34 protein-coding genes, 1 other RNA gene and 3 pseudogenes are annotated in these 42923 nt (G+C 70.3%); 19 read left to right on the top strand and 19 right to left on the bottom strand.

Annotated features, from left to right (window positions below):
- From MCHUDSM44219_RS31080 to MCHUDSM44219_RS31070, 3 pseudogenes are all read left to right on the top strand, one after another.
- Positions 1-220 (top strand): annotated as a pseudogene (locus tag MCHUDSM44219_RS31080) (HNH endonuclease); the annotation flags it as partial.
- A 1-nt stretch (position 221) separates the two neighbouring features.
- A pseudogene (locus MCHUDSM44219_RS31075) lies at positions 222-908 on the top strand (HNH endonuclease); the annotation flags it as partial.
- Between the two features lies 1 nt (position 909).
- Positions 910-1194 (top strand): annotated as a pseudogene (locus MCHUDSM44219_RS31070) (HNH endonuclease); the annotation flags it as partial.
- Between the two features lie 164 nt (positions 1195-1358).
- On the opposite strand, the gene MCHUDSM44219_RS15545 reads toward MCHUDSM44219_RS31070, so the two are convergent.
- Both MCHUDSM44219_RS15545 and MCHUDSM44219_RS15540 read right to left on the bottom strand, forming a co-directional pair.
- Positions 1359-1778 carry a VOC family protein gene (locus MCHUDSM44219_RS15545; RefSeq protein ID WP_048419159.1) on the bottom strand — a complete coding sequence of 140 codons (420 nt, stop codon included), beginning with the start codon at positions 1776-1778 and terminating at the stop codon, positions 1359-1361.
- A complete protein-coding gene (locus MCHUDSM44219_RS15540; protein WP_413783613.1) occupies positions 1775-2245 on the bottom strand; it encodes a helix-turn-helix transcriptional regulator in 471 nt (156 codons plus the stop codon). The genes MCHUDSM44219_RS15545 and MCHUDSM44219_RS15540 overlap by 4 nt, the downstream gene beginning before the upstream one ends.
- A 58-nt stretch (positions 2246-2303) precedes the next feature.
- Between MCHUDSM44219_RS15540 and rnpB the strand changes: the two genes are divergently transcribed.
- An RNA gene (gene rnpB, locus MCHUDSM44219_RS28475) (RNase P RNA component class A) lies at positions 2304-2735 on the top strand.
- Between the two features lie 10 nt (positions 2736-2745).
- Here rnpB and MCHUDSM44219_RS15535 read toward each other — a convergent pair.
- Complete coding sequence (locus MCHUDSM44219_RS15535; RefSeq protein ID WP_048419158.1) at positions 2746-4242, bottom strand: CYTH and CHAD domain-containing protein; 1497 nt, start codon at positions 4240-4242, stop codon at positions 2746-2748.
- Positions 4243-4394: 152 nt separating this feature from the next.
- On the opposite strand from MCHUDSM44219_RS15535, the gene MCHUDSM44219_RS15530 reads away from it, so the two are divergent.
- Positions 4395-6176: a fatty acyl-AMP ligase gene (locus tag MCHUDSM44219_RS15530; RefSeq protein ID WP_048419157.1), complete on the top strand. Its 1782-nt coding sequence runs from the start codon at positions 4395-4397 to the stop codon at positions 6174-6176.
- A gap of 25 nt (positions 6177-6201) precedes the next feature.
- The gene (locus MCHUDSM44219_RS15525; RefSeq protein ID WP_048419156.1) at positions 6202-6981 is read left to right on the top strand and encodes an enoyl-CoA hydratase/isomerase family protein; all 780 of its coding nucleotides are present in this window, start codon (positions 6202-6204) and stop codon (positions 6979-6981) included.
- Here the strand turns inward: MCHUDSM44219_RS15525 and panB are convergent.
- Positions 6978-7820, bottom strand: a complete 843-nt coding sequence (gene panB, locus MCHUDSM44219_RS15520) for a 3-methyl-2-oxobutanoate hydroxymethyltransferase (RefSeq protein WP_048419155.1) — start codon at positions 7818-7820, stop codon at positions 6978-6980. The genes MCHUDSM44219_RS15525 and panB overlap by 4 nt on opposite strands.
- A gap of 157 nt (positions 7821-7977) precedes the next feature.
- Between panB and MCHUDSM44219_RS15515 the strand changes: the two genes are divergently transcribed.
- The 7 genes from MCHUDSM44219_RS15515 to MCHUDSM44219_RS15485 all read left to right on the top strand — a co-directional run bounded on the left by MCHUDSM44219_RS15515 (position 7978) and on the right by MCHUDSM44219_RS15485 (position 18429).
- Entirely contained in the window at positions 7978-9378 is a 1401-nt protein-coding gene (locus tag MCHUDSM44219_RS15515) for a WS/DGAT/MGAT family O-acyltransferase (protein WP_048419154.1), read from the top strand.
- A gap of 63 nt (positions 9379-9441) precedes the next feature.
- Positions 9442-10977, top strand: coding sequence for an alpha/beta hydrolase (locus MCHUDSM44219_RS15510; protein WP_201778150.1), 1536 nt, complete (start codon positions 9442-9444; stop codon positions 10975-10977).
- Positions 10978-11040: 63 nt separating this feature from the next.
- Positions 11041-12531 carry an alpha/beta hydrolase gene (locus tag MCHUDSM44219_RS15505; RefSeq protein WP_048419152.1) on the top strand — a complete coding sequence of 497 codons (1491 nt, stop codon included), beginning with the start codon at positions 11041-11043 and terminating at the stop codon, positions 12529-12531.
- Between the two features lie 45 nt (positions 12532-12576).
- Positions 12577-13917, top strand: coding sequence for a glutamine synthetase family protein (locus MCHUDSM44219_RS15500; RefSeq protein WP_048419151.1), 1341 nt, complete (start codon positions 12577-12579; stop codon positions 13915-13917).
- 29 nt (positions 13918-13946) lie between these two features.
- Positions 13947-16931, top strand: a complete 2985-nt coding sequence (locus MCHUDSM44219_RS15495; protein ID WP_048419150.1) for a bifunctional [glutamine synthetase] adenylyltransferase/[glutamine synthetase]-adenylyl-L-tyrosine phosphorylase — start codon at positions 13947-13949, stop codon at positions 16929-16931.
- Positions 16932-17561 carry a PaaI family thioesterase gene (locus MCHUDSM44219_RS15490; RefSeq protein ID WP_048419149.1) on the top strand — a complete coding sequence of 210 codons (630 nt, stop codon included), beginning with the start codon at positions 16932-16934 and terminating at the stop codon, positions 17559-17561. It begins immediately after the preceding gene.
- Positions 17562-17568: 7 nt separating this feature from the next.
- Positions 17569-18429 carry a TIGR03619 family F420-dependent LLM class oxidoreductase gene (locus MCHUDSM44219_RS15485; RefSeq protein ID WP_048419148.1) on the top strand — a complete coding sequence of 287 codons (861 nt, stop codon included), beginning with the start codon at positions 17569-17571 and terminating at the stop codon, positions 18427-18429.
- Here the strand turns inward: MCHUDSM44219_RS15485 and MCHUDSM44219_RS15480 are convergent.
- The 5 genes from MCHUDSM44219_RS15480 to glnA form a co-directional block, all read right to left on the bottom strand.
- Complete coding sequence (locus MCHUDSM44219_RS15480; protein WP_082162232.1) at positions 18418-21015, bottom strand: cadherin-like domain-containing protein; 2598 nt, start codon at positions 21013-21015, stop codon at positions 18418-18420. The two genes, MCHUDSM44219_RS15485 and MCHUDSM44219_RS15480, sit on opposite strands and share 12 nt — an antisense overlap.
- Before the next feature lie 160 nt (positions 21016-21175).
- The gene (locus tag MCHUDSM44219_RS15475) at positions 21176-21625 is read right to left on the bottom strand and encodes a DoxX family protein (RefSeq protein ID WP_048419146.1); all 450 of its coding nucleotides are present in this window, start codon (positions 21623-21625) and stop codon (positions 21176-21178) included.
- 9 nt (positions 21626-21634) lie between these two features.
- Positions 21635-23827, bottom strand: a complete 2193-nt coding sequence (locus MCHUDSM44219_RS15470) for an MDR family MFS transporter (protein ID WP_236695482.1) — start codon at positions 23825-23827, stop codon at positions 21635-21637.
- A gap of 56 nt (positions 23828-23883) precedes the next feature.
- Positions 23884-24867, bottom strand: coding sequence for an NAD-dependent epimerase/dehydratase family protein (locus MCHUDSM44219_RS15465; RefSeq protein ID WP_048419144.1), 984 nt, complete (start codon positions 24865-24867; stop codon positions 23884-23886).
- A gap of 122 nt (positions 24868-24989) precedes the next feature.
- Complete coding sequence (gene glnA, locus MCHUDSM44219_RS15460; RefSeq protein WP_048419143.1) at positions 24990-26426, bottom strand: type I glutamate--ammonia ligase; 1437 nt, start codon at positions 26424-26426, stop codon at positions 24990-24992.
- 146 nt (positions 26427-26572) lie between these two features.
- Between glnA and MCHUDSM44219_RS15455 the strand changes: the two genes are divergently transcribed.
- Positions 26573-27040: an RDD family protein gene (locus MCHUDSM44219_RS15455; protein ID WP_048419142.1), complete on the top strand. Its 468-nt coding sequence runs from the start codon at positions 26573-26575 to the stop codon at positions 27038-27040.
- Positions 27041-27045: 5 nt separating this feature from the next.
- On the opposite strand, the gene MCHUDSM44219_RS15450 is transcribed toward MCHUDSM44219_RS15455, so the two are convergent.
- From MCHUDSM44219_RS15450 to sucB, 6 genes are all read right to left on the bottom strand, one after another.
- On the bottom strand, positions 27046-28854 hold the full coding sequence (locus MCHUDSM44219_RS15450; protein WP_165762014.1) for an amidohydrolase: 1809 nt from the start codon (positions 28852-28854) through the stop codon (positions 27046-27048).
- An 81-nt stretch (positions 28855-28935) separates the two neighbouring features.
- Positions 28936-29688 carry a DUF4191 domain-containing protein gene (locus MCHUDSM44219_RS15445; protein ID WP_048419140.1) on the bottom strand — a complete coding sequence of 251 codons (753 nt, stop codon included), beginning with the start codon at positions 29686-29688 and terminating at the stop codon, positions 28936-28938.
- Between the two features lie 4 nt (positions 29689-29692).
- The gene (gene lipA / locus MCHUDSM44219_RS15440; protein ID WP_048419139.1) at positions 29693-30655 is read right to left on the bottom strand and encodes a lipoyl synthase; all 963 of its coding nucleotides are present in this window, start codon (positions 30653-30655) and stop codon (positions 29693-29695) included.
- Entirely contained in the window at positions 30652-31341 is a 690-nt protein-coding gene (gene lipB, locus MCHUDSM44219_RS15435; protein WP_048419138.1) for a lipoyl(octanoyl) transferase LipB, read from the bottom strand. Before lipB ends, lipA begins: the two co-directional genes overlap by 4 nt.
- A 10-nt stretch (positions 31342-31351) precedes the next feature.
- Positions 31352-32263, bottom strand: a complete 912-nt coding sequence (locus MCHUDSM44219_RS15430) for a TIGR01777 family oxidoreductase (protein ID WP_048419295.1) — start codon at positions 32261-32263, stop codon at positions 31352-31354.
- Between the two features lie 12 nt (positions 32264-32275).
- Positions 32276-34084, bottom strand: coding sequence for a 2-oxoglutarate dehydrogenase, E2 component, dihydrolipoamide succinyltransferase (gene sucB / locus MCHUDSM44219_RS15425; RefSeq protein WP_048419137.1), 1809 nt, complete (start codon positions 34082-34084; stop codon positions 32276-32278).
- A 154-nt stretch (positions 34085-34238) separates the two neighbouring features.
- On the opposite strand from sucB, the gene MCHUDSM44219_RS15420 reads away from it, so the two are divergent.
- A complete protein-coding gene (locus tag MCHUDSM44219_RS15420; protein ID WP_048419136.1) occupies positions 34239-34589 on the top strand; it encodes a hypothetical protein in 351 nt (116 codons plus the stop codon).
- Positions 34590-34627: 38 nt separating this feature from the next.
- A complete protein-coding gene (locus MCHUDSM44219_RS15415) occupies positions 34628-35959 on the top strand; it encodes an SDR family oxidoreductase (protein ID WP_082162241.1) in 1332 nt (443 codons plus the stop codon).
- A 190-nt stretch (positions 35960-36149) separates the two neighbouring features.
- On the opposite strand, the gene MCHUDSM44219_RS15410 is transcribed toward MCHUDSM44219_RS15415, so the two are convergent.
- Positions 36150-37673: a leucyl aminopeptidase gene (locus tag MCHUDSM44219_RS15410; protein WP_048419134.1), complete on the bottom strand. Its 1524-nt coding sequence runs from the start codon at positions 37671-37673 to the stop codon at positions 36150-36152.
- A 28-nt stretch (positions 37674-37701) separates the two neighbouring features.
- Between MCHUDSM44219_RS15410 and gcvT the strand changes: the two genes are divergently transcribed.
- Together gcvT and MCHUDSM44219_RS15400 are read left to right on the top strand one after the other, a co-directional pair.
- Positions 37702-38811, top strand: coding sequence for a glycine cleavage system aminomethyltransferase GcvT (gene gcvT / locus MCHUDSM44219_RS15405; RefSeq protein WP_048419133.1), 1110 nt, complete (start codon positions 37702-37704; stop codon positions 38809-38811).
- A 32-nt stretch (positions 38812-38843) separates the two neighbouring features.
- Positions 38844-39947, top strand: coding sequence for a branched-chain amino acid aminotransferase (locus MCHUDSM44219_RS15400; RefSeq protein WP_048419132.1), 1104 nt, complete (start codon positions 38844-38846; stop codon positions 39945-39947).
- On the opposite strand, the gene MCHUDSM44219_RS15395 is transcribed toward MCHUDSM44219_RS15400, so the two are convergent.
- Genes MCHUDSM44219_RS15395 through MCHUDSM44219_RS15385 form a run of 3 tightly spaced genes read right to left on the bottom strand, consistent with a single transcriptional unit; the run spans position 39944 to position 42434 of the window.
- A complete protein-coding gene (locus MCHUDSM44219_RS15395) occupies positions 39944-40675 on the bottom strand; it encodes an adenosylcobinamide-GDP ribazoletransferase (protein ID WP_048419131.1) in 732 nt (243 codons plus the stop codon). The two genes, MCHUDSM44219_RS15400 and MCHUDSM44219_RS15395, sit on opposite strands and share 4 nt — an antisense overlap.
- Positions 40676-40677: 2 nt before the next feature.
- On the bottom strand, positions 40678-41721 hold the full coding sequence (gene cobT, locus MCHUDSM44219_RS15390) for a nicotinate-nucleotide--dimethylbenzimidazole phosphoribosyltransferase (RefSeq protein ID WP_048419130.1): 1044 nt from the start codon (positions 41719-41721) through the stop codon (positions 40678-40680).
- Positions 41722-41747: 26 nt separating this feature from the next.
- Complete coding sequence (locus tag MCHUDSM44219_RS15385; RefSeq protein WP_048419129.1) at positions 41748-42434, bottom strand: DUF3043 domain-containing protein; 687 nt, start codon at positions 42432-42434, stop codon at positions 41748-41750.
- Between the two features lie 94 nt (positions 42435-42528).
- On the opposite strand from MCHUDSM44219_RS15385, the gene MCHUDSM44219_RS15380 reads away from it, so the two are divergent.
- The coding region (locus MCHUDSM44219_RS15380; protein ID WP_048419294.1) for a glycerate kinase at positions 42529-42923 on the top strand (395 nt) is incomplete at its 3' end.

The following is a 42923-nucleotide window of genomic DNA, read 5'->3' as shown; positions in this document are numbered from 1 at the left end:
CGGAGATCGCGCTGGCCCGCCTGGACGCCCCGGTGTGCGGTAACCAGCATCTGGGTTTCGCGAATGCGCTGGTGCACGAGATGCCGCACACCCTGGCCGCGCTGGAGGCGGGGGTGCTGACCGAATATCGGGCCACCCTGATCGTCAAAGCCTCGGCCTGCCTCACCGTGGAAGACCGCCGGGTGTTGGATGCCGAACTGTGCGCCGATCAGCAGGCGCTNCGGGCCACCCTGATCGTCAAAGCCTCGGCCTGCCTCACCGTGGAAGACCGCCGGGTGTTGGATGCCGAACTGTGCGCCGATCAGCAGGCGCTGGCCGGGCTGGGCAACAAGCGCATCGAAGCCGCGTCCGCGGCGATCGCCGCCCGCCTGGATGCCGCCGCGGTGGTCGAGCGGAAGAACCGCGCTGCGCAGAGTGCGGGGGTGTGGACCCGGTGCGCCCCGAACGGGATGGTGTATCTGACTGCGCTGATGCCGCTGTCCCAGGGCATCGGGGTGTACGCCGCCCTCAAACGGGAGGCCGACACCACCGGTGGTGATGGGCGGTCGCGGGGGCAGGTCATGACCGACACCCTCTATGAGCGGGTGACCGCCCGCCCGGCCGACACACCATCGCCGGTCGCGCTGAACCTCGTGCTGGCCGACACCACCCTGTTCGGGGAGGACGACAGCCCGGGCTGGGTCCAGGGCTACGGCCCGGTCCCGGCGGCGGTAGCGCGCGACCTGGTCTCCGACGCCATCACCGACGAGGCCGCCAAAGCCACACTGCGGCGGCTCTACCGGCACCCCGCCAGCGGGCAACTCGTGGCGATGGAGAGCAAGGCACGGCTATTTCCGAAGGGGTTGGCGGCGTTCATCGGGCTGCGCGACCAGACCTGCCGCACCCCGTACTGCAACGCCCCGATCCGCNATTTCCGAAGGGGTTGGCGGCGTTCATCGGGCTGCGCGACCAGACCTGCCGCACCCCGTACTGCAACGCCCCGATCCGCCACCACGACCACGCCACCCCCCACCACAAGGGCGGAAAAACCAGCGCACTCAACGGGGCAGGGTCCTGCGAAACCTGCAACTACGCCAAAGAAGCCCCCGGCTGGCAGGTCACCACCACCGACCACGACGGTCGGCACACCGCCGAATACCGAACGCCCACCGGCGCGACCTACCACTCCACCGCCCCACCACTACCCGGACCCACNAGGTCACCACCACCGACCACGACGGTCGGCACACCGCCGAATACCGAACGCCCACCGGCGCGACCTACCACTCCACCGCCCCACCACTACCCGGACCCACCCGACGACACAGCACGATCGAAGGCAGGCTCGGCATCGACATTGTCGAGCTGAAATGGACTGCCTAAGAGGCGAGCTGGGTGAGCCGGACGCTGTTGCCGGACGGGTCGCGGAACCCGCAGTCGATGCCGTAGGGCATCTCGTGGGGCTCCTCGGTGAACTCGACGCCGCGCGAGCGCAGTTCCTGGTAGCTGGCGTGGCAGTCGTCGGTGGTGAGGAACACGGTGCCGGCGAAACCCTTGGCGGTGAGATCGAGCACCTGGGTGCGGGTCGGCGCATCCATCACCGGTTCGCCGGGCACCGCCATCAACACGATCGAGACGTCGTCCTGACCGGGCGGCCCGACCGTCAACCAGCGGAAGAGTCCGTCGATATCGGGCAGCGAAACGTCCTGGCGCACCTCCATTCCCGCCTTCTCGGTCCAGAACTTCAGCGCAACTTCTTGATCGTGCACCCACAGGTGAACGCTGGCGATCCTGATCATGGCCCCGACGCTACGGGCGGTCCGCTCGTGCCGTCTTCTCCCGGTGTGCTGTCTGCACCGACGCGGCTGACCGCACGCGGGCGGGTGTCGCGGCCGAGGATGCAACTCGGGATGCGGGCATGCACCGCGGCAGGCGGCATGGCCGCCCGGTAAGCGGCGGGCGGAAGCCCGTAGGCGCGGGCGAAACTCGTCGTGAAGGATCCGACGCTCGTCAGCCCGACCATCATGCAGATCTCGGCGACCGGGCGGTCGGTGTGGCGCAGCAGCGAGGCCGCCCGCTCCAGCCGGCGGGTCTGTAGGTAGGCCCGCGGCGACTCCCCGAACGTCGTCGTGAACGTCCGGCTGAAATGCGCCCGCGACAACCCGGCGGCCGCGGCCAGATCATCGATCGTGATCGGCTCGGCGTACCGGGCGTCGACCAGATCCTTCGCACGCATCAGGTGGCGGGCCGGCCGAACCTGCGTCATGGCGTCTGAGCATTCATTACCGGAATCTCCGCCGCAAGCATTACGTTGTGGGGGCGGATGAGCTGGCTGGGCGGCCGCGGATCATCGACCGGCCGGATAGGGGTACGGCCTAGGTGGTTCGAGGAAAGTCCGGACTTCACAGAGCAGGGTGATTGCTAACGGCAATCCGAGGTGACTCGCGGGAAAGTGCCACAGAAAGCAGACCGCCACCACCGAGTCTCCGGACCACGGGGTGGTAAGGGTGAAACGGTGCGGTAAGAGCGCACCAGCGCTCCGGGTGACCGGAGTGGCTCGGCAAACCCCACCCGAAGCAAGGCCAAGAATGTCGCGCGGGGGGCGCGGCAGCGCAGACGCCCGAGGGCTGCTCGCCCGAGTCTGCGGGTAGGCCGCTCGAGGCACCCGGTGACGGTGTGTCCAGATGGATGGTCGCCACTTCGCCGCCAGACATGGCGGCGAGAGACAGAATCCGGCTTACAGGCCGGCTCATCCGCCCTACGGGGTCACGCCTTGCGCACGGCCTTGTGCAGTGCCGCGAGTGCTTCTTCGACCTGTTCCTCGCAGCGCAACGCGAGGTCGTGCTCCTGCTGATAGAGCAGCCCGTAGGTGAACGTGTCCTCGCCGGCGGCGTGCGCCAGCTCGGCCTGCCGGCTCAGATGGCTCCTGCTGACCACGCTGTCCTGGTGATCACCCAGCAGCGTCTGGATCGACTTTGCCCGATCGGCGACCTTGCTCTGCCCGGTCGCCGCCGCGGTGTAGCGCAGCTGCTTGGCGCGCTTGCGGATGCGGTGCAGCGCCTCGTCGACGTGCTCGTCCTGCTCCTCGGCGGCAACGCGAGCCTTCTTGGCGGCCTTGCGAACCCGTTTGTAGGCGGAGTCGAACGTGACCTCGGCCCGCTCCTCGCCCGAGGCCGGGGGCGGCGGCTCGGCCGTCACCAACTCCTCCAGCGCGTCCAGCAGGCGGAAGTACCGCGGCGAGCGCATCGCCGCCAGCGACCGCTTCCAGCCAGTCTGATATCTCTTCTGCGCACCGTCGACGAGACGCTCCCGCACCGGACCACGCACCGCCGATTCCGGCAGCCCGTCGAGCGCGCGCTGGTAGCGCTCCGCCAGCACCTCCGCGTCGCGCGCAATGCCCAGCACACCGGCCAGCTCCCGCAGCTCGGCGAGGATCCAGTGATCGTCGGAGATGCCGAACGCGCCCTCGGAGGACTGCAGCAGGCTGCGTATCTTGCGCGTCGTCACCCGCATCTGGTGCACAGAGTCGTAGACGTCCGACCGGACCGCGCGGTCCCACTCGATCAGCTGCGCGACCTGCTCGGCGACCGCCCGGTGCACCGGATCGCTCAACGCCGCGGGGGACTGATCCGAGTCATCCTCGGATCCCAACACCCGCGCCAACTTCGAGCCGTGCCCGGCCGGGCGGGCGCCGGCGTCGAGGAGGCGGCGGGTCAGGGGCTTGAACAGCTCACGGTCGGCGCCGTCGGCGAGCTCCAGCTCCCATTCGCGCCACTGCTGTTCCTCGCCGTCGACGGCTTTGGCCGTCACCTGGTCGTCGCAGAACTCGGCCACCGCCGAGCCGTCGGGCGCGTACAGCATCACGACGCTGCGCGCCGTGTTGATCCGTGCCACCGGCGCCAGCCCACGTTCCCGCACGATTGCGAGGACGACATCGCGGAGGCCGTCGGGCACCTGCGGGTGTGCCGGGGTGCCCTCCTCCAGCGGAGCCCGCACCTCGGTGCGGCTGTCCGGGCCGGCCGGCAACTTCAGGTGCCAGCCGGCGTCCGTACCGCCGGTCCGGCGCCGCAGCGTGATCCGGTGCCGGGCCAGGTCGTGATTCGCTGTGTCGTAATAGACAGCCTCGAGCGACTGTGATGCCGGCCGCTCGACGCGGGACACCGCGGTCAGCCCGTCGAAGGACGGGCTGACGGCCGAGTCGACCACGTCGAACTTGCGCTCGGTCTCGGTGTACCTGGACGTTTCGGACGATCGGGCTGGCATGGGCACCTTCGTTTCGGGCATCGCGGGGGGACCCAAGATTGCCACACGCAAGTGAACCGCGAACACCGCGCCGTGATCGAAGAGATACCGACACGAGACCCGACACGGGCGGCAGCGCACGCTTTCGCCGGCGTCACTCTTATAATTCTCTTATGAGTCCAGACATGCGGCTCCACGACTATCTCGACGCCGAAGGCAACATCGAGATCCCGGCCGGAGTCACGCTGACGTCGTTCCTCGACCGCCATGCCGAACAGTGGGCCGAGGCGCCCGCCTACCGGTACCTCGACTTCGACCATGACCGCACGGTCGAGCTGACCTGGTCGGCGTTCCGCACCCGGCTGCGGGCAGTGGGCACGCGCCTTCAACAGGTCACCCAGCCCGGCGACCGGATCGCGATCCTCGCCCCGCAGGGCGTGGACTACGTGGTCGGCTTCTTCGCCGCGATCCAGGCCGGCGCCATCGCGGTGCCGTTGTTTGCGCCCGAACTCCCCGGCCACACCGACCGACTGCATGCCGTGCTCGCCGACGCCCGGCCCACCGTGGTGCTGACGACCACCGTCGCGGCAGAGCCGGTTCGGGAGTTCCTGCGTACGGTCCCGCGGCCGCAGCGGCCCCGGATCATCGCCGTCGACGCCGTTCCCGACGCGATCGGCCGCGACTTCGTGCCCGCGCCGGTGGCGACCGACGACATCGCCTATCTGCAGTACACCTCGGGCTCGACGCGGACCCCGGCCGGCGTCGAGATCACCCACCGCGGCGCGTGCACGAACGTCGTGCAGATGATCGAATCGGTGGGCCTGGACTGGGATACCCGCAGCGTCAGCTGGCTGCCGCTGTTCCACGACATGGGCCTGCTGATGATCATGTTCCCGGCCCTGCTGGGCGCACACATCACACTGATGTCGCCGGTGTCGTTCGTGCGCCGCCCTTACCGGTGGATCAAGGAGCTGGGTGCGTCGGACAAGCCGACGTTCGCGGCCGCCCCGAACTTCGCGTTCGACCTCGCCGCCCAGCGCGGCCTGCCGCCCGCCGGCGAGGCGCTGGACCTGAGCAACGTGGCCGGGCTGATCAACGGTTCCGAACCGGTCAGCATGGCCTCGATCGAGACGTTCACCTCTGCCTTCGCGCCCTACGGTCTGAACCCCGCCGCGATCAAGCCGTCCTACGGGATGGCCGAGGCGACGCTGTTCGTCTCCACCACCGAGCCCGGCTCGTCGCCCGCCGCGGTGCACATGGACCGGGAGGCTCTCAGCCGCGGACAGGTCGTGCGCGTCGGCGCCGACGACCCGAACGCCGTCGTCGGCGTCTCCTGCGGGCACATCGCCCGCAGCCAGTGGGCGGTGATCGTCGACACGCAGACCGAATGCGAGCTGCCCGACGGCCGCGTCGGCGAGATCTGGCTGCACGGCGACAACATCGGCCGCGGCTACTGGGGCCGCACCGATGAGACCGAACTGACCTTCCACAACAAGCTGCAGTCGCGGCTGACGCAGGGCAGTCACGCCGAGGGCGCGGCCGAAAGCGCCCTGTGGCTGCGCACCGGCGACCTCGGGGTCTACCTCGACGGTCAGCTGTTCATCACCGGCCGCGTGAAGGACCTGGTGATCGTCGACGGCCGCAACCACTACCCACAGGACATCGAGGCCACCGTGTCGGAGGCCTCGGCCGCGGTGCGATCCGGCTTCGTCGCCGCGTTCTCCGTGCCCGGCGTCGGCCGCGAGGAGGTGGTGATCGTCGCCGAGCGCGCACCCGGTGCCGGGCGCGCCGAGGCGGCGCCCATCGCCGAGGCCATCCGTGCGGCGGTGTCGCGGCGCCACGCCATTCCGCTGGCCGATGTGAAACTCGTTGCTGCAGGCGCGATTCCGCGAACCACCAGCGGCAAGTTGGCCCGCAGCGCCTGCCGGGCGCGCTATCTCGAGGGCGTCATCTGATTCGGCGGGCGTTACAGTCCGGTGTGTGACTGACTATCAGACGATTGCCTTCGAGCGCTCCGGCGCGATCGCCCGGATCACGCTGAACCGGCCCGACGCCGCGAACGGCATGAACGCCGTCATGACGCGGGAACTCGCCGACGTCGCCGCGCACTGCGACGACCCCGCGATCAAGGTCGTGGTGATCACCGGTGCCGGGCGGTTCTTCTGCGCAGGAGGCGACCTGAAGGATTTCGCGTCGGCACCGCACCGCGGCCGTCACCTCAAGGGCGTCGCCGACGACCTGCACCGCGCCGTCTCGACCTTCGCCCGCATGGACGCCGTCGTCATCACCGCCGTCAACGGCACCGCGGCGGGTGCGGGATTCTCGTTGGCGGTCACCGGCGATCTGATCCTCGCGGCCGAATCGGCGTCGTTCACGATGGCCTACACCCGCGTGGGCCTCAGCCCCGACGGGAGCTCGACCTACTTCCTCCCGCGCCTGATCGGCGTGGCCCGCACCAAGGAGCTGATGCTCACCAACCGGATGCTGTCCAGCCGCGAGGCGCTCCACTGGGGTCTGGTCACCGAGGTACTGCCCGACGGCGATGTCGCCGCGCGGGCAGACGAACTCGCCGCCGCCATGTCCACCACGTCGGGCGGCTCCAACGGCGGCGTCAAAGCGCTGCTGCTCGCCAGCTTCGCCAACGGACTCGAGGAACAGATGGAACTCGAGGGCCGGCTGATCGCCCAGCGCGCGGAGGCCGCCGACGGACGCGAAGGGGTGGATGCGTTTCTCGCCAAACGCAAGCCCGAGTTCTCCTAGAAGGAGTGCTCCTCGGCGGGGAAGACGCCGCTGGCCACTTCCTGCGCGTAATCGGCTGCCGCGCGGCGCAATTCGTCACCGACGGCGCCGAAGCGCTTGACGAACTTGGCCGTCCTGCCGTTGGTCATCCCGGCCATGTCCTGCCACACGAGGACCTGGGCGTCGCAGTTGGGGCCCGCGCCGATCCCGACGGTGGGGATGGTGAGCTTGCCGGTGATCTGGGTGGCCAGTTCGGCCGGAACCATCTCCATCACCACGGCGAACGCGCCGGCCTCCTGCACGGCGATCGCGTCGTGGATCGTCTGCTCGGCGGCGTCGCCGCGCCCCTGCACCTTGAATCCGCCGAGACCGTTCACGCTCTGCGGGGTGAAGCCGATGTGGGCCATCACGGGGATGCCCGCCGCGGTCAGGGTGGCGATCTGCTCGGCCACCCGCTCGCCGCCTTCGAGCTTGACGGCGTGGGCGCCGGACTCCTTGAGGAACCGGGTGGCGCTGGCCAGGGCCTGCGCCGGGCCCGCTTCGTAGCTGCCGAACGGCAGGTCGGCCACCACCAGCGCGTGCGGGGCGCCGCGGACGACGCCGCGCACCAGGGGGATCAGTTCGTCGATGGTCACCGGAACGGTGGTGTCGTAGCCGTAGACGACGTTCGCGGCGGAATCACCGACCAGGAGCACCGGGATCTCGGCCTCGTCGAACACCGCTGCGGTCGAGTAGTCGTACGCGGTGAGCATGGCCCACTTGTGGCCTTCGGATTTCCACTTGGCGAGGTGATGGGTGCGGACCCGCGTCCGCGGCGCACCGGCGCCGGCGGCAGCTCCGTACAGGGTCTGTTCAGACATCGTTGTCCCCCAGAGGGTCGTCGTTTCGGCTCCTCGAGGCCGCTTCGGGTCCCCGGGTACCGCTGACCCGTCCAGTCTGCCACCACGTCACCAGAAGTTGAACAACACGTTAAGTGGATTTGCTCACACCGGCGGGCGCCGCGCATACGATCGGCGGATGCAACGGCTCAGCGGGCTCGACGCCAGTTTCCTCTACCTCGAGACCGCGGCTCAGCCGTTGCACGTGTGCTCGATCCTCGAGCTGGACGCCTCGACGATGCCGGGCGGATACGCCTTCGACCGCCTCCGTGATCTTCTGGCAGAACGCATCCGGGCGATGCCCGAGTTCCGCGAGCGGATCGCCGACAACCGGTTCAACCTCGACCATCCGGTGTGGGTGGACGACAAGGACTTTGACGTCGACCGGCATCTGCACCGGATCGGCCTGCCGTCACCGGGCGGGCGCCGCGAACTCGCCGACATCTGCGGCCACATCGCCTCGCTGCCGCTGGACCGGACGCGGCCGCTGTGGGAGATGTGGGTGATCGAGAACGTCGGGGGACCCGGCGACGGCACTGTGCAGGAGGGCGTACGCATCGCGGTGATGACCAAGGTGCACCACGCCGCGGTGGACGGCGTGACGGGCGCCAACCTGATGTCCAAGCTCTGCACCACCGAACCCGACGCGCCCGCGCCCGAACCCGTGGACGGCCCGGGCGGGGGCAGCGACCTCGAGATCGCCGTCAGCGGGGCCGTGCGCTTCGCCGCCCGGCCGCTCAAGCTCGTCAATGTGGTGCCCAACACGTTGACCACCGTCATCGACACCGTCAAACGGGCCCGCGCCGGCATGACGATGGCGCCCCCGTTCGTGGCGCCCAGAACCGCGTTCAACGCCAACGTGACCGGGCACCGCAACGTCGCGTTCGCGCAACTGGACCTCGAGGACATCAAGACCGTCAAGAACCACTTCGGCGTCAAGGTCAACGACGTGGTGATGGCGCTGGTGTCCGGGGTGCTGCGCACCTTCCTGCTCAACCGGGGCGAACTGCCGAACAACTCGCTGGTGGCGATGGTGCCGGTATCGGTGCACGAGAAGTCCGACCGGCCCGGCCGCAACCAGGTGTCGGGCATGTTCGCCCGGCTGGAGACCAACATCGAAGACCCCGCGGAGCGGCTCAAAGCCATCGCTGAAGCCAATTCCGTTGCCAAACAACACAGTTCGGCCATCGCGGCGACCCTGCTGCAGGACTGGACCCAGTTCGCCGCGCCCGCGGTGTTCGGCACGGCGATGCGGGTGTACGCGAGCAGCCGGCTCTCCGGCGCCCGGCCGGTGCACAACCTGGTGGTGTCCAACGTGCCCGGCCCCCAGGGGCGGCTCTACATGCTCGGCTGCGAGGTGAAGGCGATGTATCCGCTCGGGCCGATCTTCCACGGCTCGGGACTGAACATGACCGTGATGTCGCTGTCGGGCAACCTCGACGTCGGCATCGTCTCGTGCCCCGAACTGCTGCCCGACCTGTGGGACATGGCCGACGACTTCGACGTGGCGCTGGCCGAGCTGCTCGCCGCGACGCGGTAGTCAGCCCGGCCCCGAACCGCGCCTCGCCAGCGGCGATGGGACTTCATGGCAGCATGTGGAGCCATGAAGTACACGACCGGGATCGCGAGATCCGGCCTCATCCTCGCCGCGGTGATCCTGCTCGTCGCCGGGTGCAGCAAGGTGGTGGACGGCCGCGCGATGATCTCGGTGCCGCGACCCGGCTCGCCGATCCAGTGGACGTCCTGCCACCCCGCCGGCCCGTCGGACCGCTCACGAATTCCGACCGGCGCCGAATGCGGGCTGCTGTCCGTGCCGGTGAACTGGGACAACGCCGAGAGCGCCGACGGCGCCGTCGCTCAGATCGCGATCGTGAAGTTCAAGGCCACCGGCGACAAGATCGGTTCCCTGATCGTCAACCCCGGCGGCCCGGGCGAATCCGGGGTCAACGCCGCGGCCTCGATGATCGCGACGCTGCCCGAGGAACTACGGCAGCGCTTCGACCTGGTCGGCTTCGACCCGCGCGGCGTGGCGAACTCCTCACCGGCGGTGTGGTGCAACAGCGACGCCGACAACGACCGGCTGCGCGCCGACAACGTCGTCGCCTACACGCCCGAAGGTGTCGCACACATCGAGAAGCTCACCAAGGAGTTCGTGCAGCGCTGCGTCGACAAGATGGGCAAGGACTTTCTCGCCAACGTCGGAACCACAAGCGTGGTAAGGGATCTCGATGCGATCCGGCAGGCTCTCGGCGACGAGAAGCTGACCTACCTCGGCTATTCCTACGGCACCCGTATCGGCGCCGGCTATGCCGAGGCGTACCCGGACAAGGTCCGCGCGATGATCCTCGACGGCGCCGTCGACCCGAACGCCGATCCGATCGAGGCCGACATCCGCCAGGCCGCGGCGTTCCAGAAGGCCTTCGACGACTACGCCGCCGACTGCGCCAAGGACTCCAACTGCCCGCTGGGCACCGACCCGGCCAAGGCGGTGGAGGTCTACCAGTCCCTGGTGTGGCCACTGGTGGAGAAGCCGGCGCAGACCGCCGACCCCCGCGGCCTGAGCTACTCCGACGCCGTGGTGGGCACCATCCTGCCGCTGTACTCGCCGAACCTGTGGCGGCACCTGACGCAGGCGCTCACCGAGATCAAACAGGGCCGCGGCGACACCATGCTGTCGCTGGCCGACCTGTACATGGGCCGCGACGCCCAGGGTCACTACAACAACTCCACCGACGTGCGCGTCGCGGTCAACTGTGTCGACAAGCCGGCGATCACCGACCGGGCCACGCTGGTCGATCAGGACCGCCGGATGCGGGAGGTGGCGCCGTTCATGAGCTACGGCGACTTCACCGGCTTCGCGCCGCTGGGCACCTGCGCGATGTGGCCCGTGCCGCCCACCAGCGAACGGCACGAGATCAAGGCGACCGGGCTGCCGCCGATCCTGGTGGTCTCCACCACCAACGATCCCGCCACGCCGTACCAGGCCGGTGTCGACCTGGCCAAGCAGCTCGGCGGCACTCTGCTCACCTTCGACGGCACCCAGCACACCGTCGCACTGCAGGGCGACGCCTGCGTCGACGACATCGCGACCCGCTACCTGGTCGACGTGACGGTGCCGCCGCCGGACACCCGATGCTGAGCGGGTAACAGCCCGGTCACCGTTGGGTCCCGGGGGAAGCCCCGTGTCTCATCGCATGACAGCATGGTCGCCATGTGGCGGGTGGGACGGGCGATTGCGGCTGTGTGCGTGCTGACGGCTGCGCTCTGCCCGCCGGCGCAGGCGGCGCCGACCACGGCGTGGGGCTCGTGCGCGGCCGTCATCACCGACGCGTCGCGGATTCCCACAGCGCAGTGCACCACCGTGTCGGTACCGGTCGATTATGCGAAACCCGATGGGGCGCAAGCGCAATTGGCGGTCATCAAGGTTCCGGCCAGCGGCAAGCGGCTCGGCGCGCTGCTCGTCAACCCGGGCGGCCCCGGTGCGTCGGCCGTCGACACCGTCGCCGACATGGGCGGCGACCTCGCCGGCTCGCCGATCCTGCAGCAGTTCGACCTGGTCGGTGTCGACCCCCGCGGTGTCGGCCACTCCACCCCGCAGTTGCGCTGCCGCAGCGACGCGCAGTTCGACGCCTACCGCACACAGCCGATGACCGACTACAGCCCCGCCGGTGTCGCCCAGATCGAAGGCATACTGCGGGATTTCGCGGGCGAGTGCCTGACGAACATGGGCCCGGACTTCCTGGCCAACATCGGCACCGCCTCGGCGGTGCGGGACATGGACGCGGTTCGCGATGCGCTCGGCGAAGCCCAGATCAACTTCCTCGGCTTCTCCTACGGCACCCAGCTCGGCGCCGCCTACGCCGACCGCTACCCCGACCGGGTGCGCGCGATGGTTCTCGACGGCGCCGTCGACCCGAGCCTGGATCCCATCACCGAGAGCGTCAACCAGATGGCGGGTTTTCAGCAGGCGTTCGACAAGTACGCCGCGGACTGCGCCCAGGATGTCGAGTGCCCGCTGGGCACCGACCCCACCCAGTTCGTCGCCCGCTTCCACCAGCTCATCGACCCGCTCGCCGCGCGCCCCGCCGCCACGTCCGACCCGCGCGGGCTCAGCTACCAGGACGCGTTCACCGGCACCGTCTCCGGGCTGTACTCGCCGCGCTACTGGCCGTACGTGACCAGCGGACTGCTGGGGCTGGCCCGCGGCACCGACCCCATCGATCTGTTGCTGCTCGCCGACGACTATCAGCAGCGGGACCGCAACGGGCACTACAGCAACCGGCAGGACGCGTTCACCGCCATCCGCTGCATCGACTCGGCCTATCCCACCGACCCGGCCGCGTGGGCCGACGCCGACCGGCGCATCCGGGCCGCGGCGCCGTTCTCGGCGTACGGCTCCTTCACCGGGTACGCGCCGCGCGACGTCTGCGCGCTGTGGCCGGTGCCGCCGACGCCGATCGTCGGTGCGGCCACCTCACCCGGCCCCGGCAAGGTCGTCGTCGTCTCCACCACGGGCGACCCCGCGACGCCGTACCAGGCGGGCGTCGATCTGGCCCGCCAGATGAACGCCTCGCTGATCACCTTCGACGGCAGCCAGCACACCGTCGTGTTCAACGGCGACCAGTGCGTCGACACCTCCGTCGTCAACTTCCTGATCGACTCGGTCCCGCCCCCCGCCGGTTTGCGGTGCTAGCAGCGCTGTAACACAGAATTAACAGGCGGAACCTACGCTTCGAGCATGGATCGGCAGAAGGAATTCGTGCTGCGCACGCTGGAGGAACGCGATATCCGTTTCGTCCGGCTGTGGTTCACCGATGTGCTCGGATACCTGAAGTCGGTCGCGATCGCGCCCGCCGAATTGGAGGGCGCGTTCGAGGAGGGCATCGGCTTCGACGGCTCGTCGATCGAGGGCTTCGCGCGCGTCTCCGAGGCCGACATGGTCGCCCGGCCCGACCCGTCGACCTTCCAGGTGCTGCCGTGGACGTCCAGCGCCGGTGATCACCACTCGGCCCGCATGTTCTGCGACATCACCATGCCCGACGGCTCGCCGTCGTGGGCCGACTCCCGGCACGTGCTGCGCCGCCAGCTGTCCAAGGCCAGCGATCTGGGCTTCTCCTGCTACGTACACCCCGAGATCGAGTTCTTCCTCCTCAAGCCCGGACCCGACGACGGCACCCCGCCGGTGCCCGCCGACAACGGCGGCTACTTCGACCAGGCCGTGCACGACGCCGCGCCGAACTTCCGTCGCCACGCCATCGACGCGCTCGAGCAGATGGGCATCTCGGTGGAGTTCAGCCACCACGAGGGCGCACCCGGCCAGCAGGAGATCGACCTGCGCTACGCCGACGCCCTGTCGATGGCCGACAACGTGATGACGTTCCGCTACGTGGTCAAGGAGGTGGCGCTGGCCGACGGCGTGCGCGCCTCGTTCATGCCCAAGCCGTTCGCCGAACACCCCGGCTCGGCGATGCACACGCACATGAGCCTGTTCGAGGGCGAGACCAACGCCTTCCACAGCGCCGACGATCCGCAGCAACTCTCCGACATCGGGAAGTCGTTCATCGCAGGCATTCTCGAGCACGCGCAGGAGATCAGCGCCGTCACCAACCAGTGGGTGAACTCCTACAAGCGGCTCGTGCACGGCGGCGAGGCGCCCACGGCCGCGTCCTGGGGGGCGGCCAACCGCTCGGCGCTGGTGCGGGTTCCGATGTACACCCCGCACAAGGCGTCGTCGCGCCGCGTCGAAGTGCGCAGCCCCGACTCGGCGTGCAACCCGTACCTGACGTTCGCGGTGCTGCTCGCCGCCGGTCTGCGCGGGATCGAGAAGAACTACGTGCTCGGACCGCAGGCCGAGGACAACGTGTGGAGCCTGACCCCCGAAGAGCGACGGGCCATGGGATACAAGGAGCTGCCCGGCAGTCTCGGCGTGGCGCTGACCCAGATGGAGGACTCCGAACTGGTCGCCGAGGCGCTCGGCGAGCACGTCTTCGACTTCTTCCTGCGCAACAAGCGCGCCGAGTGGGAGAACTACCGCAGCCACGTCACGCCGTTCGAGCTGAAGAACTACCTGTCGTTGTAGTCGGGAGTCGCTCGGCTAGATTCACCGGTATGGCCAAGCCCGCGACGCAGCGTCCCAAGCTGCCCGGCGTCGGGCGACTCGGCCTCGTCGAGCCGACGGCGCAGTCCGACCTCGAGCAGCTGGGCTGGAACACCGACGCCCACGTCGAGCTGCTGTGGTCCCTGTCGCGGGCCCCCGACGCCGACACGGCGCTGCGTGCCGTCGTCCGGCTCGCCGAGGCACTCGGCACCGAGTGGGACGAGCTCAACGGCGCCCTACTCAAGGACCGCGGTCTGCGCGGCCGGTTGTTCGCCGCACTGGGCTCGTCACTGGCGCTCGGCGACCACCTCGTCGCCCACCCGCAGTCGTGGCATCTGCTCGCAGGCCGGGTGAGCTTGCCCACGCCCGCGGAACTCGCGCGGATGTTCGCCGAGATCGCCGAAAACGCCAGCGGCACAATCGCTGCCGCCCCCGAGCTGCGCACCCTGTACCGGGACCGGCTGCTGGTGCTCGCCGCTCTCGACGTCGCACCCACGGTCGAGAACGAGCCGGTGCTGCCGTTCACGGTCGTGGGGGAGCACCTCTCGGACCTCGCCGACGCCGCGCTGCACGCGGCACTGACCGTCAGCATCCGCGCGGTGTGCGGGGACAGAAAAGACACCGACGACGAGCCGCCGGCGCTCGCGGTGATCGCGATGGGCAAGTGCGGCGCCCGGGAACTCAACTACGTCAGCGACGTCGACGTCATCTTCGTCACCGACGACGGGTCGCACAGCCGGCTGGCGCTGGCCACCCGGATCGCCGGAGAGATGATGCGGCTGGCCTCCGACGCGTTCTTCGAAGTGGACGCCGCGCTGCGCCCCGAGGGCAAACAGGGTCCGCTGGTGCGCACGCTGGACTCCCACGTCGCCTACTACGAGCGGTGGGCCAAGACCTGGGAGTTCCAGGCCCTGATGAAAGCGCGCCCGGCCGCCGGCGACGCCGACCTCGGCCGCCGCTACATCGATGCGCTCATGCCCATGGTGTGGACCGCCTGCGAGCGGGAGGATTTCGTCGCCGACGTGCAGGCGATGCGCCGCCGGGTGGTCGAACTGGTGCCCGCAGGGGTGCGGTCGCGCGAACTGAAGCTGGGCACCGGCGGCCTGCGCGACGTCGAGTTCGCCGTGCAGCTGCTGCAGTTGGTGCACGGGCGCGTCGACGAGTCGCTGCATGTCGCGTCGACCGTGAACGCGCTGGCCGCCCTCGGCGACGGCGGCTACATCGGGCGCGACGACGCGGCCAACATGACCGCGTCATACGAGTTCCTGCGGCTGCTCGAACACCGGCTGCAACTGCAACGCCTCAAGCGCACCCACCTGCTCCCCGAGGACGACGACGACGAGGCGATGCGCTGGCTCGCGCGTGCCGCGCACATCCGGCCGGACGGTCGCCACGACGCGCTGGGGGTGCTGCGCGAGGAGCTCAAACGTCAGAGCCACCGGGTGTCGCGGCTGCACGCCAAGCTGTTCTACCAACCGCTGCTCGAATCGGTGGGCCAGACCGCGCTCGGCCTCGGCATGAGCGCCGAATCCGCCGAACGTCAGCTCGCCGCACTGGGATACGAGGGCCCGCAGAGCGCACTGACCCATCTGGCCGCCCTGACCTCGAGCAGCGGGCGCCGCGGTCGGGTGCAGCAGGTGCTGTTGCCGACGCTGCTCGACTGGCTGTCCGACACCCCCGACCCCGACGCGGGCCTGCTCAACTACCGCAGGATCAGCGATGAATTGGCCGAGCAGCGTTGGTATCTGGCGACGCTGCGCGACGAGGGCGCGGTGGCCAAGCGGCTGATGCACGTGCTGGGCACCTCGGCGTACGTGCCCGAGCTGCTGATGCGTGCGCCCGAGGTCATCCAGCTCTACGCCGACGGACCCAACGGACCGAAGCTGTGCGACGTCGACACCGACGGCGTGGCGCGCTCCCTGGTGGCCTCGGCGGCCCGGCACAGCGACCCGACCCGGGCGATCGCGGCGGCGCGCTCACTGCGGCGGCGCGAGCTGGCCCGCATCGCGTCGGCCGACCTGCTCGGCATGCTCGAGGTCACCGAGGTGTGCGCGCAGCTGACGTCGATGTGGGTGGCGGTGCTGCAGGCCGCCCTCGACGCCGTGATCCGCGCCAACACCCCGAAGCAGGGGCCGCCCGCCCGCATCGCGGTGATCGGGATGGGCCGGCTCGGCGGGCGGGAACTCGGCTACGGCTCCGACGCCGATGTCATGTTCGTCTGCGAGCCGCACGACGGCGTCGAGGAATCCGTCGCGGTCAAGTGGTCGGTGACCGTCGCCGAACAGGTCCGCGCGCGGCTGGGCACCCCGGGTGCCGATCCGCCGCTCGAGGTCGACATCAATCTGCGCCCCGAGGGCCGGCAGGGCCCGCTGGTGCGCACGCTGGCGTCCTACGAGGCGTACTACGCGCAGTGGGCGCAACCGTGGGAGGTGCAGGCGCTGCTGCGCGCGCACCGGGTGGCCGGCGATCTCGAACTGGGCGAACGTTTCCTGCTGATGATCGACAAGACTCGCTACCCGGCGGGCGGGGTGTCCGCGCAGACCGTGCAGGAGATCCGGCGGATCAAGGCGCGGGTCGACGCGGAGAGGCTGCCGCGCGGCGCCGACCCGAACACCCACACCAAGCTGGGCCGCGGCGGGCTGGCCGACATCGAGTGGACGGTGCAGCTGCTGCAGCTGCGCTTCGCGGACAAGATCCCGGCACTGCACACCACCTCGACACTGGACACGCTCAACGCGATCGGGGCGGCCGAGCTGATCGCCGAGGGGGACATCGAACTGCTGCGTGAGGCGTGGCTGACGGCGACCCGCGCGCGCAACGCGCTGGTGCTGGTGCGCGGCAAGCCCACAGATCAGCTGCCGGGCCCAGGCAAGCTGCTCAACGCCGTCGCGGTGGCGGCGGGCTGGCCCGACGGGGACGGGGGAGAGTTCCTGGACAACTATCTGCGGGTGACGCGACGTGCGAAAGCCGTGGTGCGCAAAGTGTTTGGAGGATAAGTGGAATTCACGTTCGACGTGATCAGCGCCGAGGACTTCGAGCGGCAGCGCCGGGTCTACGAGCCGTTGACCGACGCCCTGCGGACGCTCATCGACGTCGGGATCCACACCGAGGTCGACGACGCGACCGTGCTGCTGGCGCTCGAACACCTCGAGGAGGCCACGGCGCTGCTGGAGCAGCGCACGCGCTCGGGTCGGTCCACACTGCGCCACGCCGACAGCAACCGGGCCGTGGCCTGGGCGAATCCTGCGGTGGGACTGCGTAATGCGATCGCGCCGCCGATGGTCATCGAGCACGAGCCCGACGGCAGCTGCTGGAGCGAGTTCACCCTGGGTCCCGCCTACGAGGGCCCTCCGGGATGGGTACACGGCGGCATCTGCGCGCTGGTGCTCGACCACATCCTCGGCGAGGTGGCCAGCGAGGGGCTGAACCTGCCGAAGTTCACCGGCACCATCAGCCTGCGCTACCGGCGCGGCACCCATCTGGGGCCGGTGCGCGCCGAGGCGTTCGTGGAGCGCAGCGAGGGCGCCAAGACCTTCGCGCGCGGTCACCTCAAGGACGCCGACGGGGTGACCGTCGAGGCCGAAGGGGTGTTCATCATGCCCGCGTGGGCGCGGGACGCCGGCTGAGCGCCCCGTGAGGGTCTACGTCTCCACGGCGTTCCTGGACACCCGGCAGGCGATCGAGATCGCCCGCGCCGCAGACGAACTCGGCTACGACGGGATCGCGATTCCCGACCACGTCGTCAACCTCGAGACCCTGCAGACGCCGTATCCGTACACCAAGGACGGCAGCAGGCGCTGGCAGGCCTTCACCGACTGGCCGGATCCGTGGGTGATGATCGGCGCGATCGCGCTGGTGACCACCCGGCTGCGCTTCGTCACCACCGTCTATCTGCCCGCGATGCGCGACCCGTACTCGGCGGCGAAATCCATCGGGACGGCCGCGGTTCTGGCCGGCGGCCGGCTCGAACTCGGCGTCGGGGTGGGCTGGTGCCGCGAGGAGTTCGAACTGCTGGGTCAGCAGTTCGAGAAGCGCGGCAAGCGCACCGACGAGATGCTGGCGCTGATGAAGCAGCTGTGGGCGCCGGGCTGGACCGAGTTCTCCGGCGACTTCTACACCGCGCCGCGGATGGAGATGGAGCCTACGCCGCCGCCGATACCCGTCTACGTCGGCGGGCTGTCGGACATCGCGCTGCGCCGGGCCGCCCGCCACGACGGCTGGATCGGCGACCTGATCAGCACCGAGCAGGCCCTCGAACGGATCGCCACGCTGCGCCGACTCCGGTCCGAAAAGGGTTTGGAAATGCAGGGTTTCGAGGTGATCACGCCTCTGACCGACGCGTTCACCCCGGAGCATTACGCACGGGCGGAAGCCGGCGGCATCACCGGCATCGTCACGATGCCGTGGATGTTCTACGGCGGCCCCGACGCGACGCTCGAGCAGAAGATCGACGGCATGCGCCGGTTCCGCACGGACATGGCGCTAGAGGGCTGAGGTCACGCTCGCCGGCACGATGGTGACCCGGACCGTGACGGCCAGGGTGCCGCCGTGCCCGTCGTCGACGGTCACGGTGAACGAGTCCCGCTTGTCGGCGAGGGGGGCCTTCGGCGCGCCCGCGGCCGCGCGGGCCGCGTCGGTCGGGGTGTAGGTGAACTCCCCGCCGTTGTAGACGACGACGCTGCCCTTCTCGGTGACGGCGGTGCCCCGGTAGGTCAGCAGATCGCCGTCGGCGTCGATGGCGCCGACGCGTCCGCTCACCACACCGGTGAGCGCGTCCGCGTCCGCGACATAGGTGCCCCGTGCCGGCGCCCTGTTCACCGACGGCTTGATCGCGACCGTCACCGGGATGTCCAGCGTGCCGCCGTACCCGTCGGAGGCCGTGACGGTGAACGTGTCCGACAGGTCGGCCGCGGTCGCGTTGTCGGCGGTGGCCTGGTGGCGCGCCGCATCGCTGGGCGTGTAGGTGAACGTGCCGTCGGCGTTGACCATCACGGCGCCCTTGGCCGTCGGTCCGGACCCGGTGAACGTGAGCAGATCGCGGTCGGGGTCGGTCGCGGTGACCGCACCGGTGACCTTGCCGGTCAACGCACCCGGCTGACTCGCGGTGTAGCCGCCGTCGGTCGGCGCCTGGTTCGGACCGCCCAGCGGCGCGATGCTCACGCGCACCGTCAGCGTCGTCGTCCCGCCGTGACCGTCGTCAACGGTCACCCGGAACGCGTCGGTCTTCGCCCACGACGGGGCGAAGGGCTTGCTCGCCTGCGCGCGGGCCGCCTCGGTGGGCGTGTAGGTGAAGACGCCGTCCTCGTCGATCTCGAGCGCGCCCTTGCGCGTCTTCGCCGGGAATCGGTAGGTGAACGGATCCCCGTCGGGGTCGACCGCGACGACGGTGCCCGCCACCACCCCGGTGTTGGGGTTGGTGAACACATCGCGGGTCGCTGCGCTCGCCGGAGGCGTGTTGGCCGGCTTGATGCCCACCGTGACCAGGGTTCTGGTGATTCCGCCGTGATCGTCGGTGACGGTGACGAGGAAGGTGTCCTGCTTGTCCCGGCGGCCGGCGCCGTCGGCTGCCGCCTCGTGGCGCGCCTGTGCCGACGGCGTATAGACGAACCGGCCCTGCTCGTCGATGGTGACCGTGCCGCCCTTGATCGACGGGGTGACGTCATAGCTGACCGGATCGCCGTTGGGGTCCTTGGCTTTCACCACGCCGGTGACCTCGTCGCTGAACCACGACGACCGCGTGCGCACCGTGACTTTCGGGTCGACGTTGTCCGGCTTGATCGGCACCGTGAGGGTGACGGTGACCAGCCCGCCGTAACCGTCGGCGACCGTGACGTCGAACGTGTCGGTCTTGTCGGCGTCCGTCGCATCGGCTGCCGCGGCGGCGTGCCGGGCCGCATCGGTCGGGAGGTACGAGATGTGACCGTCCTCGTCGATCGTGACGCTGCCACCCTTGGCCGTCGGGGACACGGTGAAGGCGAAAGCGTCGCCGTCGGCGTCTCGCACCCGCACCGAGGCACGGACCTCGGCACTGGTCAGGGACACGCGCGGGGTGCTCACCGTGACTTTCGGGTCGGCGTTGGCAGGCGACACCGCGACGGTGATCGGGACGAGCGTCGAACCGCCGGCGCCGTCGCTGACGGTCAGCACGAAGGTGTCGGTCTTCGCGTCGTCGGCGGCACCCAGCGCGGCCGCGGCGTGCCGAGCCTGCCGGGTCGGCTTGTACGTGAACGAGACGGTGCCGTCGTTCACCGACACGGTCACGGAGCCCTTCCCCGGGGAGCTCGCCACCGCGGTCTGTGCGCCGGGGACGGCGACCGAACCCGTCACGACCCCCGCATCGTCCGGGTCGTTCACCACCGGCAGCTCTGCGACAGGATCCTGCGACGCGCTGACCAGAGCAGCCGTCTCGGTGTGGCCGAGCTGGCGGCGCGCGGCGGCGGCCAGCACCCACATCGCCGGTGACTCGGCCGGCGCCGTCGGCGCACCGCCGGGTGTCAGGAGCGTCGACAGCAGATCGGTGAGGCGGATCCGGGTGGTGGCAGCCGGCGGCTCGGGCACCACCTCGGCCGCGGCGGGCACGGCGGTCTCGACGACCGCGGGTGCCTCGCGGGGTGCCGGCTCGGGTTCGGGCTCAGGCTCGGTGTTGCGCGCAGGCTCGGCGGCCGAGGCGTCCGGGGTCACGTCGCGCGCCGGGGCGTCCGTCTCGGTCCGCGGCGTGCGGTCCACCGCCGACTCCTCCTTCGGCGGCGTGCGATGGGCTTTGCGACCCTTGCGCTCGCGCGCCGGCGCGGGATCGGACTCCGCATCATCGGTGTCGGCGTCGGCGTCGGTGTCGGTGGTCTCGTGGGAGGCACCGTCCTCGGACGCATGGGTGTCCCCGGCGTCGTCGGAGTCCTTGGTGTTTGTTGCCGGTCCGGGCGTGGGGGCATCGTCGCTGCGGGACGACGGCCCGGCTACCGAACTGGTCGATTCGGTCGACTCATCGGCCCACGCGATCCCGGGGCAGGCCCCGACTCCGGTCCCCACACCGAGCGCCACAGCCAGTGCGCCGATCCTGCCGATATGCCTGGAAAACCCCACGTGTTACCCCCCCGACAATTGCCAACACGGTCAATATCGGGTCATCCTAGGGACTCCAGCAACGAAAAATAGTTGCGTTCACCAATATTTTCCGCCGTGTCTGCAAACTCGGGCGAAGGGGGACTTCGCTGAGGCTGCGCTCGCGGGAGCAAACCCGACGTCAGCGCCGCGCCGCGACCGCCGGCCGCCGTCGCCCGTCGATCGACCAGGCGCCGGCGCCCATCGTCGCGAGGAGCAGGAACGCGAAGCAGAACACGACGGCCAGTTCGCCGCCGTTGCCGCCGAGCTGGCCGTCGAAGGGCCAGAAGCTGGCCGGTTTGCCGCTGAACACGGCCCAGTGCTGCCAGAAGTACGCGACCGCCATCTCGCCGGAGGCGATGAAAGCGGCGATGCGGGTGAGGAACCCGACGGTGATCAGGACGCCGAGCACGATCTCGAGGATGCCGGCGAACCAGAACGGCCACGTGCCCGACGGCACGGCCTGGCCGAGCGGCCAGCCGAACACCTTCATGGTGCCGTGCAGCAACAGCAGCAGCCCCACGATGATCCGGAAGAGGCTCAAGACAGGGGAGGAGTAGGTGGCCAGGCGGGCGTCCAGTCTCTGGGTCATGAGAGCAGATTAGCGGAGCGGACCACGGTCCGGATAGCGCGCGGAGCGTTCGATGCGCGGTGGCATGGCCGCGCGCGACCGGAACGGCCGAGTCGGCGGCTCGGCGACCGGCGCCGACAGCGACCGCATCCTGGTGGTCTGCAGCTCCGACACCCGAGTCGCGCCCAGCTTCATCGGCCGGGACTCCTCGCGCGGCTCGGGGCGCTCCAACAGCACGCTGCGGGCGAGCCGATCGAGTGCGCCCTGCACTTGGAGGCGGTCCGGCCGGCCCTCGAATTCCGGTGACTGCGCCAGGGTTTCGGTGATCCAGGTGGCGATGACGTCGCGCGCGGAGTTCACCTCGGCGGCGCCCGCCGCGGTCAGCGAGAACGATTCGCCGACCCGGGTCGTGTAGCCGTCGGCGACGAGCCGGTCGAACGTGGGCTGCAGGATCTGCCGCGGCACCCGGCGCTCCTCGGCGATGGCGTCCAGATCGGCGGTGCCCGAGACCGAGGCATGCCGGTACACCTGGATCACCGCCCACAGGCGTGCCGGGTCGAGGCGGCTGCGTGACGCCCGGGTGACGGCGTCCAGATCCACTCCGCGGCTGCGTTGCAGGATGCGCCCGATCGCCACCTCGAGGAGCTTCTCCGGCGAGGCCGTCGTGGGCATCCCGAACCCCTCGCCCATATCGGTGCTGCCGGCCGCGGCGGCGTCGCGCAGCGGTACCTGCTTCAGGAACAGCGCGAGGATCAGGCCCACCACAGCGAACGGCGCGGCGAAGAGGAAAACGCGGCTCAGCGAATCCGCATAGGCGTCGATGATCGGCGCGGCGATCTCCTGGGGCAACCGATGCAGCGCCTGCGGCGAGGTCGCGGCCTCCGGCGGGGCGCCGCTGCTCGCCATCGCGGCGGGCAGCCGGTTGTCCAGGAAATTGGCGAACATCGACCCGAAGATCGCCGCACCGAAGGAACTGCCGATGGTGCGGAAGAACGTCACCCCGGACGTGGCGACGCCGAGATCGGTGAAGTCGACGGTGTTCTGCACCACCAGCACCAGAACCTGCATGCTCAGCCCGATGCCGGCGCCCAGCACCAGCAGATACAGCGACTGCACCAGCGTCGAGGTGTCGGCGTCCATCCGGGACAGCAGCACGAAGCCCAGCGCCATGATCGCGGTTCCCGCGATCGGGAAGATCTTGTAGCGCCCGGTGCGCCCGACGATCACGCCGCTGCCCAGCGACGTGACGAGCAGGCCGAGCACCATGGGCAGGGTCCGCAGACCCGAGGTGGTCGCGGAGACCCCGTCGACGAACTGCATGAACGTCGGCAGGAACGTCAGCGCGCCCAGCATCGCGAAGCCGACCACGAACGACAGCACGCAGCACACCGTGAACACCGGGTTGCCGAACAGCCGGATCGGCAACACCGGCTCGGCGGCACGCCGCTCGACGGCGACGAAGGCCACCAGCACCGCGACGGACACCACGAACAGTCCGATGATCGTCGCCGAACCCCACGGATACGTGGTGCCGCCCCAACTGGTGGCCAGCGTCAGGCCGGCCGCGCCGAGCCCGACCAGCACGATGCCGGCGTAATCGAGCCTCGGGCGGGCAGTGCGCGCGAGTTCGGGGAGGGCCACCGCGGCGATGCCGAGCACGACGACGGCCACCGGCACGTTGATCCAGAAAGCCCAGCGCCACGTCAGATGATCGGTGAACAGCCCGCCGAGCAGCGGGCCGATGACCGTCGTGACACCGAACACCGCGCCCAAGGCGCCCTGGTAGCGGCCGCGTTCACGCAGCGGGATCACCTCGCCGATCACGGCGACCGCGGTCACCGTGATGGCGCCGCCGCCCATGCCCTGCAGGGCGCGGGACGCGACCAGCATGCCCATCGACTGGGCGAGCCCGCACAACACCGAGCCGAGCAGGAACAACAGCACCGCGACCTGGAACACCTTCTTGCGGCCGAAGATGTCTCCGAGCTTGCCGACCACCGCGGTCACGATCGTGGAGGCCAGTAGATAGCTGGTGACGACCCACGCCTGATGGCCGGCGCCGCCCAGATCGGCGACCACGGTCGGCAGCGCGGTGGCCACGATCGTCTGGTCCAGCGCCGCGAGCAGCATGCCCAGCACCACGGCGGTGAAGACGAGATTGCGGGAGCGCACATCCAACTGCTCGGACTGATCGGCCTTCTCGGCCAACGCTGACGCACTCACCGCCAGAAACTACCCCCGGCGGCTCTGAACGACACCGCGGGCCGCTGTGAGGTTGCTCAACGCACCGTGCTGGCGAGGGCGGACAGCGTCTCGGCCGAGGTGTACCGGGGCCGCCAGCCGAGCACCGACGTGGCCTTGGCGGTGTCCATCACCACCGAGGTACGGCCGGCGTGCAGCCACTCCAGCACGGAAGGCACGAACGGCAGGCGCGACAGGAGCTCCGAGGTCATCACCGCCGCCGCCCGCGGCACCCTCACCGGCTGCGCGCCGAAGGCCTCGGCCACCTGCGACATGGACACCACACCGTCACCGGCGATGTTGTACGCCCCGGGCGGAGCGGACGTCGTCGTCACCGCGAGCGTGATCGCGGCCGCGACGTCGTCGTGGTGCACCAGCTGCAGCGGCGTCCCCGGATCGGGCAGCGGCCGCAACAGGGGCAGCGCCCGCGTCACCCGGCGGACCGGCCCGGGCAGGTGGTTCCACGGCATGGCGTCGGCGAGCGCGGGCGCCTTCGGCCCGGCGACGATGCACGGCCGCAGCACGTACACCTCCAGATCGGAGCCGTCGGTGATCTCGGCCAGCGCCGCTTCGCAGGCCGCCTTCTGCTCGGAGTAGTAGTGCTCGGCGGATCCGCGGGGGGCGACGTCCTCGGTGAGGGGCACCGGGTTGTCGGCGTGATACCCGTACGCGGCGACCGAGGAGGTGTAGACGAGTCGGCGCGGACGGGCCGCGGCGACGGTCGCCTCGAACACGTTGCGCGTGCCCGCGAGGTTGACCCGGGCACTCTCGGTGCGCGTGCCCATGATGATGAAAGCCAGGTGGACGACGACGTCGACGTCGGCGACGAGGTCGTCGACGGCCGCCCGGTCGAGGATGTCGCCCTGCCGGTAGACCGTCTTGGTCCAGCCTTCCGCGGTGGCGTCGAAGGGGCGGCGGGCCATCCCGATGATCGCCGTGACGTCGGGATGCTCCTCCAGCGCAGCGATCGCGGCCTTACCGATCTCACCGGTGGGGCCCGTGACGCCGACGCGCAATGCCATGGCGGCGGGTTGCCCGTTACGGCAGGCGCGAAACCGGCGGGGGTCGCGACGCGGTCCGGGTGCGCCAGGAACGGAAACGCCCGCCCGGTGTGACACCGGGCGGGCGAATCCGAGTCGACGACTTACACGTCGTAGTACAGCGAGAACTCGTAGGGGTGAGGCCGGATCTGGATCGGCAGGATCTCGTTCTCCCGCTTGTAGCTGATCCAGGTCTCGATCAGGTCGGGGGTGAACACGCCGCCCTCGGTGAGGTACTCGTGATCCTCCTCGAGCTTGTCGATCACCGACGCCAGCGAAGTAGGAGCCTGCGGGATGTTCGCGGCCTCCTCGGGCGGCAGCTCGTAGAGGTCCTTGTCGACCGGCGCCAGCGGCTCGATCTTCTTCTTGATGCCGTCGATACCGGCCATCAGCATCGCCGCGAACGCCAGGTACGGGTTGCCCGAGCTGTCGGGGCAGCGGAACTCGAGGCGCTTGGCCTTCGGGTTGTTGCCGGTGATCGGGATGCGGACGCAGGCGGACCGGTTGCGCTGGCTGTACACCAGGTTGATCGGCGCCTCGTAGCCCGGGACCAGACGCTTGTAGGAGTTCACCGTCGGGTTGGTGAACGCCAGCAGCGACGGCGCGTGGTGCAGGATGCCGCCGATGTAGTGGCGGGCCAGGTCCGACAGGCCGGCGTAGCCGGACTCGTCGTGGAACAGCGGCTTGCCGTCCTTCCACAGCGACTGGTGGGCGTGCATGCCCGACCCGTTGTCGCCGAACAGCGGCTTGGGCATGAACGTGACGGTCTTGCCGTTCTGCCACGCGGTGTTCTTGATGATGTATTTGAACAGCAGCACGTCATCGGCCGCGTGCAGCAGCGTGTTGAACTTGTAGTTGATCTCGGCCTGCCCGGCGGTGCCCACCTCGTGGTGGCCGCGCTCGAGGACGAACCCGGCGTTCTGCAGGTTGGTGGCCATCTCGTCGCGCAGGTCGACGTAGTGGTCGTACGGCGCGACGGGGAAGTAGCCACCCTTCGGGCGGACCTTGTAGCCGCGGTTGGCGCTGCCGTCGGCCTCGAACGGCTCACCGGTGTTCCACCAGCCCGACTCGGAGTCGACCTCGTAGAACGTGCCGTTGATGCGCGAGTCGAAGGTCACCGAGTCGAAGATGTAGAACTCGGCCTCGGCGCCGAAGAAGGCGGTGTCGGCGATGCCGGTGCTGGCCAGGTAATTCTCGGCCTTGCGGGCGACGTTGCGCGGGTCGCGCGAGTAGGCCTCCCGCGTGAAGGGGTCGTGGACGAAGAAGTTGATGTTCAGCGTCTTGGCCGCGCGGAACGGATCGATGCGCGCGGTCGCCGGGTCGGGCAGCAGCATCATGTCGGACTCGTGGATGGACTGGAATCCGCGCACCGAGGACCCGTCGAACGCGAGGCCGTCCTCGAACACGCTCTCGTCGAAAGCCGACGCCGGGATCGAGAAGTGCTGGACGACACCGGGCAGATCGCAGAACCGGATGTCGACGTACTCGACCTTCTCGTCCTTGATCAGCTTGATGATGTCGTCGGCGGTCTGTTCTGCCACTCTTTGCTCTCCTTTGACTTGGTAGCCCGCGGCTGACGCTATGGACACGATGTTGCACCGCCGTCAACCGCATGTTGCGTGGACGTTACGCATCCTCCGCGTCCGCGCGTGCGGGCGCACCGGCGGCCGGCACCTATCCTGGCGGTATGTCACGCGCGTCCGGTTCAGGTCTGGGGTCCTGGCTGTCGGGACCGGGCACTCCCGAGCCCGGCACCTATCCCGGGGAGCGGCTGGGGCTGCCGCGCAGCGGGCCCGGCTCCATCGCCCGCTTCGGCCGGCGCATCGCCGCGCTGTGCGTCGACTGGCTGGTGGCTCTCGGGTTGGCGGCGCTGATCACCACCCTGGGCCTGTTCGGTTCCCTGGCACTGCAGTCGGTGCAGCTGGTCGTCTGGTTCGTGCTCGGCGTGGTGTCGGTGCGGTTGTTCGGGTTCTCGCCCGGTCAGCTGGCGCTGGGCCTGAAGGTGGTGTCCGTGGACGGGCGCGGTTACGTGGGCGCCGGCCGGGCGCTGGCCCGCGGGGTGCTGATCCTGCTGGTGATCCCGGCGCTGTTCACCGACTCCGATCTGCGCGGGCTGCACGACCTGGCGACCAAGACCGCCGTGGTGAAGCGGTAACGCGCTCACACCTGGTGCACGACCTTGCCGTTGACCATCGTCGTCGTCACGGTGGCGGCGTGGATGTCGTGCGGGTCGCCGGCGAAGATGTCGCGGTCCAGCACGATCAGATCGGCGAGCTTGCCGACCTCCACCGAGCCGACCTTGTCGTCGAGCCGGATCTGGTAGGCCGCGCCGAGCGTGTTGGCGTGCACCGCCTCCTCGACTGTCAGCCGCTGGTCGGCGGGCGCGAGCACCGGTGCGTCCGGCCGGCCGATCAACTGCCGGGTGACCCCGATCTGGATCGAGTCGAGCGGCTTGTAGGTGGAGAAGTAGCCGGCGGCGGGCCAGTCGGTGCCCAGGGAGATGCGGCCGCCCGAGCGCAGCACGTCCTGCGCGCGGTACAGCAGGTCCTGGCGTGGCCGGCCATAGCGGGCGGCCAGATTCTCCAGGGTGTCCGGGTCGGCCGACATCCAGTTCGCGGAGAACTGGGCGATGACCCCGAGGGTGCCGAACCGCCGGCTGTCGGGGTCCTCGAGATAGACGAGGTGGGCGATCGTGTGGCGGCGGTCGCGGGGCGGATTCGCCGCCGCAGCCGCCTCGATCGCGTCGAGCGCGGTGCGGGCCGTGCGCTCACCGCAGGCATGGACGTGGACGTCCAGGCCCGCGGCGTCGACCGCGCCGATCAGCTGGCGCCACTGCTGCTCGCTGAACGGTGAGCCGCCGGTGGAGTCCGGCTTGTCGGCGTACGGCTCGAGCAGCCAGGCGGTGTAACCCTCCTGCGTGCCGTCGCCGATCACCTTCACCACACCGACGCTGACCAGGTCGGTCGAGATCCGGTCGCGCAGCGCGGTGATCGCGGCGACCGCGTCGTCCACCGGCGGTGACTTGACGCTGTAGGACGCGACCACCCGGACCGGCAACGCGCCCCGCGCCTCGACCTCGGTGTACAACGCGATCAACGCGCCCTGGTCGCCGCCGATCGGCGGCACACCGGCGTCGAACAGCGACGTGATGCCGGCCGCGGACGCCTTCGGGAGCCACCCGGTGAGCAACGTCTTCATGGTGTCGGTGGAGATCGGCTCGATCGCGTTGACGATCCCCAGCACGGCGTCCACCTCGAGGACGTAGCCGGTCGGGTCCCCGTTCTCGTCACGCACGTAGTAGCTGAAGCCCGGGATCGGATCCTGCGAGGCGCGGTTCACCCCGGCGATCTCCAGCGCCTTGCTGTTGGCCCACAGGCTGTGCCCGTCGATGGCGAAGAAGAAGCCCGGTCGGTCGGGCAGGACGCGGTCCAGGTCGGCGCGTGTCGGCCCCTGCGGGCCGAACATGTCGACGCGCCAACCGAATCCGCGCACCGGTCCATCGGGGTTGGCTTTCGCGTAGGCGGCGATGGCGTCCAGCGCGTCCTGGCCGGTCGGCACCTGCAGGTCGACGCCGCTGGTCAGGAACGCGCCGAGGAACGGATGGATGTGGCCTTCCACGAACCCGGGCAGCATCAGCGCGCCGCCGAGGTCGATCACCCGGGTGTCGGGGCCGGCCAGCGCCATCGCTCCCGCGCTGTCGCCGACGTAGCTGATCGTGGTGCCGGTGACTGCGACGGCCTCGGCCCACGGCGCCGCCTCGTTGACGGTGTGGATGCGACCGTTGTGGAAGACGGTGTCCGCCCGGTCGGATGCGGGGCTGTCGCGGGGCTGCGTGCCCAATCCCGCCGAACACGCACTCGCGGTCGCGACGACGGCCGTCGACAACGCGGCCGCCCGCAGCATGCTGCGGCGGCTGATGGACGTCCCGAACGCAGCGAAATGCGGCGCCCACTCACACGCAGTGCACATGACCCGTCTCCCCCCGGGCGCGGCGCCCGCAGCGAATTGTCGCGGGCGCCAGGGGGTGTGGCAAGCGCGGCGCGCGGGGAGTCAGCGCCTCCGGACGGTGCGCTGCACGCCGCGCATCTTGGCCTGCGCCGGCATCGGCCCCTTGGGCATCGCCGCCGGGCCCACCTTGGATCCGAGCGCGGCCAGACGCGACTCGAGCGAATCCATCTGCTTGACGGTGATGTTGGCCGGCAGCCGGGTCAGGTGACGCTCCAGCTTGGACAGCGGCACCTCGCCGTCGCCGTTGCCGATGATGACGTCGTAGATCGGCACGTCACCCACGAGGCGGGCGGTGCGCTTCTTCTCCTGGGCCAGCAGCGGCTTGACCCGCGTGGGGGAGCCCTCGCCGACGAAGATGACGCCCGGGCGCCCGATCACCCGGTGCACGGCGTCGAAGTGTCCGGTCGCGGCGACACCGGGGGTGACCCGCCACTTGCCGCGCAGGTTGTCCAGCGCCCACGCGGCCGCGCCGGTCTGGCCCTCGGCCTTGCGGTACACCGACTTCTGCGCGCGGCGGCCGAAGATGATGAACGCGACGAGCGCACCGAGCACGATGCCCAGCGGGATCAGCATGAACATCGTGAATCCGCCGGCATAGACGCCCAGCGCCACCGAGGCGGCCACGATCAGCACGAACGCGCCGATCATGTACGGCAGGAGCCGCTTGTCCTCTTTGCGTTGGATCTGGAACGCCTGCCACAGCTGGCTGCGCCGCTGCTTGGATGCGGCCTTGCGGGCGGCCTTGGCCTCGGCCTTCGCCGCCTTGACCTCCGCGGAGTTACGCGATTTCGCCATTGGTTCAGGATACGGATGGCTGGGGCGCCGCCGCGGCGGCTCCGGCAGACCGCGCCGCGATCGTCTGCGCGTACAGCTTGCCCGCCCGGTACGACGAACGCACCAGCGGTCCGGCCAGCACGCCGGCGAAGCCGAGGTCGGTGGCGAACTGCTGATGCTCGATGAACTCGTCGGGGTGCACCCACCGCTCCACGGGATGGTGACGCGCCGACGGACGCAGGTACTGGGTGATCGTGACGATGTCGCAGCCGGCATCGTGCAGGTCGCGCAGTGCGGTGCGCACCTCCTCGGGCGTCTCGCCCATGCCCAGGATCAGGTTGCTCTTGGTCACCAGGCCGTCCGCGCGGGCCATGGTCAGCACCGACAGGCTGCGCTCGTAGCGGAAGGCGGGCCGGATGCGCTTGAAGATGCGCGGCACCGTTTCGACGTTGTGCGCCAACACTTCCGGACGGGTCTCGAAGACCTGGGCGAGCAGCGCGGGCTCGGCGTTGAAGTCGGGGATCAGCAACTCGACGCCGGTGTTGGGGTTGAGTGCCTTGATCTGGCGGACCGTCTCGGCGTAGAGCCAGGCGCCGCCGTCGGGCAGGTCGTCGCGGGCCACTCCGGTCACCGTCGAGTAGCGCAGGCCCATCGCCTGCACACTCTCGGCGACGCGGCGCGGCTCGTCTCGGTCCAGCTCGGCCGGCTTGCCGGTGTCGATCTGACAGAAGTCGCAGCGACGGGTGCACTGCTCGCCGCCGATGAGGAAGGTGGCCTCGCGGTCCTCCCAGCACTCGTAGATGTTGGGGCAGCCCGCCTCCTCGCACACCGTGTGCAGGCCTTCGCGGCGGACCAGCGATTTCAGCTCGGTGTACTCCGGGCCCATCCTGGCCCTGGTCTTGATCCACGGCGGCTTGCGCTCGATCGGCGTCTGGGCGTTGCGCACCTCGAGCCGGAGCAGCTTGCGGTTACCGGGTTCGACACTCACTGCATCGATGCTACTGCGTGATCGGCGCTGCTGAACCGGCCGTCGAGCACGTCACACACCGCGTCGGCGACCGGGCCCAGGACGTCGTCGACGGTGACCCGGCGGCCGAGTTCGGCCGTCAGCGACGTGACCCCGGCGTCGGCGATGCCGCAGGGGATGATCGAGCCGAACGCACTCAGGTCGCAGTCGCAGTTCAGCGCGAAACCGTGCTGCGTGGTCCCGCGCGCGACGCGGATGCCGATCGCGCCGATCTTGCGCGCGGGCCGGACGCCGTCGGCCGCGACCCACACTCCCGACCGGCCCTCGACCCGGCCGGTGGGCAGGCCCAGATCGGCGCACACCGCGATCAGCGCCTCTTCGAGGCGCCGCACGAAGTTGACCACGTCGAGCGGTTCGGCCAGCCCGATGATCGGATAGCCGACGAGCTGGCCGGGTCCGTGCCAGGTGATCTTGCCGCCGCGGTCGGTGTCGACGACGGGCGTGCCGTCGACCGGACGCTCTTCGGGGAGCGTGCGCTTGCCTGCGGTGTACACCGGCGGGTGCTGCAGCAGGAGCAGCGTGTCGGGGCCGCCGGCGACACGGGCATCGGCGATCTCCCGCTGCAGGTCCCACGCCGCCTGATAGTCCACCGTGCCGAGGCGGCGTACCACGACGGCGTCGCTGCTGCTGCGGATCGATGACGCCATGACGTCGACGCTACTCACGGTTGCCGGCGGTGGCGAACGCCAGCGCCTCGCCGATCGTGTTGTGGTGGAAGCGGAACCCCGCAGCCTCCAGCGCGGCCGGGATCGCGCGCTGACCGCCGAGCACGCCCTCGTCGGCGAACTCGCCGAGCACCGCGCGCAACGCGAAGCCGGGCACCACGAACGGGGTCGGCCGGTTCACGGTGCGGCCCAGCGCCGTGGTGAACTCCGCGTTGGTCACCGGAGCGGGCCCGGTGAAGTTCACCGGTCCGGCGAGTTCGTCGTGGGTGATCGCGAACAGCAGCGCCCGCACCTGGTCCTCGAGGCTGATCCATGACAGGTACTGGCGGCCGTTGCCCAACCGCGCCCCCAGACCGAGGGAGAACAGCGGACGGATCCGGCCCAGCATCCCGCCCGAGGCCGACATCACCAGCCCGGTGCGAGGGAGCACCACGCGCACCCCGGCCTCCGATGCGACCGCGGTGGCCGCCTCCCAGTCCACGGTGAGCCGCGCCAGGAAGGTCTGCCCGGGCGCCGCGGTTTCGTCGACGGGTCGGGCGCCGGTGTCGCCGTAGTAGCCGACCGCGCTGGAGTTGACCAGCACCGGCACTCCGGCGTCGACGACGGCGCGCGAGAGCACCTCCGTCGGGTCGATGCGGCTGTCGCGCAGGCTCTGCTTGAACGCTCCGGACCACCGCTTCTCACCGACGTTGACGCCGCACAGGTTGACCACGGCGTCGACGCCGTGCAGCGCAGCGGCGTCGAACTCGCCGGTGTCGGGGTTCCAGAACACCTCGTCGGCGTTCGACGGCGCCCGCCGCACGATGCGCAACACCCGGTGGTCGGTGGCGCGCAGCGCGTACACCAGCGCCGTACCGATCAGCCCGGAAGAGCCCGCAACCGCGATGACCGAATCCGAGGGCATCGACACCGCGATCTACAAGCCCAGGTCCGCCTCGAAGGCACCCTCTTCCAGCCGCCGCTTGATCGTGGTGACGAAGCGGCCGGCGTCGGCGCCGTCGATGAGACGGTGGTCGTAGGTCAGCGGCAGGTAACACACCGAGCGCACACCGATCGACTCGTTCCCGAGCTCGTCGACGATCACCCGCGGACGCTTGACGATCGCACCCGTGCCCAGCATCGCCGCCTGCGGCGGCACCAGGATCGGGGTGTCGAACAGCGCGCCCTGGCTGCCGATGTTGGTGATGGTGAACGTCCCACCCGACAGCTCGTCGGGCTTGAGATCACCCGAGCGCGCCCGCGCGGCGATGTCGGCGATGGCCCGCGCCAGCCCGCCGAGCGACAGGTCGCCGGCGTTCTTGATCACCGGGGACAGCAGACCCTGATCGGTGTCCACCGCGAAGCCGAGGTGCTCGGCGTCGTAGTAGGTGATCTCCTTGGATTCCTCGTTGTAGCTGGCGTTGACGTTCGGGTGGATCTTCAGCGCGTCGATCACCGCGCGAGCGATGAACGGCAGGTACGTCAGGTTGACGCCCTCGCGCTCGGCGAAGCTGGCCTTCGCTTTGGCCCGCAGCGCCACGATCTTGGTCATGTCGACCTCGTGGGTCTGCGTCAACTGTGCTGTGGCCTGCAGGGATTCGCGCGTCTTCTTCGCGGTGATCTGCCGGATCCGGTTGGCCTTCTGCGTGGTGCCACGCAGGTGCGCCAACGCGGCTTCGGGGGGCGGCGCCGAACTGGTGGTCTTGGCCGGGGCCTCGGCAGCCGGAGCCGGCTTGGCGGCCTCGTCCTTGCTCGACTGGGCGGCGGCCAGTACGTCCTGCTTGCGGATGCGTCCGCCGACGCCGGTGCCCTTGACCGTGGCCAGGTCGACGTTGTTCTCGGCGGCGAGCTTGCGCACCAGCGGCGTCACGTACGGGCCCGAATCGCTCGACTTCGACTCTGCCGGAGCGGCTTTCGGCTCGGGCTTGGACTCCTTGGGCTCGGGCTTGGGCTCCGACTTGGGCTCCGACTTGGGCTCGGGCTTGGTCTCCTTGGCCGGCTCGGGTTCCGGCTCCGGCTCCGGCTCGGGTTCCGGTTCCGGTTCCGGTTCCGCTTCGGGCTCGGGCTCCGGCTCCGGCTCCGGCTCGGAGTCGCCGGCGTCGGCGCCCTCGGAGTCGCCGATCTTGGCGAGCTCACCGCCCACCTCGACGGTGTCGTCTTCCTCGGCGGTGATCGACAGCAGCGTGCCCGCCACCGGGGAGGGGATCTCGGTGTCCACCTTGTCGGTCGAGACCTCGACGAGCGGCTCGTCGACCTCCACGCTGTCGCCGACGCTCTTCAGCCAGCGAGTCACGGTGCCCTCGGTGACCGACTCCCCGAGTTCGGGCATCAGCACCGGCGTCGACGATCCCGACGAGCCGCCGGACGACTTCTTCTCGGACTTCTTCTCCGGCTCGGGTTCCGGCTCCGGCTCGGGTTCGGGTTCGGGCTCCTGCTCCGGTTCGGATTCCGACTCGGCCGCCGGTTCTTCCGCGTCGTCGCCACCGCCGGCGTCGCTGTCGTCGTCGTCCGCGTCGCCGATCACGGCCAGTTCACCGCCGACCTCGACGGTGTCGTCCTCCTGGGCGACGATCTTCTTCAACACCCCGGAAGCGGGCGACGGGATCTCGGTGTCGACCTTGTCGGTCGACACCTCCAGCAGCGGCTCGTCCTCCTCGACCGTGTCTCCCTCTTGCTTCAGCCAGCGGGTGACAGTCCCCTCGGTAACGCTCTCTCCGAGTGCGGGCATCTGGACGGAGATGGCCATAGTGTCGTGGCTCCCTTGCACGGTCGGTCGCAGTCTTGAGGTGTCGGATCCCATCCTGTCACGTCCCGCGGGACGTTTCGCCGCAGACGTGGCTACTGACCGCTCTGGCACTATCGAAACCGAGGGGTGCGGCAGCGGGAAGGAGCGACCCCAGGTGGGACTGTTCGACGTACTTCGCGGTCGGCGACGTGGCGGCGGCACCGCCACCGACCGGGCCGCCGATCTGCGCTACCTGCAGCAGTGGGTTGCCGAGCACACGGGCGTCGAGGCGTTCGTCGAGCCGAAGACGACGGTCACGGATGTGACGGTCGTGCTCGTCGCCGCCGATGGCGAATGGACCCGGCGCAGGGCGGGCGGTTACGCCGGCGCGCGCCGGCTGTCGGACCGGTTGAAGATCCCGGTCTACGACGTGCAGAAGGTCGGCTACCCGCAGCGCATGCGCGACTACGACGCCCGCAAGAGGATCGAGCGCAAGCGCGCCGCCCGCGAGGAGCTGGACCGCTAGTAGCGTGCGGGCTCGTGGACATCGACGGGCCGACCATCATGGCGGTGCACGCGCACCCCGACACCTCCGGCATCTGGGACGACGTGGCCGCGCAACTCGACGGCTCCGCCCGTGTCGAGCGCTGCAGCGCGGACGGATTGGCGGCCGCGCTGACCGGGCGCGAGCCGGTGCACGTCGTCGCGGCGGATACTGCGGCCGCTGCGGTGTGGGAGTACCTGGCGCGCCCCGACGCCGTTGATCACGTCGCGTCGGTGACGGTGTCGGTGCCCGCCCGGCGGCGCGGACTGCCCGGCCGGCGGCAGCGCGCCGCGCTGCCCCCGGACCGGGTCGCGGTGCCGGTGCAGCTGATCGTCGGCTCCGGGAAGGGCGACGACGATCTCGCCGCGCGGGTGCCCCGGCTGTGGCGGCGGGTGGTGACGACGGGCAGGCCCACGCCGACCACCCACCCGCAGGTGTACGCCCGCTCGGTGCGTCAACTCGTCGAGCATCTCGAGGGCGCACCCGCGGCGCGGGAACTGCGGCGCGCCGAGGTCGGACGGTCGCGGGGGAGTTTCGGCGACACCCTGGTGTCGGTCACCGGGGCGGGGAGCGGCATCGGGCGCGAGACTGCCCTGGCGTTCGCGAGGGAAGGCGCGGAGCTGATCATCAGCGATGTCGACGCCGACGGTCTGGCCGAGACGGCCCGCCTGCTCGCCGAGGCCGGTGCGATCGCGCACAGCTACCTCGTCGACGTGGCCGACACCGCGGCGATGGAGGCGTTCGCCGAGGAGGTGTGCACGGCGCACGGTGTGCCCGATGTGGTGGTCAACAATGCCGGCGTCGGGCATGCCGGCTTCTTTCTCGACACCCCGGCCGAGGAGTTCGACCGCGTGTTCGACATCAACTTCGGCGGCGTGGTCAACGGGTGCCGCGCGTTCGGTCGGCGGCTGGTCGAGCGGGGTACCGGCGGCCACATCGTCAACGTCGCGTCGATGGCGTCGTACACGCCGGTGAATCTGATGAACGCCTACTGCACCTCCAAGGCAGCGGTGTTCATGTTCTCGGATTGTCTACGCGCAGAACTGGATTCGGCCGGTATCGGGTTGACCACGATCTGTCCGGGCGTGATCGGCACCAACATCGTGAACACCACGCGGTTTTCGCTGCCCGACGCGAAGGGCCGGGATGTGGAGACGTTGCGGGCGCGGGCCAAGCGCGGCTTCGCGGTCCGCCGTTACGGGCCGGAGAAGGTGGCCCGCGCGATCGTCGCCGCGGTGACGAAGAACAAGGCGGTCCGCCCGGTTACCCCGGAGGCCTACCTCGTATACGGGATCGCGCACGCCGCGCCGCAGGCCATGCGCAGTGCCGCGCGCGGCGGAAACATCGTGTGAGCCCGCGGCACGGTTGGTTGCGTCGTTGGGGAGTGGTGATAGCGCGTGCGCCATCAGGTTCGGTGTCGGTTACCCCGCCCGGGCCGCGTGAGACACCTACCGCGTCGAATGGTCTTCCCGGCAGGCGCAATACGTCGCCTCGCCGGACACCTCGAGTCCATGGACCCGGAAGCGGCTGGAGTGGTGAGCCTCAGCCGTTGGCTGCGATGTCCTCCAGGACCGCGAACATCGTCCGCGTCGGCACCCCGGTGCCGCCCTTGGGTGTGTAACCCCACGGCCCCCCGGAGTTGTACGCGGGCGCCGCGACGTCGATGTGCACCCACGCCACCCCGTCGGCGACGAACTCCCGCAGATACGTCCCGGCGACCAACATGCCCGCGAAGCGCGAACCGCTGACGTTGGCCAGATCGGCCACCGTCGACTTCAGGTCGTCCTTGAGTTCCTCGGGCAGCGGCATCGCCCAACCGTTCTCACCGACGGACTGCGAGATGTCGGCGACGCGGTCACGGAACTCGTCGCTGCCCATCACCCCCGGCGTGCGCGAGCCGAGCGCGACGATCTGCGCGCCGGTCAGCGTCGACGTCTCGATCAGATACTGCGGCTTGTCCTCGCAGGCGCGCACGATCGCGTCGGCCAGGATCAACCGGCCCTCGGCGTCGGTGTTGAGCACCTCCACGGTGGTGCCGCCGTACTGGGTCAGCACGTCACCGGGACGCTGCGCGGTTCCCGACGGCATGTTCTCGGCCATCGGCACCGTCGCGATCACGTCGATCGGCAGCTTCTGGCGCGCCGCGAGCACCACCGTGGCGATCACCGCCGCGGCGCCCCCCATGTCAGAGGTCATGTGATGCATGTTGGCCGCCGGCTTGATCGAGATGCCGCCGGTGTCGAACGTGATGCCCTTGCCCACCAGGGCGACCGTGGTCGGTTTGCGACCCTTGCCGCCGCGGTGAACGAGCCGCACCAGACGGGGCGGACGCGACGAGCCCTTACCGACGCCGATGATGCCGCCGTAGCCGTCCTTGGTCAGCACCTTCTCGTCGAGCACCTCCACCTCGAGGCCCGCGGCGTCACCCAAAGCCTTTGCGCGCTTGGCGAATTCGGCCGGGAACAGATGGCTCGGCGGGGTGTTGACGAAGTCCCGGGCGGTCGCCACCGCCGTCGCGATCGCCTCCGCGCGGGCGGCCGCGTCCTTGGTGGCCGACTTCGTGTCCGGGGTGAGCGCGGTGATCCGGCGCAGCCCCGCGTCCTTGGGTGCGGTCTTGGTGCTGCGGAACTCGGAGAACCGGTAGGAGCCCAGGATCAGACCTTCGATCGCGCCCTCCAGGTCCAGGGCCGACAGCGTGGTCAGCACCGACTCCACGCCCGACAGGGAGCGCGCCGCGGCCCCGGCCGCGCGCCGGATCGTCTCGGCCGGCCACTCGTCGCGGCTCTTGCCCAGCCCGACCGCGAGCACGCTGCCCACCGGCAGCGACGGCACGACCAGCCGGGTCAGCTGCTCGCTGCCCCCCTTGGCGCCGAGCGCCTTCAGCGCGGCCTCGATCTCGCGCACTGCTGCGTCGGGCAGGAAGGAGCCGGCGACCACGGTGGCCGTCGGGTCGTCGTCGCCCACGCTGACGACCGGCACGATCAGCACCGACGAGGCGACAGAGCGCTTGGGCAGTGCGGCGGCGACGCTGACAGTGGAGGACTGATAGCCAGGTGGGGTGCTCACGGGGATTCACCCTAGCCACTGCCTACTAGTGTGGTTGGGCGTGAGTGACAACCCGTTGACCGGCCCGCTCGAGGACCGGCACCGCGAGCTCGGAGCGACCTTCGCCGAATTCGGGGGCTGGCTGATGCCGGTGTCCTACGCCGGCACCGTCGCCGAGCACACCGCGACCCGCACCACCGTCGGCCTGTTCGACGTCAGCCACCTGGGCAAGGCGCTGGTCACGGGCCCAGGTGCCGCCGAGTACGTCAACTCCGCGTTCACCAACGACCTGGGCCGCATCGGCCCCGGCAAAGCCCAGTACACGCTGTGCTGCACCGACGACGGCGGCGTCATCGACGACCTGATCGCCTACTACGTCTCCGACGACGAGATCTTCCTGGTGCCCAACGCGGCCAACACCGCCGACGTCGTCGCGGCCCTGAAGGAGCGGGCGCCCGCCGGGCTGACCATCACCGACGAGCACCGCTCCCGCGCGGTCCTCGCCGTGCAGGGGCCCAAGTCCGCCGAGGTGGTCGGCGGCCTGGGGCTGCCGACCGACATGGACTACATGGGCTACGCCGACGCCGATTTCCGCGGCGTGGACGTCCGGGTGTGCCGGACCGGCTACACCGGCGAACACGGCTACGAATTGCTGCCGTCCTGGGATCAGGCCGCGGTGGTGTTCGACGCGCTGGTCGAGGGCGTGCGCGGCGCGGGTGGCGAACTGGCCGGGCTCGGCGCCCGCGACACGCTGCGCACCGAGATGGGCTATCCGCTGCACGGCCACGAACTGTCCCGGGACATCTCGCCGCTGCAGGCCCGCTGCGGGTGGGCGGTCGGCTGGAAGAAAGACGCGTTCTGGGGCCGCGACGCCCTGCTCGCCGAGAAGGAGGCCGGCCCGAGGCGCACTCTGCGGGGTCTGCGCGCCGTCGGCCGCGGCGTGCTGCGCGGCGAGCTGACCGTGCTCGACGGCACCACCCCGATCGGGGTCACCACGTCCGGAACGTTCTCGCCCACACTGAAAGTCGGGATCGCGCTGGCACTGATCGACACCGCCGCCGACATCGCCGACGGCGCACGCGTGAGCGTCGACGTGCGCGGCCGCGCCGTCGAATGCGAGGTCGTCAAACCGCCGTTCGTGGACACCCGCACGCGGTAAATCGCTCGCCAGGCGGTTATACAATCGCCTGCATGACTGAAGGCCTCTCGTTCACCGTCGATCGCTCCGCGAGCCCGGCGAGCGACGAGGTACGTGCCGAGATCCTCGGGAACCCCGGCTTCGGCAAGTTCTTCACCGACCACATGGTGTCGATCGACTACACCGCCGGCGAGGGCTGGCACGACGCCCGCGTGCTGCCCTACGGGCCCATCGAACTCGACCCTTCGGCGATCGTTCTGCACTACGCGCAGGAGGTGTTCGAGGGGCTCAAGGCCTACCGCTGGGGCGACGGGTCCATCGTGTCGTTCCGGCCGGAGGCCAACGCCGCGAGGCTGCAGTCCTCGGCGCGTCGGCTGGCGATCCCAGAGCTGCCGCAGGACGTGTTCCTCGAGTCGCTGCGCCAGCTGATCGCCGTCGACGGGCAGTGGGTTCCGCCGGCGGGCGGCGAGGAATCGCTGTACCTGCGGCCGTTCATCATCGCGACCGAACCGGGACTGGGTGTGCGGCCCGCCAACCACTACCGGTACCTCGTGATCGGCTCGCCGGCCGGCGCGTACTTCCCGCGCGGCATCAAGCCCGTCAGTGTGTGGCTGTCCCACGAGTACGTGCGCGCCTCACCCGGTGGCACGGGCGCCGCCAAGTTCGGCGGCAACTACGCGGCCTCGCTGCTGGCCCAGGCCGAAGCCGCCGACCACGGATGCGACCAGGTGGTCTGGCTCGACGCGATCGAACGCCGCTACGTCGAGGAGATGGGCGGCATGAACCTGTTCTTCGTCTTCGGCAGCGGCGGCACGGCGCGACTTGTCACCCCGGAGCTGTCGGGTTCGCTGCTGCCGGGGATCACGCGAGATTCGTTGCTGCAGTTGGCCACTGACGCCGGCTTCGCGGTCGAAGAGCGCAAGATCGACGTCGACGAGTGGCAGAAGAAGGCCGCCGCGGGGGAGATCACCGAGGTGTTCGCCTGCGGCACCGCCGCCGTCATCACCCCGGTCTCCCACGTCAAGCACACCGACGGCGAATTCACCATCGCCGACGGCGAGCCCGGCGAGATCACGATGGCGCTGCGCGACACGTTGACCGGCATCCAGCGGGGCACGTTCGCCGACACCCACGGGTGGATGGCCCGGCTCGACTAGCCGATCGCCAACCCGAGCGCGGCGACCGTCGTCGTCACCTCGACCGCGGCGCCGAGCACATCACCGGTGACACCGCCGAACCGGCGCACGCAGTGCGCCACCAGGAGGACTGCGGCGGCCACCGCGACCAGCACCGCGACGGGGCCCTGCCACGCGCGGGCGCAGACGGGGACGGCCGCGACGGCGACGGCGGCCACCCACGCCCCGACCACCCAGGCGGGCTGGGTGCCCGCCACCCGGCCGCCCATGGTGCTGCCCGTCGCCGGCGGAACGCCCCGCCGGCACGCGGTCACGGCGGCCACCCGGCCCGCGGTCACGGCGACGATCACCGCGGCCCAGCCGGCGTGGGCGAACGCCAGCGCCTGCAGCAGGATCGTGGCGGCGACCGCGGCCACGCCGAACGGGCCCACGGTGCCTTCGCGCATCACGGCCAGGGCCCGCTCGGGTGGTCCGTAACAGCCGAGTGCGTCGGTGGTGTCGGCGAGTCCGTCGATGTGCAGCCCGCGGGTGATCAGCAGCAGGGCGACCACGGCCACCGCGCCGGCGAGCGGGCTCGCCTCCCCGAACGCCCAGAACCCGCCCGCAAGCACCGCCGCCGCGACGCCGCCGACAGCGACACCGGCCAGCGGCAGCGCGGCCATGACGCCGCGACCGATGCCCGCGCTGCGCGATGCCGGCACCGGGAGGATCGTCGCGAAAGCCAGAGCGCCTGCCACGGAACCGAACACGATCAGCCCTCGCTGATCCCGGCCTCTTCGAACGTGGCCATCGTGGCCAGGGTCGCCACCGCGGCGCGCAGCACCGGGAGGGCGACCAGCGCGCCCGAGCCCTCACCGAGCCGCATGCCCAGTTCGACGATCGGCTCCAGCCCGAGCTCCCGCAGCGCCAGCGTGTGGGCGGGCTCGGTGGAGCGGTGCCCCGCCTGCCACCACTGCCGGGCGCCGGGCGCCAGCCGTTCGGCGGCCAGCGCCGCGGCCGTCACCACCACGCCGTCGAGCAGCACCGGGGTCCGTCGCACCGCGGCCTGCGCGCAGAACCCCGTCATCGCCGCCAGGTCGGCGCCGCCGCAGATCCGCAGCAGCGCAACGGGATCCGCGGAGAGTCGGCGGGTGCGGTACAGCGCGTCGCGGATCGCGGCGGTCTTGCGTGCCCAGCCGGCGTCGTCGACCCCGGTGCCCCGGCCGACCACCGCGACCGGCTCGGTGTTCGTCAGTGCGGCCACCAGTGTGGTCGCGGGGGTGGTGTTGCCGATCCCCATGTCGCCGGCGATCAGCAGATCGGCTCCGGCGTCGACCTCCTCGTCGGCGATCGCACGGCCCGCTTCGATCGCGGCCACGACCTCGTCGGGGGTCAGCGCGTCCTCGACGGCGATGTTGCCACTCGACCGGCGGATCTTGTGCGCGCCCACCGCCGGCGACAGCGGTTCGTCGGTGTCGATCGCGATGTCGGCGATCCGCACCGTCGCATCGGCGATGCCGGCGAGCACGTTGACCGCCGCGCCGCCCGCGGCGAAGTTCGCCATCATGGCGGCCGTCACCTCAGGCGGATAGGCGGACACGCCCGCCGTGGCGACGCCGTGGTCCCCGGCGAACACCACGACCCGGGCACGCTCGAATTGCTTTGGCGGACAAGAGCTCTGGCATGAGGACACCCACACCGACAGGTCTTCGAGGCGGCCCAGCGCGCCGGCGGGCTTGGTCAGGCGCGCCTGACGGTCCCGCGCCGCGGCGGCAGCGTCGGGATCGGGCGGGGCGATATCGGGGAAGTAGGACACCTATGACACCCAGGTCACCGCGGCCATCAAGCCACGGTGGCGCCGCGCTCGACCGCGGGACGCGGCGCACGCATCCGGCGCAGCTGCGAGGCCCGGCTGGCAGCGTAGAAGCCGAGCTTCCAGCCCGATTCGGTGTTGCCCGGGAACTTCTCGTCGACCAACCGGTTCACTCGGCGGCCCAGGAAGAAGCCGTCGACGACCATGATCAGGACGAGCACGAGCATCGCGGGGGACAGCAGCTGCTGCACCTGCACCGACGGCACCGCCAGCATCACCAGGATCAGGCCCAGCGCCGACGGCATGAACAGCCCGAGCACATTGCGCCGGGAATCCACCACGTCGCGCACGTACTTGCGCACGGGGCCCTTGTCGCGCGGCAACAGGTAGGCGTCGTCGCCAGCCATCATCCGCTCGCGCCGCTGCGCCATGTCGGACCGGCGTTCGGCCTTCTCGGCCTTGCGCTCCTCGCGGGACAACTTCGGGCCGCGCAGCTCCTTGCGCCGGCGTCGCGCCTCCGCGCTGGTCATGGGGGCGGGCGCGACCGGTCCGCGGCGACGGCTCGCCTCGCTGCGCTTGGGCGTCGGCTTGCCCTTGGGCGCGGTGGCCGCACGGGCGGCGGAGGCGGGACCGGAGGTCGCAGCGCGGTCGTCGGCGGACGCCGAACCCGCCGGATCGTCCCCGGAGTCGTCGTTCTTGCGGCCCAGCAGCTTCACGCCTGCCAGGTTACTTCGCGCGGATCGCGGGGGAGGCGGCGAGGGCGCGTCGCGGCGACATGCAGCGGGTGGGACCACGTCCTAGTCTGCCGGGATGACCCGGACCGTTCTGATCGCGCCGGATTCGTTCGGCGACAGCCTGACCGCGGTGCAGGCCGCGCAGTGCATCGCGACGGGCTGGCACGCCGCCCGCGCCGAGGACCGGCTGATCCTGGCTCCGCAGTCCGACGGCGGCCCGGGATTCGCCGACGTGCTGGCGGGTCGGCTCGGCGAGGTGCGCACCGAGCGGGTCAGCGGACCGCTGGACGTCGAGGTCGATGCCCGTTGGGTGTTCGACCCGGAATCGCCGGCGACCGCCTACCTCGAGTGCGCGCAGGCGTGCGGACTGGCGCTGCTCGGCGGTCCGCCGACGGTGCGCACCGCGCTCGACGCGCACACCCGCGGCGTCGGCCAGCTGGTCGACGCCGCCCTGGCCGCGGGGGCGCGCCG

The organism is Mycolicibacterium chubuense, from assembly GCF_001044255.1.
Taxonomy (GTDB): domain Bacteria; phylum Actinomycetota; class Actinomycetes; order Mycobacteriales; family Mycobacteriaceae; genus Mycobacterium; species Mycobacterium chubuense.
This window is presented reverse-complemented; position numbering and strand designations above follow the sequence as displayed.

Coding starts and splice junctions, on each gene's coding strand:
- MCHUDSM44219_RS15415 (WP_082162241.1), top strand. CDS start 34,628: ATGGCGGTGCACGCGCACCCCGACACCTCCGGCATCTGGGACGACGTG.
- MCHUDSM44219_RS15450 (WP_165762014.1), bottom strand. CDS start 28,854: ATGTGCACTGCGTGTGAGTGGGCGCCGCATTTCGCTGCGTTCGGGACG.
- MCHUDSM44219_RS15530 (WP_048419157.1), top strand. CDS start 4,395: ATGAGTCCAGACATGCGGCTCCACGACTATCTCGACGCCGAAGGCAAC.
- lipB (WP_048419138.1), bottom strand. CDS start 31,341: ATGGCGTCATCGATCCGCAGCAGCAGCGACGCCGTCGTGGTACGCCGC.
- MCHUDSM44219_RS15455 (WP_048419142.1), top strand. CDS start 26,573: ATGTCACGCGCGTCCGGTTCAGGTCTGGGGTCCTGGCTGTCGGGACCG.
- sucB (WP_048419137.1), bottom strand. CDS start 34,084: ATGGCCATCTCCGTCCAGATGCCCGCACTCGGAGAGAGCGTTACCGAG.
- MCHUDSM44219_RS15500 (WP_048419151.1), top strand. CDS start 12,577: ATGGATCGGCAGAAGGAATTCGTGCTGCGCACGCTGGAGGAACGCGAT.
- panB (WP_048419155.1), bottom strand. CDS start 7,820: ATGTCTGAACAGACCCTGTACGGAGCTGCCGCCGGCGCCGGTGCGCCG.
- MCHUDSM44219_RS15430 (WP_048419295.1), bottom strand. CDS start 32,263: ATGCCCTCGGATTCGGTCATCGCGGTTGCGGGCTCTTCCGGGCTGATC.
- MCHUDSM44219_RS15475 (WP_048419146.1), bottom strand. CDS start 21,625: ATGACCCAGAGACTGGACGCCCGCCTGGCCACCTACTCCTCCCCTGTC.
- MCHUDSM44219_RS15495 (WP_048419150.1), top strand. CDS start 13,947: ATGGCCAAGCCCGCGACGCAGCGTCCCAAGCTGCCCGGCGTCGGGCGA.
- MCHUDSM44219_RS15535 (WP_048419158.1), bottom strand. CDS start 4,242: ATGCCAGCCCGATCGTCCGAAACGTCCAGGTACACCGAGACCGAGCGC.
- MCHUDSM44219_RS15505 (WP_048419152.1), top strand. CDS start 11,041: ATGGTCGCCATGTGGCGGGTGGGACGGGCGATTGCGGCTGTGTGCGTG.
- MCHUDSM44219_RS15445 (WP_048419140.1), bottom strand. CDS start 29,688: ATGGCGAAATCGCGTAACTCCGCGGAGGTCAAGGCGGCGAAGGCCGAG.
- MCHUDSM44219_RS15545 (WP_048419159.1), bottom strand. CDS start 1,778: ATGATCAGGATCGCCAGCGTTCACCTGTGGGTGCACGATCAAGAAGTT.
- MCHUDSM44219_RS15540 (WP_413783613.1), bottom strand. CDS start 2,245: ATGACGCAGGTTCGGCCGGCCCGCCACCTGATGCGTGCGAAGGATCTG.
- MCHUDSM44219_RS15515 (WP_048419154.1), top strand. CDS start 7,978: ATGCAACGGCTCAGCGGGCTCGACGCCAGTTTCCTCTACCTCGAGACC.
- MCHUDSM44219_RS15465 (WP_048419144.1), bottom strand. CDS start 24,867: ATGGCATTGCGCGTCGGCGTCACGGGCCCCACCGGTGAGATCGGTAAG.
- MCHUDSM44219_RS15400 (WP_048419132.1), top strand. CDS start 38,844: ATGACTGAAGGCCTCTCGTTCACCGTCGATCGCTCCGCGAGCCCGGCG.
- MCHUDSM44219_RS15510 (WP_201778150.1), top strand. CDS start 9,442: ATGAAGTACACGACCGGGATCGCGAGATCCGGCCTCATCCTCGCCGCG.